Here is a 57,671-nt window from a genome sequence, read left to right on the forward strand (position 1 = left end):
AGGTCAGGTGTGTAAGCGCTGCGAGGCGTTGAGCTAACTGATACTAATTGCCCGTGAGGCTTAACCATACAACACCCAAGGGGTTTTAGCGGACTCAAGTAAGAACATTGAATGTGTAGAGACACTGGTCAGTAATTTCCCAGATTTTAGTTTTTCGCGATAAGCGGGGAATACAACAAATTTGCTTGGCGACCATAGCGTTATGGACCCACCTGACTCCATGCCGAACTCAGTAGTGAAACGTAACAGCGCCGATGGTAGTGTGGGGTCTCCCCATGTGAGAGTAGGACATCGCCAGGCTTCAAATTCGTTTTCGTCTTTTTAAGAAAAAGAGGAAGACAAAAAAGAAAGCATCCCTATGAAGCAGCTAGCGTAAGACTTCTAACGGATAAAAATTTGCTGATATAGCTCAGTTGGTAGAGTGCACCCTTGGTAAGGGTGAGGTCCCCAGTTCGAATCTGGGTATCAGCACCAGTTTTCAAAAATTTGTCTGGCGGCCATAGCGCAATGGCACCACCTGATCCCATGCCGAACTCAGTAGTGAAACGTTGCAGCGCCGATGGTAGTGTGGGGTCTCCCCATGCGAGAGTAGGTCACTGCCAGACACCTCTTCAAACCCGTAGCGGAAACGCTGCGGGTTTCTTCGTTTTGGCCTTTTCAACATCCTCCAATATTTTATCTGTGGATCATCAAGACACAGCTATCTCATATTTGGGCTTGAACACGGTTTATCCTTGGTATAGTGTTATTGGAATTCTAGACGTCTATACATCTTAAAAAGGGAGCCATTTAAGATGCCTATTAAAATTCCTGATCAGTTACCCGCCGCCGCTACATTGCGTCAGGAAAACATCTTCGTCATGTCAGCTTCTCGTGCGGAAAGCCAAAATATTCGTCCGCTGAGAGTACTGCTGCTTAACCTGATGCCAAAGAAAATTGAAACGGAAACGCAATTCATGCGCTTGTTATCTAACAGTCCGTTGCAAGTTGATGTCGAGCTTCTGCGCATTGATGACAGACCAACCCGTAATACACCTACAGAACACTTAGATACTTTCTATAGACAGTTTCAGGCAATTAGAGAGCGTAACTTCGATGGATTGATCGTTACAGGTGCACCATTGGGACTGGTTCAGTTTGAAGATGTGATCTACTGGGAGCACTTAAAAGACATCATGAACTGGGCGAAAGAGCATGTAACCTCAACGCTATATGTTTGTTGGGCAGCGCAGGCAGGTTTGAAGCTATTGTATGATCTACCTAAAAAGACACGTAAAGAAAAGCTGTCAGGGGTTTATCATCACCGCACGAATAAAGACCATAGTCATAACCCTATATTAAGGGGTTTCGATGACACCTTCTTGGCTCCACACTCCCGTTACGCAGACTTTTCTCCAGCGTACCTCGCAGAGCATACCGACCTCGATATTCTTGCAACGTCTGAAAAAGCAGGAACATATTTAGCTGCGACTAAGGATATGCGAAATGTGTTTGTTACGGGGCATCCCGAATATGACTCGCACACACTGCATAATGAATATGTGCGTGATGTAGGTGAGGGAATGGAGCCAGTCGTTCCGTCAAATTACTATCCGGATGACGATCCAACACAAGAACCTTATGTTAGTTGGCGTAGCCATGGGCATCTTCTTTTTCTGAATTGGTTAAACTATTGCGTGTACCAGCAAACACCTTACGATCTCGACCATTTTGCCGAGTCGGCGTTTACCAAAGACGAATAATAAAAAAGCCAGCGAAAGCTGGCTTTTTTGGATGTATGCGTTTGTTGGCTAATTACTTTGTGGCTCTGAGTTAGTCTTATCGTTAGTCGTAACCTGAGAATCCAATGTCATGTCTCTTTCCGCAACCTTGGCTTTTTCTATCATCTTCGTGATAGTCGACCCCTGAATAAGAATGGAGAACACGACGACCGCGTAAGTCATGACCAGGATGATCTCTCTGACATCAATGTTTTTTTCCGGAAGAACCATGTAACCCGCAGGTACTGCCATTGCCATTGCGATTGCGAGGCCTCCACGTAGTCCACCCCATGTTAGGATTTTCACCGAGTATGGGTTGTAGTGACGGTAACGATTAAAGCCAATGTAGCAAAGTCGGACGCTGAGGTAACGGCCTGCGAGCACTAGCGGTATCGCAAATGCCATCATGATCCAATCTTCTTTGTGGAAGGTGAAGGTCAGCATACTGAGGCCAATCAGCAGGAACAAAATGCCATTGAGGAATTCATCTACAAGCTCCCAAAAGTGGTCTAAGTGCTCCTCACTTTCTGGTGAGAAGCCAATATAACGCGTCCAGTTGCCAATCATTATGCCTGCAACCACCATCGCCAGCGGCCCAGACACACCGATGAGACTAGCAAATACATAACCTGCAGTCGGTATGCCGAGAGTTAGCAATAACTCCATTGAGTGGTCATCGGTATGACAAATGAGGTAGTGGAAAAGGAGGCCCAGAAAGAAACCGTAAATGATGCCGCCAATGGCTTCATGCAAGAACAACTCTGCTACGCCTAGAACTGTCGGGGTTTCACCGCTAAATGCGACGGTGAATAAGGTCATAAAGATAACCAGACCAAAACCATCATTAAATAATGACTCTCCTTCTATTTGCGTCGAAATACGCTTCGGTGCATTTAGCTTTTTGACGATAGCAAGAACAGCAATCGGGTCGGTTGGAGAAATCAATGCGCCAAACAACAGGCAGTAAATAAAGGCGAAAGAAATCCCAATAAGCTGGAAGAATAGCCAAGCGGCACCGCCGATAAAGAAGGTTGAGACCAAGGTCGCACCCATTGCCAGAACAGTGATCTCCCATTTCTGATCTTTCAAGTTAGGTAATTTAATCCCTAAACCGCCAGCGAATAAAAGAAAGCCCAAAACACCCTTCAAAAGGAAATCATCAAAGTGGATTTCGTTGAGTGTATTGGCTGCAAAACCTTTTAAATCAAACCAATCATTGTGGCCCGAAATTACGATACCGAGAGAGAGGATCAATGCCCCTGCGGTAATCGCAATGGTAGTTTGCATTTGCCCGATTTTGCTATTGATAAAAGCGATCAGCATGGCTGCTGCTGCGAGAAAACAAAGCGTTGTATAGACGGTCATGAAAGACCCCGTTGTGATCTGAGAACGTACGAAAAGTGTAAAAGAATATAAATCTATGTATTGCAGAAAACCACATCAAAACTCGGATATTTATGCAAATTAAATAACAGCGACAAAGATTGGACGTCTAGATTTCCATTTGGTGTGTGATACTATGGAAAAAGCATGCAATACAAGAAGGATCTGTGGCTGTGAGTAGTAAGGAAACACTAAAAAAATTATTAGCTGAGCGTATCCTGATCATCGATGGTGGTATGGGTACCATGATCCAGGGGTACAAGCTCGAAGAGCACGACTACCGAGGTGAACATTTTGCCAACTGGCACAGCGACTTGAAAGGAAACAATGACCTTTTAGTGCTCAGTCAGCCGCAGCTAATCAAAGATATCCACGCTGAGTATTTAGAGGCGGGTGCGGACATCCTTGAAACCAACACCTTTAATGCCACTACTATCGCGATGGCCGACTACGATATGGAAAGCCTGAGCGAAGAGATCAATGTAGAGGCTGCGCGACTCGCCCGAGAAGTCGCCGATGAGTGGACGGCAAAGAATCCGGATAAACCACGTTTCGTCGCTGGTGTGCTTGGTCCAACAAACCGCACGTGTTCGATCTCCCCAGACGTTAACGACCCTGGCTATCGCAATGTGAGCTTTGATGAATTGGTTACCGCGTATTCTGAGTCAACGCGCGCACTGATCAAAGGTGGCTCAGATCTTATCTTGATTGAGACCATCTTCGATACGTTAAACGCCAAAGCATGTGCGTTTGCTGTCGATTCAGTTTTTGAAAAATTGGGTGTAGCACTGCCCGTGATGATCTCCGGTACGATTACCGATGCTTCCGGTCGAACGTTATCAGGTCAAACAACCGAAGCGTTTTATAACTCCTTGCGCCATGTGAACCCCATTTCTTTTGGCCTAAACTGCGCACTCGGTCCGGATGAATTACGTCCTTATGTCGAAGAGTTGTCTCGCATCTCAGAAACGTTTATTTCAGCGCACCCTAACGCGGGTCTACCGAATGCCTTCGGGGAGTATGACTTATCCCCAGAAGAGATGGCCGAGCATGTGAAAGAATGGGCTGAAAGTGGCTTCCTTAATTTAATCGGGGGTTGCTGTGGAACGACGCCAGAGCATATTCGCCATATGTATGAGGCCACCCAATCGGTGAAACCTCGTGCGTTACCCGAGATTAAAGCCGCTTGTCGGTTGTCCGGTTTAGAGCCACTGACGATTGAAAAAGACACCTTGTTTGTAAACGTGGGTGAGCGGACTAACGTCACAGGCTCTGCACGATTTAAGCGCCTCATCAAAGAAGAGCTGTACGACGAAGCGTTGGATGTCGCGCGCCAGCAAGTAGAAAACGGTGCGCAGATCATTGATATCAACATGGATGAAGGCATGCTTGATGCGGAAGCATGTATGGTGCGCTTCCTCAATCTCTGTGCGTCTGAGCCAGAAATCTCCAAAGTGCCTATTATGGTCGACTCGTCGAAATGGGAAGTCATCGAGGCGGGCTTGAAGTGTATTCAGGGCAAAGGGATAGTGAACTCCATTTCGCTTAAAGAAGGCAAAGAGAAATTTGTCGAACAGGCGAAACTCATCCGTCGTTATGGTGCCGCAGTGATCGTGATGGCGTTTGACGAAGTGGGTCAGGCAGACACTCGCGAGCGTAAAACGGAAATCTGTACAAAAGCCTATCGTGTCCTCGTTGATGAAGTCGGCTTCCCGCCTGAAGACATCATCTTTGACCCGAACATTTTTGCTGTTGCGACGGGTATTGATGAGCACAACAACTATGCGGTCGACTTTATTGAAGCGGTCGCAGACATCAAACGCGATCTTCCCTATGCGATGATTTCTGGTGGGGTATCAAACGTATCCTTCTCTTTCCGAGGTAACAACTACGTTCGCGAAGCCATTCATGCCGTGTTCCTGTATCACTGTTTCAAAAACGGCATGGACATGGGTATCGTCAATGCCGGACAGTTAGAAGTTTACGACAATGTTCCCGATAAACTGCGTGAAGCGGTGGAAGATGTCGTCCTCAATCGACGAGACGATGCAACTGAGCGACTTCTGGATATTGCTGATGAATATCGCGAGAACGCGGTAGGCAAGGAAGAAGATGCCTCTGCGCTGGAATGGCGTACTTGGCCAGTTGAAAAACGCCTTGAACATGCTTTGGTCAAAGGGATCACAGAGTTCATAGTAGAAGATACCGAACAAGCTCGCGTGAATGCGTCAAAGCCTCTTGAGGTCATCGAAGGCCCTTTGATGGATGGTATGAACGTCGTTGGTGATTTGTTTGGTGAAGGGAAAATGTTCCTTCCTCAAGTGGTGAAATCAGCGCGTGTGATGAAGCAAGCTGTGGCCCACCTTGAGCCTTATATTAATAAGGAAAAACAAGCCGGCAGCTCAAACGGAAAAATCCTGCTCGCGACGGTAAAAGGCGACGTACATGACATTGGCAAAAACATCGTGGGTGTTGTGCTGCAATGTAATAATTACGAAATCATCGATCTCGGTGTTATGGTGCCGTGTGACAAGATTTTGAAAGTCGCCAAAGAAGAAAACGTCGACATCATTGGTCTTTCCGGACTTATCACGCCGTCATTGGATGAGATGGTGCATGTGGCAAAAGAGATGGAGCGTCTTGGCTTCGAATTGCCCTTGTTAATTGGTGGTGCAACGACGTCAAAAGCGCACACCGCGGTGAAGATTGAGCAGAACTACAGTCAGCCGGTAGTTTATGTGAACAACGCATCACGTGCAGTCGGTGTGTGTTCTTCTTTGCTGTCTGAGAAACTTAAACCAGCATTCGTTGAGAAGCTTCAGGCGGATTATGATGTGGTGCGTGAGCAACATGCACGCAAACGTCCACGAACTAAGCCCGTTTCGTTGGACGTTGCTAGAGCGAATAAAGTCGCGATTGATTGGAACAGTTATACACCACCAGTCCCCGCAAAGCCGGGTGTGCATGTGTTTAGCGATTTTGATGTGGCGACAATTCGCCACTACATCGATTGGACACCGTTCTTTATGACCTGGTCGTTAGTCGGCAAGTACCCCACCATTTTTGATCACGAAGAAGTGGGTGAGGAAGCCAAACGCCTGTTCAAAGATGCGAATGACTTGCTCGATCGTGTCGAGAAAGAAGGGCTGATGAAAGCCAGTGGTATGTGCGCGTTGTTCCCTGCCGCAAGCGTAGGTGACGACATCGAAGTGTATACCGATGAGTCGCGTACTGAGGTCGCGAAGGTATTGCATAACTTGCGTCAACAAACGGAGAAGCCAAAAGGCTTTAACTATTGTCTGTCTGACTACATTGCACCGAAAGAAAGTGGCAAGCAGGACTGGATTGGTGCGTTTGCGGTAACGGGCGGTATTGGAGAGCGTGAGCTTGCGGATGATTATAAAGCCAAGGGTGACGACTACAACGCTATCATGATCCAAGCCGTTGCCGATCGCTTGGCTGAAGCGTTTGCTGAATACCTACACGAACGAGTTCGTAAAGAAATCTGGGGTTACTCAGCGGATGAAAGCCTATCAAATAGCGATTTGATTCGCGAGAAATACCAAGGTATTCGTCCAGCGCCTGGCTATCCGGCCTGTCCTGAACACACGGAAAAAGGAAGTTTGTGGGAGCTTCTGAATGTGGAAGAAGCCATTGGTATGTCACTGACATCCAGCTATGCAATGTGGCCAGGAGCGTCAGTGTCCGGTTGGTATTTCTCCCATCCCGACTCGCGTTACTTTGCTGTGGCACAGATCCAAGAAGATCAGCGTGACAGCTATGCCGATCGCAAAGGATGGGATGTGATCGAAGCAGAGAAATGGCTGGGACCCAATCTCAACGGGTAGTCGTTGAATGAAGGTAGAAGTCAGGCGGTATTGGCCTGACTTTTTTCTTATGGAGGCGGTGAAATACAGGCAACATAAAGTGCGGTGCTGGCAGGAACTGATGTCACGCTATCAAATACTGACAAATTTAGGGTTGAGAAACGTGTTGAGGATGTTTGTGAAGATGTCCAGTACCGTTGCCCATCAGGCCATCCGTAACTCAAAATAAAGTTAAAAAAGAGACCATTAAAATACTTTAATTGTAAGATAGTCGGGCGTGTCCAGTTGGCTTGACCCGCAAAACGGATAGAAGATAAATGTTGGCACCACCGGTCGGCCTGCCCGTTCTTCCCTATCGATGAGCCATTGGTTTGATCGAAAAGTCCAAACGTTCCTGTCGGTCCTATTAGGTGGCTCTCATTATAGGTACTTGAGTAAGACATTCCCCCTCCTGCAGACCCATCTTGTTGTATAAAATTTGCATTTTGTAGCGTTGTTAAACTGGGTGAAGACGTAAACCAGTTTCCCCTGTGATCCGTGGTGACTTTCAGGCAAAAACCAGACGCGTTGCTGCTGGTGGTGTCGTTCAATTTGTTGCCACAAACGGGAATTTTGATGTTAGGTGCTGTGACGGTTATCTCAGCAGCGGTACTGGCAACGGCGCCGGAGAAGGCTGTGAGAGTTGCACCCGTGGACGTCGCAACGCCAGTGGCTAGCCCATATTGACTGACAGTCACTTTGTCTGTGTCGGAACTCTGCCACAAAACATCATCGGTAATAATTGCGGTTGAATTATCACTGTATTGCCCATTTGCAGTGAATTGTTTGGTGCCATTCAATGCAAGGGTAGCGGCGTCAGGGGTAATGGCTATGGCCGTTAACTCGGCCTCTGTAATCGCGACAGAAACTTGATTGCTGGTCGTCCCATCAAACGTTGCTGATATGCCGACATTCGCTGTGGGCTCAAGGGCTGTGACCAGCCCTGACGCAGACACGGTGACAACACTTGGGTTGTTACTCACCCAGTTGATTCCTTGTGATATTGGTAATTTTGATCCATCGCTATAGTCCGCGAACACACTCAGTTGCTGTGTTAATCCTTTGGGTAATGTCACGGATGATGGTGTCACTTCAACGTCAGTTAGTACTGCCGACGTGACAGTAAACAAAGCCGTGTTACTGGTGACACTTTCTGATGTCGCAGTAATGCCATCACTCGTGGTCTGATTGATGCCAACAACCACACCTGCAGAATTTACGGTGATGGCGTCGGTATCTTGGCTAATCCAACTAATGTTATTTGTGATGTTTGCTTTGGAACCATCACTGTATGTACCCAAAGCGCGCATTTGTTGAGAGAGCCCTTTCGCAATGGTTGCTTGCTCGGGGGTGATAATGATCGTGGTGAGAGCGGCATTTGAAATTGTCACCGACGCCTGATTACTGGTGACATTTTGAAAGGAAGCAGAAACCATGACAGTACCTGTTTCGATAGCTGTCCCCAAACCCGCCGATGTGATTGTTAGTGCATTGGGTTCGCTGATCGTCCATGTGACGGCTCCCGTCAATGTCGCACTCGTGTTGTCGCTGAAAATGCCCGTTGCAGTGAAATGAATGTTTTGGCCTTTGGCGACGCTGGGGCTGGTTGGTGTTATTTGGATCGCGGTTAGCTCCGCGCTATTCACGACAACATTGACAGTATTACTTTGAACCTTGTCGAGTGATGCTGAGATTTCAGTGCCTGTACTGAGATTAATGCCGCGAGCTAAGCCGGTTGGTGTGATAGTCACGCGTGTTGAGTCTGCACTCTTCCAGTTGACGGTATTTGTTATATCTGACGTTGTTGAATCACTGTAGATCCCCGTAGCAAACAATGACGTTGTCAGTCCTTTCGCCATGACGACATTCGCAGGGGTGATCTGTATTGCGGATAGCGTTGCCGCAAGAATTTCGATGTTCGAGGCATTGCTGGTGATATTTTGCAAAGAGGCCGTAATGGTGGTGCTTGAAGCTAGGTTGATTCCTTTGATAATACCGCCTTCGGTAACAGGCACAGAATTCAGATTGCTACTTTTCCATATAACCGCACTGGTAAGGTTCTCTGTAGTTCCGTCACTGAAAAAGCCTGTGGCAGTCAGTTGTTGACTGACTCCCTTTGAGAGGCTGATTGTCGCAGGGGTAACTTGTAACGCGACAAGTTCGGCACTGGCGACATTCACTAATGATTGATTGCTGGTAACACCTTGGTATGCCGCGGTCACTTTGGTGTCATTTGATACATTGAGCGCTTGTAGCTTTCCAGTGGGAGACACCGAAACATCGTTGAATTGACTGCTTATCCAAGTCACTTTGGTGGTCATATCGAGCGTCGTACCATCGCTGAATGTACCCATTGCCTTCATTTGTCGAGTTACCCCTTTTGGGAGGCTGACCAGTGCTGGCGTGATTTGAATGCTTTCGATTGTCGCCGGCGCAACAGAGACAAGCGCCGTGTTGCTGTTGATATTGTTCAGATTGGCGGAGACTGAAATATTATTGACGACATCAACACCTTGAACCAATCCACTGCCATTTACAGTAACCGATTCTGTGTCGCTAGATTGCCAGTTGACTGCCGAGGTAATGTCTTCCGAAGTTCCATCTGTAAAACTGCCCGTGGCGGAAAGTTGTTGCGTTAACCCTTTTGGAAGGTTCACTTGAGCGGGTGTGATTTGTATTGATGTCAACGCTGCAGCCTGCACGCTCATTTCAACGTTATTGCTGGCAATGCCATTTTGATGGGCTGTTATTGTGACGCCGTTTGACGTCTTTATTCCTTTTGCTATCCCACGGTTTGATACTGTAACGATCTCTGTATCTTCACTGAGCCAGGTGACAGAGTCAGTCATGTTCAGCTTGGTGTTATCACTGAAAATGCCAATCGCAGTGAGTTGTTGAGTGATACCTTTCGCTGCACTAAATTGGGTCGGTGTGGCTTGGAGAGATGTTAATACCGCTTCTGTCACGACAACGTTGGTATTATTGCTGGAAATATTGCCAAGCACGGCGTACAAGGCTGTGTTGCTGGTTTGATTGACGGCAGTAACTTGTCCATCACGCGCTACCGTAACAAGATTGGTATCTCCACTGTGCCACGCGACGTTTGATGTGATATTCGATGAAGACTTGTCGCTGTAAATTCCCGTTGCAGTGAGATAGCTGGTGGTGCCTTTCGCTAACTGTAATTTGGCAGGGGATAGCTGAATTGACTCAAGTTGAGCAGAGGTAACAATGATGTTTACCAGGTTGCTGTCAATACCATCAAGTGTAGCAACGAGCGATGTGCCTGAACTTGTATTGATGGCGGTGACGATACCTCCTGCATCCACGGTGACATAATCTGGGTCGACACTTTTCCACGCGACAAGAGATGTGACATTGGTTTGTGTTCCGTCACTAAACGTACCGATCGCAGTCAGCGTTTGTTGGGTGCCTTTAGGGAGAGAGACAGATGCAGGAGTCACTTGTAAGGTCTCTAGCGTTGCAGGACTGACATCGACAACCGCGGAATTACTCGATATTCCTTCTAAACTGGCAGTGACTATAATGCTGCGACCAACCGCGACAGCTCTTGCTACCCCATAGTGATTGACGGTTAGGTTGGCGGTATCTGAGCTACTCCAGCTAACACGTTCTGTCACATCAATACTTGTTTTGTCACTATAGATACCTAACGCGGTCATTTGGTTTTGATGACCCTCAACCAAACTGAATTGGTTGGGCGATATTTGTATCGAAGAGAGCGTAGATGCCGTCACCGTCATTGATACCGTATTGCTTGTCACATTGTCCAACGATGCATAGACAATCGCGTTTTGGGTTGTTTTTAATGCGTTTGCAATTCCATCTCCGTCCAGAGAAATGGCTTCGGGTACGCTGCTGGCCCAGTTTACGCTGTCGGTTAGATCCGCAAATGAATCATCGCTGTATAACCCAATAGCACGAAGCTGCAGTGCGTTCCCTTTCGCAAGGCTGACCAATGGCGGTGTGACTTGTATCGCTTTTAAGGTTGCACGGCTGATTGAAATAAGGGCGGTATTACTTGTGACGCCATCTAAGGAGCCGTGGATTTGGACGTTATCAGCTTGGCTTTTTCCAGAGACGATACCCACATTCGAGATTGAGACGTTTGCTGATGAACTTTTCCATACAACACGGCTGGATATATTGGCTGTAGTGCCATCACTGTACGTACCGATAGCATTCAGTTGAAGGGATACACCTTTCGGAATTACTGACTCTGCAGGTGTGATTTGGATTTTTATCAAACGCGCATTCGTTCCAATGACCGTTAAGGCAGGCTGTAATATCGGCAATGGCCGGATCGCCTTTAAAAGTCGCGACACCATCGGCGGAAATAATCACACTATCGGGAACACTGCTAGCCCACTTAACAATGCCAGTAACATTTTTTGTGCTTCCGTCAGGGTAAGTTGCGGATGCAACGAATGATTGGGTGTTCCCAGGTGCAAGTTGTAGCTTAGAAGAGCCTTTGGTATTGAGCGGTCCTGGTGAAATTTGAAGAGATATTGCATTGTCAGTGGGGCATGTTACTTGAAGCTTTTCGTTCCCATTATCACAGCCCAGCAACACGGACAAACTCACGATAATTACAATGATAAATTGGGACACAATGTGAAACGTGGAAGAGGAAGATATGACTCTCATAGTGTACCCGTATTTGCATCGTCGCTAAGTCTGACTAGCTTTGTCGGCGGCATTTTTCGCTAGGGGTAAGCCTATGTGTCACGAGGTCTGATTAGTGTGTTAAATATAATAAATAGATGGATAAACTCGAGGCATAGGGAATGTGGAAATCAAATGACAATGATGGTCGAAGGGGAGGTTGCAGCCAAAAAGAGGGATGTCTATTTTTTGGCTGCGAATACGGTTCTATCGCTTTAAACTTAACTAGATAGCTTCAAATAACTCCTTGTGAAGGGCTTTAACCACGTCTTTAGATTCGTTTGTGTTAGTGAGAAAACACAGGTTGTGGTTACTTGCACCATAACAAATCATTCGAAGATTAAAGTCTTCCAGCGCACCAAAGATCTTCGCTGCCGACCCGCGAGATTCCCCCATATGGTTACCAATCAGGGCCACTAAACACATATCCTGTTCGATAGTGACACGGCAAAGTTTCGACAACGCCTTCTCAGCCGCGTCAGGCAGCGTCGGCGCTCCTCCTTTGGTGTTGGTTTGATCTAAGGTCAACGACACACTGACTTCAGATGTCGTAATGAGATCAACGGAGACTTTGTGTTTCGCAAGAATGTTAAACACCTCCGCCAAAAAACCGTAAGCATGGAACATGTTCAGACTGGTCAGGGTCACCATGGTCTGGTTACAACGCAGTGCGAGTGCACGAAATAACGGTGAATATTCGGCTTCACGGCGGATCCAAGTTCCCCCTTGCTTGGGCGCCTTTGATGACCCGACAAATACTGGAATATCTTGGCGCATGGCAGGTATCAGTGTTGCGGGGTGTAAAATCTTGGCACCAAAATTTGCCATTTCAGACGCTTCACTGAAACTAATTTCGTCAATGGGCTTTGCTGCAGGCGCGACACGAGGATCGGTGCTGTAGATACCCGGAACGTCTGTCCAAATCTCAAGCGTTGTCGCCTGTACGGCTTCTGCCAACAGTGCGGCACTGTAGTCGCTGCCGCCACGTCCCAGTGTTGTGGTATTGCCGTTCAAATCAGAGCCAATGAAACCTTGTGTGACCACGACTTTTTCGTCGCAAAGCGGACGCAAAATTGTTTGTGCATGGTGTGAGGTCTCTACCAAATCTGGGGTCGCTTTCCCATGAACGTCATCCGTCTTGAGGATATCTCGTACATCAACGCGCACAGCATCAATGCCTTGTGTATTTAGCAGGTGCGTGAAAATATGGGTAGACATCAGTTCGCCACAGGCGACGAGACTGTCGGTGATTTTATCCGATGGTGAGGTATCTGCTGCGGCCGCAAAAGTAGATACGTCGACAAGAATTTGATTTACAGCGGCAGCGACAGACGGTTTTTCCGGCAGTTGTTCCAGAATGCTGAAGTGAATGTCAGCCAATTGCGTCAATATGGCTTTTTGTCGGTCAAGAGCAACATTACCCTTTGCCAACTCCACCAATAGATTTGTTACTCCAGAACAGGCACTGATAACCACAATACGTGTATCCGGGTTTCCTTTAATTACCGATGTGCAGTTCGTCATGGCTGCGTAATCGGCGACACTTGTACCACCAAATTTAGCGACAGTTAATGCGTTCACTTCCCTTTGCCTCCCATAATCGCGAATGGAATTATCCTTAAAATGTGAATGATTGCGCAGAAGAGGTAGGTGAGTCGGTCGGAAGAAAGGCCATTTCTCCAGAAGCACTCCATCTCAATTGAGATGACAGTCCGAAGGATTCAACCTTCCAGACCGACATATCAGCCCCCAAGGCTGGATATTGTCTCGGCGTCTTACCCCCTGATCAGACTGCATTGGAGTTGGGGCTCCGCAATCCGACTACCTGGTAGACGCGCCTCTTCTGTGACTGCGCAGTAAAGACACTGCGCAAAATTTGCCCTCTATTGATAAATGTTTGTAACTGCATTGTCAATTATGCGACGCATCAAATTTCATCATTTTTACAGCGCAGTTCTCAAAAGAAGCTTGATAGGGATAGTGTTTCTCATGCCTGATGGTTTTCGATTGGCCAGTGAGGGTGTTAGGGTAGCGGTTAATATTGAAAGCATATGGAGTGCTGACCATGACGATTTCACGTTTTATTCCGCCGCGCCGAACCTTAATGGGACCGGGACCTTCTGATGTATCGCCGAGAGTATTGCAAGCACTGTCTCAGCCAACGATCGGGCACCTTGACCCTTTGTTTGTCGGCATGATGGATGAACTCAAATCGCTGCTTCAATATGCATTCCAAACCGAAAACGCGTTTACCATTGCCGTGTCAGCCCCTGGCAGTGCAGGCATGGAAACCTGCTTTGTTAACTTGATAGAGCCGGGGGATACCGTGATTGTTTGCCGTAACGGCGTGTTTGGTGACCGCATGCGTGAAAATGTTGAGCGTTGTGGCGCCAAGGCCGTGATGGTGGATGATGAATGGGGTAAACCGGTCGATCCTGCGAAGGTAGAGCAAGCGTTGGTCGCTAACCCTGATGCGTCAATCGTGGCTTTTGTGCACGCTGAAACCTCAACGGGGGCATTGTCGGATGCGAAAACATTGTCTGAGTTGGCAAGAAAGCATGGCTGTTTGACCATTGTTGATGCAGTAACATCATTGGGTGGCGTACCACTGCTGGTGGATGAATGGCAGTTAGATGTCGTGTACTCTGGCAGTCAAAAATGCCTCTCCTGTGTGCCGGGTCTATCGCCGGTAACTTTTTCTCCTAAAGCCGTAGAAAAGATGCAAAAGCGCACGAGTAAAGTTCAAAGCTGGTTCTTGGATCAAAGCTTGGTGCTGGCGTATTGGAGCGGTGAAGGCAAGCGCAGTTACCATCACACGGCACCGGTAAACAGCCTTTATGCGCTGCATGAGTCGCTACTGATGCTAAAAGAAGAAGGGCTAGAAAACGCCTGGCGGCGTCACAGTGATATGCATGATCTACTGAAAGCAGAACTTGAAGTGCTCGGCATCCATTTCTTGGTAGATGCAGAGCACCGATTACCACAACTCAATGCAGTTTCGGTGCCAGAGGGTGTGGATGATGCGGCAGTACGCACCCGATTGCTGAATGATTATAACCTAGAGATCGGGGCTGGATTAGGCGCATTGGCTGGCAAAGCATGGCGCATCGGTTTGATGGGGTATGCGGCAAGGCGTGAAAACGTGGCATTGTGCGCCAAGGCGTTAAAAGACGTGCTGAGTTAAAAACACCCTTTTATGCTAAACAAGACCCAGACATTGTCTGGGTCTTGTCGTTTTTATTCGATGATTTCTGGCTGGAATACATGATGAGGAAACAGCTTATTCGCCTCATCTTTGATTTGTTTCGCGATTTCCATGTCGTTCGTCAGAATAGCCATATCAATTAAGCGTTGGTATCCAGAAACAGAGGGAGCCGCAGAGATTTTCATTGTCAGACGCGAGAGATAATGCCGTTGTGCGAGATTGTCGTTCTGTTCAATACTCGTCATAAATGCATTCGTTGCCACTATGTCTTCAAAGTGCGCAGTCCACCAAGGATGAATTTGGTATTGAGTTAACTTATATGCGCTGAGTTCGTGGGAGCGAGAAGCTTGTTCGCCTAGGTATACCGAACTAACGACCGTTATTGTACTGAGCGTTAACAAGGTCGCGGCCAGTGCATTTATCGCCACAGATGGACGCGTAACGTGGCGTGAATACCGAGCGGTTAAGTTATCCACCCAGTAGAACAGAACGATAAACAAAACCGGTAAGATGGGATTCGTCTGTGCAAACGCTGTTGTAGCGATGCCGAGCAATACAGGTAACAGTATGGCAAACAACATCAAACGGGTGCCATTAGGCGCATCCAATAGCCGTCTGACTATCATCACGAAAACCAGCCCCAAGGATAGCCAAATGGCAATGCCACCTTCCGCTACCATCGTAGTTAGCCAGCTTGGCGATAATACATAAGGGATTAAGCTGTGCGGGGTATCGAGACCATGTAGGAGCAACGAGGTTTGACTCTGCCCTAATCCTAATCCTTGAAATTGTGCCGAAGCGAGTAACGTGAAAACGTGGCTTAGTAGTGCTGTCTCAGACTCCGCAAACAAGGGGGAGAATAACGCAGCATGTGGCAAGGAACCGAGGACGCCAGAGATCAAAAATCCGAACAGTATTGCGAAGTTCCAAATTCCGTGATGAAGGCGGGGGCAAAATTTAAACAAAAATGGCTGTGTTAAGACGACAACCACTAAAGCAATGGTAATCAGCCAAGGTTGTTTCAAAGCCATGAGCGCAATGATGGTGACGATTGGTGTTGCGAATAGCAGAAAGTGCAGCGGAACGAGATTACGCTTATAGGCTTTGGTTCTTGCCAGTAAATAGGCTGACAGTGCGAGTGACGTCAGCAAAGTGACACTGATTGTATCTTTGTCCAGCCAAGCTGGGTGTGTGTACACCTGCTTTAAATCCAGTAAAGACAGTACGCTGGGCACCGCGAAAGGAAATGCAACGATCCATCCTGCTAGCAAGGGTAACCACAATAAATACTGCCGTTGTACATGGTTAAAACTGAATTGCTGCAATGTGCTGAACAAGGCGAATGCCAATACGATATTGGTGATATTCCATACGGCTACGGAAGGGACCGCATGAGTATAAAACGATGGCAATGCTCCCAGCACACTGGCAATGGCCAGCCAGAAAGTGACGTTCGTGGTGCTAAAACGTTTTTGCCGGGCTATCTCAAATAAGCCAAAGCAGATGATGGTAATAACCAACAAAAACGTCAATGCAACGGATGGGTGCCGGATACCATCAACGCTCAGGGGCACTTGATTGAGCGGAAGACACAATAAAAACAGTGCGGCGATGGCAAACAGCACTGGCTTTAGTAATGGTTTACTGGCCACTTTTGATGGCCAGTGGAGGTGAAAACGCGTTGTTTGCATGCTGAGATTCATTCGATAACGTGGTGTCGATATCGGCCTATGATGCCTTTTGCTTTAGTAAAGGTTTAAGGAATCTTGCGGTGTGCGAACCTTCGACGTTCGCGACGTCTTCAGGTGTCCCTTGCGCGATGATCATGCCGCCGCCATTACCGCCTTCTGGTCCTAAATCCACAATCCAGTCAGCCGTTTTTATCACATCCAGATTGTGTTCAATCACGACAATAGTATTGCCATGGTCACGTAGGCGATGGAGCACTGTCAGCAATTGCTGAATATCGTGGAAATGAAGGCCCGTCGTCGGTTCATCCAAGATATAAAGCGTCTTACCCGTATCTCGTTTTGACAGTTCTCGCGCGAGTTTCACGCGTTGCGCTTCGCCACCTGAGAGTGTGGTCGCCGCCTGACCTAATCGAATATAGGATAAACCAACATCCATTAGGGTTTGTAGTTTTCTGGCAATGGCGGGAACTGCGTCAAAGAAATCACGTGCATCTTCAACCGTCATTTCCAACACTTCGTCGATGGTTTTGCCTTTGTAACGGATCTCCAGTGTTTCGCGGTTGTAGCGCTTACCTTTACACGCGTCACATGGCACATACACATCAGGTAAGAAGTGCATCTCAACCTTGATCATGCCATCCCCCTGGCAAGCTTCACAGCGTCCACCTTTGACGTTGAAGCTGAATCTGCCCACTTTGTAACCGCGAGAGCGCGCTTCTTGTGTGCCTGCAAACAGCTCACGGATTGGGGTGAAAATACCGGTATAGGTTGCTGGATTTGAACGTGGTGTACGGCCTATTGGGCTCTGATCGATATCGATAACTTTGTCGAAATGTTCGATGCCATCAATGTCTTTATAGGGTGCAGGTTCACCTGTTGTCGCACCATTTAATCGGTGGTGCGCGATTTTAAAGAAAGTATCATTGATCAAGGTAGACTTGCCCGAACCCGATACCCCTGTTACACAGGTAAACAAACCGACAGGCAAGGTCAGGTCAACATTCTGTAGGTTGTTGCCGCTGGCTCCTTTTAGTTTCACCACACGCTTTTTGTCGTAAGGAAGGCGTTTGGTGGGAACTTCAATGGCTTTTTTACCACTCAGGTACTGACCCGTCAGCGAGTTCTCATTGTTAATGATGTCATCATAGGTGCCTTCGGCAACGACGTAGCCGCCGTGGACACCAGCTCCCGGGCCAATGTCGATGATATGGTCCGCAGCTCGGATAGCATCTTCATCATGCTCAACGACCAGAACCGTGTTGCCAAGATTACGCAGGTGTTCAAGTGTGGTAAGCAGACGTTCATTGTCGCGCTGGTGGAGGCCGATAGATGGCTCATCCAGCACGTACATCACGCCAACCAGCCCCGCACCAATTTGACTCGCCAAGCGAATACGCTGCGCTTCACCGCCAGAGAGCGTATCGGCACTGCGAGACAAATTAAGGTAATTAAGACCGACATTAACCAAGAAATTAAGACGGTCGTGAATTTCTTTTAGGACTTTATCGGCAATCTGCGCACGTTGCCCTTCGAGAGCCAGACCCGCAAAAAATGACAAGGCTTCATGAATGCTCATTTCACAGATAGCAGGCAGGTTGGTCTTGCCGATGAAAACGTGACGCGCTTCTTCACGAAGACGAGAGCCACCACAGCTGGCACACGGCTTATTCGCAATGTACTTGGATAACTCTTCTCGCACCGCCATAGACTCAGTATCACGATAGCGGCGATTGAGGTTGTTTAATATGCCTTCAAACGGATGTTTACGAACCGTGATATCACCGCGGTCATTGACGTATTTGAACGCAATCTCCGTCGTGCCAGAGCCGCTTAAGACCACATTCTGAATCTTTGCCGACAAATCTTGCCACGGTGTTTCAATGTCAAAGTTGTAGTGCTCTGCCAACGAAGTGAGCATTTGGAAATAATAGAAATTTCGACGATCCCAGCCACGAATTGCCCCTCCAGCTAAGCTGACTGCTTCGTTCTGTACGACGCGGTTTTCATCGAAATATTGTTGTACACCTAGGCCGTCACAAGTCGGGCATGCCCCCGCTGGATTGTTAAACGAGAACAAGCGAGGTTCTAACTCTTGCATGCTGTAACCGCAATGCGGGCACGCAAAACTCGCGGAGAAAATCAAATCGTCATCGTCACCATCCATATAACTGACGACTGCGGTGCCACCGGTTAATTCAATGGTCGTTTCGAAAGATTCAGCGAGGCGTTGCTGCAGGTCGTCTCGGACTTTGAAACGATCGACGACGACTTCAATGGTATGTTTTTTATGAAGTTCCAGTTTTGGCGGATCAGAAAGATCGCACACTTCACCATCAATACGTGCACGGATAAAACCGTGCGCCACCAAGTTTTCAATGGTTTTAACGTGCTCACCCTTACGCTCTTTCACGATAGGAGCGAGCAGCATCAGCTTGGTGCCTTCTTCTAACTCTAAGACTTTGTCCACCATTTGGCTGACGGTTTGAGCCTGTAGTGTCACATCGTGTGTAGGGCAGCGAGGATCACCAACACGTGCGTAAAGCAGACGCAGGTAATCATAGACTTCCGTGATGGTACCAACCGTTGAGCGCGGGTTATGTGAGGTAGACTTTTGTTCAATTGAAATCGCCGGTGACAGACCATCGATATGGTCGACATCGGGCTTTTCCATCAGTGACAAGAACTGACGGGCATAGGCAGACAGCGACTCTACATAGCGGCGTTGCCCTTCTGCATAGAGTGTATCGAACGCGAGTGAAGACTTGCCAGACCCAGAAAGGCCGGTGATCACAATCAGCTTATCGCGCGGGATCGTCAGGTTTATATTTTTTAGGTTATGGGTGCGCGCCCCTCTGACGTCAATCGTATCCATGTCTACCTTGCCTGCTAGTCAGAAATGCATCTGAGAATGATTGGAGAGTGAAGTATCACATATTATGGCGGAATGAAAAAGAAGAAAGCTGTATAAATATACAGCTTTCTTGGTTTTGCAATGTGACAGATTTTACGGCGTATTACGAATTTTCGATTAGCCGAATTTCACTGTTTTCTGAGGCTTGTTTGGCGCATCAGATTTCAGGTAAATGTTCTGATAGCAGTAGTTGGTTGCTTCAATGAAGCCTTCAACGCTACCACAGTCAAAACGTTCACCTTTGAATTTATAAGCAAGAACACAGCCACTCTGTGCTTGTTGCAGCAGGGCATCAGTGATTTGAATTTCCCCGTTCTTACCTGGCTCGGTTTTTTCAAGAATCTCGAAAATATCAGGTGTCAGGATATAACGGCCAATGATGGCCAGATTGCTCGGTGCAGTACCTGGCTCAGGCTTTTCAACCATGTTGTCAACGCGGAACAGGTCGTCCTTAATCTCCTGACCAGAAATCACACCGTACTTGTGAGTTTCATCTTCTGGCACTTCTTCAACGGCAACAATTGAACAACGGAACTGTTTGTATAGCGCGACCATTTGCGACAGTACGCCGTCGTTTTTGTTCACACATAAGTCATCCGCGAGTACAACGGCAAACGCCTCGTCACCCACCAGTTCACGGCCGGTCAGTATCGCGTGACCCAAGCCTTTCATTTCTTTCTGGCGAATGTAGGTGAATGATGCCGCATCGATCGTGGCGCGGATGTCTTCTAGCAGTTCTTCCTTGTTAGTACCGCTGATTTGATGTTCCAATTCGTAGTTTTTATCGAAGTGATCCATCAAGGTGTTCTTACCACGGCCAGTAACAATGCACATGCCGTTAATGCCCGCTTCCAATGCTTCGTCAACACCGTACTCAATAAGCGGTTTGTTCACGATTGGCATCATTTCCTTCGGCATAGACTTGGTGGCAGGTAGGAATCGCGTACCGTAGCCCGCTGCAGGGAATAAACACTTCTTAATCATCAGGTATCCTTAACTATTACATCCAACTAACTGGAATGGGTGTAAAAAACCTTAGGCAAGCGCATGATATCATTATCTGTTTACTTTTTGTCTAATTATCTCAGTACCCACACATCAGACCTTTGTCCGACATAAGGCAACAGGGATCAATGAGCTGCCTTGCTTTTTTAATATTATCCCACAGGAATAAAGCCAAGTCGCCGTTTGACGGCATAAAGGGCCAGCAGGTTCTGCGTTGATACACCAACTGTTACTGCAATTGCTGCGCCCATCGTCCCCATGTGGACCGTCAGTAGATAGAGCAGTGTCAGGGTAAAGATTCCCGAAAACACCGTGATGTTTCGCATGTCCTGCTCATGACCGTACATGGTCAATAAAAAACCGACTGATCCTGTGGTGACGTTGACCCCTTGACCAATCGCGAGAACTATTAGGAGAGAACTGGCTTGTGCAAACTGTTCGCCAAACAGTGACATGATGACGTCAGGCCAAATCAGTATCACACCCAGAACCGGTAGCGAAATCATGGCCATCAATCGGGTAGAAAATTGAGCAAGCGTCTTCAGTTGCTCGATTTGTCCCGAATGGTAAAGGGCTGAAAACCGAGGCGCAGCGACAAAATTGACCACCATCAGCATAAAGCTAATAAGCAACGATGTGCGCTGTGCTGCTGAGAATAGCGCCACATCGTCTGACGTGCTGAACACCCCAACCACGACGATGGATGCCCAAGGCAGAGCTTGGCCAGTCGCTGAAATAAGCCATAAGCTGGGGAGTGATTGCCAAAGTGCTGGCATGGCTCGGTTTCTGATATCGAATTTATGTCCAGGCATGCGAAGCCACAGCCATAGCCCGATAAGGACGGTTATCGCCGATACCACGAGATAGATACGTGCCGCGGTATCGGCCGTTGCCACATCCTTGGGCAACATCAATAAAACAGGCAGTGCGAGCACGGTGACACCCAATTGCATTGAACATACGGCAGCAATGACTTTACGGGCAGCTTGTAAGGCATAACCGTTTAATAAATACAGGGTGATAAAGGGAATTGTGATGGCAAAACACTGCAACACAGGGGTGAAGTCGGGCTTGTTGAATACAGACTGTGCTAGCCAAGGGGTGATGCAGTAAACCAACAACCCTACCGCGAAGGAGGCCGGCACAGTGGCAAGGTAGGCGTTGGAATAAACTTGATTAGTTGTTGAAATATCAGCGTACGCGCGGCCGATAAAGCGCAGCAGGGCATTGTCCATTCCTAGTAGACAAAGGGTGCCAAGCATGGTTGTTAATCCTAACCCCAGAAAGAAGTAACCGGACTCGGTGGGGCCAAGGATTCTGGCGACGACAATACTGAGAAGAAAGGCAGCACAGGCTGATAAAACACGGAAAATACCCGCAAGTCCTGTATGAAACAAAAGCTGTTTACGCTCAGGCGATAATTGTTGATAGCGGTTGATTAGCGGCGAAATCACGAGACGGCCTACCAAGGAAACATAATGGGCACCAAGACGATAACGCCTAGCCCATAGCAAAGAGATAAAGGTAGCCCTGCTTTTAAATAATCAAGAGGCTTGTAGCGTCCTGCAGAGTACACCATGAGATTGGTTTGATAGCCAAACGGTGACAGAAAGCTCGCGCTGGCAGCAAATGCTACCGTCATAATAAAGGGCAAGGGATTGGCATCAAACTGGTTGGCAATTGCAAGGCCGATTGGAAAGGAGATGGCGGCGGCAGCATTGTTGGTAATGAGCTCGGTCATCAACCAAGTAGCAAGATACAAAATCATCATAGCCTCTAGTGGGCTGCTATTTTGCCCTACGTCCAAAATACGTTCGGCTATGTTGTCAGCAAGGCCCGTCAGGCTGATGGCCTGAGCCAGCCCTAACGCAGAGCCTACCACCAGTACCAGCTCAAAGGGAAAGCGTCGGCGAAGTTCATGGATCGACGTCAATTTTGTGGCGATAGCTACAGCCAGTAAAACAATGAGACCTTTATATAACGGCAGTACATTCGTCAGGCTGGCAGCCAACGCAGCTAACGCACCAAAGCAAAATAAGAAAGACTTTGAACGATCTAGGGATGCCGAATGTTCCCGATTTCCCACGACCACGAAATTTTGGCTGACATTGCTATGGGAGAAAAAATCATCGCCTACGGCCAGAATTAACAAATCGCCACCACGAAGTCGAATTTGTCCCAAGCCCCCATGTATTCGATGATCACCGCGCTTTATTGCAACGACAGCTGCACCGAATTGGGTTCTGAAATTGAGCGACTTAATCGTCTTTCCTGACACCATGGCATGAGGTGTCACGACCACATCGACAAGATTGCTGTCTCGTGTGTGCGTGTGTTCAGTAAAGAGAGAAAGCCCTGCAAAGTTGGCGAGCAATGTCGTGGCATTGATGTCTCCAGAGAAAACAAGCGTATCGCCACCTTCTACTGGCTCAGAGGGTGATACCGGAGAAATTACCCTGTGATGTCGGATAATTTCCACCAAAAAAAGTCGCTCTAAATGCCTCAGGCCGATGGCTTCGATAGTTTGCCCTATAAGCGGAGAATCAACAGCGACTTGCGCTTCCAGAAAGTAGTTTTCGGCGTCTGTTTGTGTGCCTTCTTTCCGTCCCGGAAGGACGCGAAGTGAAATCAATACAATGATCGCCAGCCCCATCAAAAATAATGGCACTCCCACAAGGCTGAAATCGAAGAACCCCAGCTCTGGCAGGCCAGCGCTTAGGGTGAAGCCGTTGACCAGTAGGTTCGTTGATGTCCCGATTAGCGTCATGGTGCCACCCAAAATGGCGGCATAAGACAACGGGATGAGCAATTTACTGGAAGTGTGCGGGCTGCTCGCCAAGCGTTGCATCAAGGTCGACACGACGGCTGTGTTATTGATGAGAGCGGATAAGAGTCCGGCAGATAACGTGGTTTTTAGGGTGACACTATGAAGGTTTCCTTTTGTGCACCAAGTACCTAGCTGTGCAACCAAGGTTGTTCGTTCCAGCACCACTGACACCAAGACCAAAAGCACTAAAACGATGAGTGCGGGATTGACGAAATTGGAAAAAAGCTGCTCGGCGGGGACGATGTCCAGCAACAGTAGCGCAATAAAAACAGTGCCAAACACCAACGCAGGCCTAAGTTCTGTGAATAACAGCGTTACTAGCAGAAACAAGATCAGTAGTCCTACAACCCACGTCATACACTAGCTGCCGTAAATCATAATAAGTGCAGTGCGTTGTTTCTCCGCGCTGAAGGTGTCATTGATAGCTTCTAAAGCCTGTTGATAATCGGGATGATTGGGACGACGACAAAAGTTCACGATTTGTTTCGCCATAGCCTCGGGCGTGCTGACCATGAAGGGGTAACGCATGTTTTGAGTCGCACCGATGATGCGTAAACCATCGGAATGTTCAGTTTAGCAGCCTCCAATAGCGTAAGCGGCATCCCTTCCCACGCGGCGGTGTGCAGGTACAAATCGGCATCGTTGAGACGTTGCATCAATTGGGTGTGGGGGATCATGCCGGAGACCTCAATGCCTGCGTCCAAAAGTTTTTTTTCCATTTCGGGGGGGCCGCCTCCAAGCCAATGCAGCGTGATGTTTCTCCCTTCCGGATACAGCTTGAGGTTGATCAGAGTATTCAGTAAAAAATCGGGGTCTTTTTGCGGGGAAATACGACCAACCACCACCACGGAATATGGGCCATTGCCATTTTGTTTTGGGGCGATACCCGAGGCGAAAGATATCGAGTCGATCTCAGCGTAGTTGTTAAGGTGGTACGCTTTTTTGGCACCTAATTCTTGCGCTAATTCGCACTCCCTGTTGCTGCATCCAGCGACAATATCAATGCGCGATAACCCAATGGTTTCAAGCCTCATGTAGATTCGCTGCATGAAAGGAGAAATGTCGCGTCGTTCGAAGGCATAGCAGTGTGGGGTATAGACAATTTTTGCGTTTCCCCTTGGTAGATACCGCCCAAGAAAGCCAGCAAAGCTTGAATGCAAATGGATAATGTCAGGTTGAGTTTGTAGTACGACTTTTCTCGCGTGGATGAAAAAAGAGAGCAAACTCCCTTCAACCGTTTGTACTTCACTGAATAGTTCTTCAAAAGCCAAGTCAATGTCATCGTTTGGGCGTTTTCGCGCGAGCAAAAGGTGACGAATGGGGTCTTCAGCTGTTGAGCGAACGTAGCTGCAAAGGGCGGTTTGAATGCCTCCGCCGAATGCTTCGGTGATATGGAGTACGGTTCTCATCACTGTCCCCATTTATTCTTAAATGCATTTCTCTCATATTCACTGTAGATGGCTTGATACAATGGCGCATCGTACAAATGAAACAATTTTTCAAAAGGATAGGTGCGTTTGAACTGGTGGTAGAGTTCGGAATACCATTTGTTCGTCGAATCATTGCTGGTGGTCAGGACGAAATCAGGCGCTGACAGGAAAGAAGACAAAGCGTCAGCAGAGTCATTAATTGCTTCACACTTCATTAAGAGCACATCTCGGCCTCCCTCCGTCATTGTCCAGTAAGGGCGAGAGGGATCGTGAACATGCTGAAAAATATCGATATTAAATTGACGTTTTAACTCTCTGTCGAACCAATCTGTGAAGTAATCCAGTTTGATTTGACTATCAAAAGCCTGAAAGAGGTGCGCCAGTGTTTTATCAATATCGCCGTGAATGGCCTCATTTTTCTTCCCGGCGACAAACTGAATGTGCACGTCCTGAAAAAAGCGAGAGACCACGGTTGCGACAGGATCCCTAACCAAGGAGATGATCTTGAGCGTCTCTCTTTTTTGAAGAATGCGCCGTCGATGGGCCAGTGCCAGTTTATAGCCCGTCCTGACATGCCAATCGAAAAAACAGGCAACGTCTTTAGTATTGCGGTACATCTGGAATTCTTCGTTGTCGTCAAAAGTGTGGATGTGCCAGCTTGGGATGTGCGCCTGCTCCAGCGACGCTTCAATGGAGGACGAGCCGACTTTTCCCATTTGGTAGACCAACACAAAACACGGATCTTTCAATCGTTGGTCGAAGGCTTTTTGTCGGGAAAGACTCGCTATCATGATTTCTCCTTGGTGTGATGACGATGCACGGAAACAGACGTTCTGATGAAGGCGGCTTTTTGAGGAACCGGAGACAAGGTTTCGACGCGGGTATTAACGAAAAATGGCAACAGGAACATCAGCATTATGGTGCTGTTCACTGCGACAAACAGCACCATAGCGAGAATGTAAACGGACAATAAAAAGGCCACGGGGTTTTGGAACCTTTGTTGGTAAAGCCGTCGTGTACCCAGCAAAAAACCGCCAATAAGGATTAACAAACCAACGGTGCCATACTCAATACCCACGTCTAGCACAAAGTTATGGGTGTAAATTGCCAAGTTTGGATTGAGAAAGAAGGGTTATAGGTAATCGGGCAGCATTTTGGGTCCGACGCCTATCCAAGGGTGCGAGAGGAAAAGCTCAAAACCATTAGCCAATAACAATTTGCGCCACAATTCCGAATCCCACTGTGCTTTATTCTGGTCGGCAAAAAGCACGTCATATTGATTGAATTCGATCGCATCGAGAAAAGGCTGAGCTCCCCACGTATACCAAAACGAAAAGAGAATCAGCGCAAGACTTGCGATTGAGAACAGAAGTACCGTTTGAACATGATGCTGTTGCTTCGCGGAAAGTGGACGGCAGAATAGGTAATCTGCTAGCAGAATGGCTGCTACTCCAAACATGGCTTTGCGTTCGCCTGACATCAGGAGTAAGACGAAAGCAACCGTGAGAAAAACGTAACTAAACCGAATTTGGTGGCGCATAACGTAAAGCATGGCGAAACAAAAACCGAAGAAATACTTGGTGTTTTCAAGGTGTTTGAAGTCATTGAATTCTGGCTGACTCAGGTGCCAAATTGCGGTGTAGCAAGCCCCGCCAAAAGCATACAAGGCAACGAGAGACAAAAATCGTGGTGAGGCGAGCAGATTCTCTTGATGTAAGACCCCAAGAAACGCAGCGATAGAAAGCCACTGAACCATCTCGATAAGGATACGCAGTGTGGGTACGTTGTTGTACAAGCCGCAGAGAAAAATATAGATAACGAACACAAGAATAAAGCCAGATGCTTTCGTTGTGCTGTGTAACAGCTTTCCTCTGATAGTGGAGATAGCCAACAGGCCAATCGAAATGATCCCCAGCAAATCTGCGAAATATAATTCGACATTCGCCACGGACACTCGCAGTGGGATAAAAAAAAGTATCACGGCGAATGCCGCCAGGTGCTCCCGCGGCCTAGCCATTGATCAGCCTTTTATATGTCTTGTAATACTGCGTTCTAAACGTTTGGAGTGTAAAGCGCTGACAACGGGAGACCGCATACTCGGCGGCATTGTGATACGTCGTGGGCTGGGTACACAGTGCCCGTATTTCTACTGCCAATTCGTCATCATCACCCACATCAAACAGGTACGCGTCGTTACCTATCACCTCTTTCATTCCGTCAACGCGAGTGGCAAGAACCGGCACTCCGGCAGCCATCGCCTCGACGGCTGCCAAGCCAAAGCCTTCCACCGTCGAGCTTTGAACATAGAGGGTCAAAGAATCTAAAAAAGTGGGGATGTCCTCTTGAACACCATGAAAAAAAACGCGTTGCTCAAGCCCCAGCGTCTTTACCAATTGCCGATATTCGTCTTTACGATCGCCATCACCAGCGAGATGAAGTTCATAGTTATTCGGCAACCTGCTTAATGCACGAATAAGGGTAGGGTGGTCTTTGTAAGCATGGAAACGGCCAACCATACCAATCTTAATCGTGGCATTGTCTTCGGGGGGCTGTTTGGGTTGCAGTGAAAACTTGGTCAGATCTACCCCATTGAAAATCACTTCATAGTGCTTTTTCCAACATGGCACAAATGACTCAAGTGCTTGTTTAACTTGGTCAGTAATGCACACTGTGACGTTGTATCGCCAATAGAGAAAAACCTCGAAGGGTTTGAGCCAGATGTGGTCACGCCGCCGGTTATGTGTGGCGTGTTCGGTCTGAATGCGTTTTTTTCCAAATGCTGCCAGCGCGAGATAGTTTGACGGGAATAGGTGGCCATGGATTAAATCCGGCCATCGAAGTAGCTGCCACTTCTCTTTCAATGAGAGAGAGCGCCATACAAAGCAGCTAATTCCTTGCGCTTCCAGTTCTTGCTTAAAGTCATTGTCATCATCAAGCGTGATCACGCGAATTTCATAACCCGCAGGTGGTGGTAACACGAGATCAATCACAAAGCGTTGTGCGCCACCATTACGCGAAAGATCGTTAATGATGTGCAGAACCTTCGCGGTCGTCAGTGCCACTTTTTCTTTGTTTGCTGGGAGAGTCACTGTATTCACATTTCGCCCCGAGTCAGTCGATGGGTTTGGTTTCCCATTCGGGATAGTGCTCTCGAATAAAGCGGTTTAACGCAATTTCGGCGTCTGAGTATTGTCGTTGGACTTTTTCTTGTTCCGACGTCCGAACGGCTTCTACCATGCCAGCCGCCACGGTGATATTGGTCAGGCGGTCTATCACGATAAATGCCCCGGTTTTACGGATATCGGCATAGTTGTCAGCGGCTACGTCCGCATTGACATGGAGTTCAATCAAACCAATTTCATTCAGCGCGAGTGTTGTTGCCGGTTGCGTTTCAAAGGTATTGATATCAATTTTGTGTGCGATGCTGCTGATACGTCCGGTGACGCTGTGCGTCGCGAATTTAAAGTCGTAGTCGTGCTGCACTTTTAGTGCATCTTGAGACATCCAGACCAAAGACGCCGTAAACCGATCAGACAGTTTGGGCGCAGTGTCAGGGTGTGCCAGCATATCGCCGCGAGAGACATCAATGTCATCTTCCAGTGTCACTGTGATTGCGTTGTTTGGCGCAACACTGTTGAGGTCGCCATCGTAGGTCACAATACGGCTGACTTTGCTTTGCTGTCCGGATGGCAGTGCAACGACAGTATCGCCTTGGCGCAAAATCCCTGAAGCGAGTGTCCCGCAGTAGCCGCGAAAGCCGTCGTTAGGTCGATTTACAAATTGGACGGGAAAGCGCATGTGTTCAAGATCCTGATCGCGGCTGATCGCTACCTCTTCAAGTAAAGACATGAGTGATCCGCCTTGATACCAATCCATTTTCTCACTGACAGACACGACGTTGTCGCCTTCAAGTGCGGAGATAGGCACGTAGTGGACATCGTTGATCCCCAATTGTTCGGCCATGGATTGATAGTCTGCCTTGATCGACGCAAACACCTTTTCACTGTAATTGACGAGGTCCATTTTATTTATAGCGACAACGATATGACGGATCCCAAGCTTGCTGACAATGTAGCTGTGTCTGCGCGTTTGCGTCAGTAAGCCTTTCCGCGCATCCACCATCACAATGGCAAGTTCACAGTTCGACGCGCCTGTTGCCATGTTGCGGGTGTACTGCTCATGTCCAGGGCAATCTGCAATGATAAATTTGCGCTTTTCAGTGGAAAAATAGCGGTAGGCGACATCAATGGTGATGCCTTGCTCTCGCTCAGATTGGAGGCCGTCCACGAGTAATGCGAGATCGAGAGCATCCCCCGCGTTTCCAACGCGTGCATTGTCTTTATGTAGCGATGACATATGATCTTCAAAGATCAGTTTGGTGTCGTAAAGCAAGCGGCCGATCAGCGTCGATTTACCATCGTCAACACTGCCGCAGGTGAGAAGCCTCAGCAGATCTTTATTTTCATGCTGGTGGAGATAAGCTTCAATGTCCGTCGCAATAAGCGCTGAACTGTGGCTCATGAGTCACTCCTTGTGCAGACAAGCGAAATTCTAAATATTTTCTAAATGAGGCTTTTTAGAAGTAGCCTTCTCGTTTCTTTTGTTCCATTGAACCGGCCTGATCGTGGTCTATCACACGGCCTTGTCGTTCAGAGGTTTTGGTCAGCAACATTTCCTGAATAATTTCAGGCAGTGTTGCTGCGGTGGACTCCACGGCCCCAGTTAAGGGGTAGCATCCTAGCGTCCGAAAGCGTACCGATTTCATCTGAGGTACTTCGCCTTTTTCTAAAGGCATGCGGTCATCGTCGACCATGATTAATGTACCGTCTCGCTCAACCACCGGGCGCTCTTTAGCGTAGTAAAGAGGCACAATGTTGATGTTTTCCAGATAGATGTATTGCCAGATATCCAGTTCGGTCCAATTGGATAGCGGGAACACGCGAATGCTCTCGCCTTTATTCACGCGACCGTTGTAGGTATCCCATAGTTCAGGGCGCTGGTTTTTAGGATCCCAGCGATGATGCTTATCACGAAACGAGTACACGCGCTCTTTGGCTCGGCTCTTTTCTTCATCGCGACGTGCGCCACCGAAGGCGGCATCAAAGCCATATTTGTCGAGTGCCTGTTTGAGGGCTTGGGTTTTCATGATGTCAGTATGCTTTGCACTGCCGTGCTCAAAGGGATTCATCCCCATGTCGACACCATCTTGGTTAATGTGAACCAGTAATTCCAATCCGAGCTTTTTGGTCAAGGCATCGCGAAACGTGATCATTTCGCGAAACTTCCAGGTGGTATCGACATGCAGCAGAGGAAACGGCGGCTTACCAGGCGCAAATGCCTTCATCGCCAAATGCAGCATCACTGCGGAGTCTTTGCCAATCGAATAGAGCATGACTGGATTATCAAACTCAGCGGCAACTTCACGAATGATATGGATCGACTCGTTTTCCAGTTGTTTGAGATGGGTTTGGTTCAGCGCAATCATGTCCACCATGACAAGTCCTTTTAAGTATCCAGCGGATAACGCTGGTGGAATGCTTCAATGAATTCGTTCAGCAACTCAGCCGGTAACGCATTAATCCCTGCCGCAGCTTTTCTGCCGCCGCCCGTAGGAAATGACGATGCGAGTTCATCTGCGCCTATGCGGTTTTTCAGAGGAGAGCGGATGCTTACAACGTAATTTCCATCAGATCTGGCAGTTATGACTGCGTTTGCTGTGTCTGGGTCACGGTTGGTTAACTCATTGGAAAAAACACCGCTGATACGCCTAGCCCATGCTTGGTCAGGTAGCATAAAGACGCGAGAGCCTGTTCGTTCAGAATAGGGAACGATTGAGGCCGCCTTTTCACTGTCACTGATAAAGCCATTTTCTAGGGTGGCATAAATATCAGGACGCTCAGCGATAACGTTAAATGGCGACGGATAGGCAGCCATGAGTTTGTAGATTTCAGCCGGCGAAAACAGTAAATCAGCCAGTGATGCACCGTAGCCGTTGTAATTAAGATAGGTACCAAATTGCTTAAGCTTCTGGCGGTCTTGTTCACTTAGGCCGGACTTTTTACCCAAGGTGTCTGCTACCGCAATCATGTTGTCGCCATATGCGCCCACTAAAGCCCATTCACGATAACGCCCATCCAAGAGTTTATCGATGATCAGGCTGGTGCAGGTGTTCGCGGCGGTATTGATGTGCGTCGTGAGGGATGGGTGATCTGGCACATCGTCAGGGTTATGGTGGTCGGCATAAAACACTCTCACCCCTTCAGATAACAGGTTATCAAGGGCGCAGCGATTTTTCCCCATGGCCACATCCAGGACAGTTACGTCTTGAGCTATGGCGGGGTCAACTTGTTTCAACAGGGCTATATCTCGCTTAACCCCGGTAATTAAAACACTGTCTTTTGGCGTGGCGAGACGTAGCTGAATGAGCGCGCAAATCCCATCAGCATCTCCGTTAAATACATCAAAATTGGTTTTCATTATTATCCGTTTGTCCTTGTAACGTCAGCATCCTAGCTGGCTTCTAACGTTTCATCGTTTTGTTTGTTGTTATTGTAATAACCATAGTGCAGCTTATATTTTTCCTCCGCATATTTGCTGGAGAGTTGGTTGAGCACGACACCATCAATTGTGATGTCATGGCGCACCAATTGCCCTACGGTTTGATTGATTTGTTTCTCTGTCGTTGATTCGGCTTTAACCACCAAAATCATGCCACCGGCCAGTTTTCCAAGGATCAGGCTGTCGCTGACAATCTGCACTGGTGGAGTGTCGAGCACGATGCGATCGTAGCTTTGCTTGAGCTGATTCAAGAGCGCTGCAAATTTCGGTGAACTCAACAGTTCTTGTGGATTGGGTGGCAACAGGCCTGCGGGCAAAATATCCAGTGACGAGTCCTCGTCGTGGTAGATGCACTCAGTGTGAGAGGCTCCCATGACCAATATGTTTGTCAGGCCGGCCTGATTTCGAGGTAGCCCATAACGCTGGCCGATAGCGGGAACACGTAAATCGCAGTCGATGAGCAACGTGCGCTCCATCGTTGCGAGCGATTGGGCGAGGTTCAGTGCGACCGTTGTTTTCCCCTCTGATGGGAGGGACGACGTAACAGACAGCACTTTTCGGTGGCTATTGGCCAAAGTAAGAAGAATTGACGTACGGATTGTCCGTACAGATTCACTGAATAAAGCCGCATCAGGGTCAAGATACAGTGTGTGATCTATCGGGGTCTGTTTAAAACGCTTTACCTTTACCCGAGGTAAAAATCCTAACTGCTGCAAACCGAGCTTCTCCTCAACATCATCTGGCTTTTCAATGGTATTGCGGTAAGCGTCTGCAAGGAAAGCACCCATGATGGCTATCAATAAGGCGAATGCGGCACTGATCACGATTAATTTCGTCGTTTGAGGTCGAAATGGGTCTTGCGGCGATTTTGCCTTGTCCGTGAAGCGAGCATTGAGGGATTCAAAATCACTGGTGGCAGTGGTTTCTTTTTGCCGATTCAAGAACATTTCATAGAGCTGACGGTTGGAGTCCACGTCTCTTTTCAGCGCATCATACTGCGCACGTTTTCCAGTAATGTTTTGGTAGTCACCTTTTTTGTTTTCCAGATCAGCAACCAATGCCGCTTCTTGTTTTATGGCGTTATCCAACTCTTTTTGTATGCCTATGCCTATGCCTAACTCTCTGATAACAGCACGCGAGCGAGCTCTTACAGCGTCCAGTTGTGCGCGGGCTTGGATCATTTTGTCGTGTTTGGGGCCATAACGTTTCGCAAGCTCAGAAACTTTTCGTTCCGCATCTATCTCCGCGCTTTTCACATCACGAACCTGTGGATGATTGGAAATCTCAGGGACTGACAGCAAGCTAGCGGCGCTGCTACCGCTTGATTGAAGTAAGGAATAAATTGCTTCAGCGGCTACGCGGCGCTCTTTGGCTTCAGAAACACGGATTGTCAGGTTAGTGAGTTCTGTGCCTGCCAACTCATCGATATCATCGAGCTCTATCAATCCTTCTTGCCTGAGGAAATCTGTCAGCGCAAATTCGGCGGCTTCAAGACTGTCTTCCAGCACGGCGAGACGCTCTGTCAGCCAGGTTGACGCGGTTTGTGTTGCCAGTAAACGCGCTTCTAAATTTGACTCGATATACGCATTGCCGACGGCATTTGCCACTTTTGCCGCTAATTCAGGATTCGCTGAATCGAAATGAATGCGCACCAGTTGTGTATAGCGGATTGGCTCTATGGCGAAGTGCGATTTGAATTTTTTCAGCACGGCTCGCTTTGCGACTTCACTGTTTGGATCGGTAGATGGCGCTATCGGTTTGGGCAGGAAACCGTCTAAACCGTCAATTTGGCGCAGCAGTGTGAGCAGTTGATCGCGCGCAGAGGGTTTGCCAACCAAGCTGTTAAATTCTGGCAGGTTCGCCAGTCCCAGTTCGTCGATGACGCTTTCGGCGATATGCGAAGAGCGAAGAATTTCGAATTGCGTTTGGTAGTATTTTTTTATTAGTATCAAGTGCATACACTTCTTCAATGGATACTGTTTTGTTGGTGCTGGATTCGATCAGAAGGGTTGCGGTGGCCCTGTAGACTGGCTGAATAGACAACACAAACAGCGTGGCGACAGCAGTAACAAGAACAACGAAAAGAGCAATGGGGAACCAGTAACGACCGAGTACATTTACAAATCGTTTGAAGTCGATTCGAGGTGTCTCGTTGACCTGATTTGGCTCAATGATTTTCATGTTGATGTCGTCCTTGTAAAAAGCGCAAAAATTAGAAAAAGCTTTGCTCTACAACAATGATGTCACCTGGGCTAACTGCTTGGGATAAGCCAACGTTTTTATGAGTATCTCCGTTTTTGGCTTCGGTTTTTTGTATCTTGTTTCTTGATGCGCGATCGGTAAAACCGCCTGCGATGGCGATAGCTTTACCCACGGTCAAACCGGGCTGGAAATCGTAACCTCCGGGATGATTGACCTCGCCATTAACATAAAATTTGCGAAACTGGATCACATTGACCGTGACTTTCGGGTCGACGAGGTAATCGCCTCTTAGGCCTTTTGCTATCAGATATTGAAGGTCTCCAACGGATTTTCCCGCAGCTTGGATCCGGCCTAAATACGGGTAGTTAAACTGTCCCCTTGCACTGAGTAATATGTCCATGGAGAGATCATCCTCGCCATAGACTTTGATAGAGATACGATCGCCATCATCGAGCACGTACTTGTCTTCGCTGGCGGCATTGGCAACTAACGGAATGAACAGCAATAAAATAGCAGCAAGTTGGCGTATCAAAGGCTTATCTCCGTCCCTAAAAAGTAAAGCGTCTGGTCGTAGCTATAACCGTTAAAGGTTGAGTCTCGGTTGAAGTGAGATGCACCCACAGAAATATCCCACCAACGCTGTAAACTGTAGACGAGCGTAAGCCCTAATGTCGTGTCCTTGTCTTTTCGAAAGTCGCCCGGGTAGTCATTAATGCCATAGCGTGTTGAGACAAGGGAGGAAAAGCGAGGTGTCCAGTTGTGGTCCCATTCAAGGCGCACTGATTGGTCTTGGACATAGTCGCCTTGAATGTCCGGGTCTCTGGCATAGTCGCGGCCTTCGAAGCGTAACTCGCTGTAGTCAGTGGGTGCCCAGCTAACATTGAGCCGCCAACTCAGTCCGTTGAAGTCACTGCGTCGGTGATCGTCAAAATCTTTGTTTTGCCAACCGATGAGCACATTGCCTGTCGTTTTTCCCGTGACTTCCCATTCAACACCGCCATACAAGAAGGTATTTTTACTGTCACGCGTGTAGCCGGGGTCGGGATCGATGTACTGGTAGCTTCTGGTTTCGTATCGCGCGATGGTGACGGCATGAAAATAACTGGAGAAAGCGTAGTAAAACTCACCGCTGAGGTAAGGCTGTTCCCAGTCGTAATAGCGCGTTTCTTCAACCTGACTGTTACGAACGAACGTTTCATCCTTGTACTTCTTATCTTCATACCCAATGATACCCACCAACCGACCTTTTGCTCCGGCTGCGCCGTAGGTGTAGCGCGCGTTGATATCCTGATGATTGAAACGAAGCGGTTCATCGACAGCGAGGCTTATTCCCTCCGTTAAACCCGTCCCTCTTGGCTCATGGGTCATGCGAAAGACATAGTCCAATCGCAAGCGATGACGAATATCAAACATCCAAAACGCCGCCGCATGCGCACGATGATCAATAAAATCATCGTCACTGCTGTTGCTGTTGCTGTAGCTGAACGCATCAAATCGGTAGTCGAATTGATACGCGCCACGGTCTGTTTCGAGTTGTGCGATCACCTTGGGTGAGATGACAAATCGGGGGGAACTGACGGTGTCGTTCTCTGTCCGCCGGACATTGTCATTGTGGCCGACGCTCATTTCTAGCGAGGGCGTAATGTCTATGCCATTGTCGGTTTGGTAAGGCAAAGGCTCCACGGCAAATGCAGATAAGGGAAGGAATAACAGCAGGTAGAAGCCTGCATTTTTTTGCTTCATTCAATCCTCCTTAATATGCCGCTTTTCCGACAAAACCTTTAAACACGGTGGCGATAACAATCTTGATGTCCATCCACAATGACCAGTTCTGGATGTACTCCAGATCAAACTGAATGCGTTTTTCCATTTTATCGAGTGTGTCGGTTTCGCCGCGATAACCGTTGATTTGAGCCCATCCTGTGATGCCGGGTTTTACTTTGTGTCGCAACATGTAGCGATCAACAATGGCCCGGTATTGCTCGTTGTGTGCAACAGCATGTGGACGAGGACCAACGATCGACATCGACCCTTGCAGTACATTAAAAAACTGCGGTAATTCATCGAGCGATGTGCGACGGATAAATGCCCCAAAAGGGGTGACGCGAGGGTCATTCTTGGTGGCTTGTTTGACGCTGTCACCGTTGTCCATCACAGACATTGAACGGAATTTCCACACCTCAATTTTTCTTCCATCAAGACCATAACGATACTGCTTAAAGATGACTGGGCCAGCCGAGGAGAGTTTTACGCCAAGCGCTACGCCAATCATGATGGGGGAAATGAGTAGAAGGATCAGCACGGACAGAAGGATGTCTTCCAGTCGTTTTGCCCAAGCAGACACACCGCTGAATGGTGTATCAAAGACACTGAGCGTATGCACATGACCGATGGTTTGCCAACGACTGTGGAGCAAGTTGTAGGTAAAGAAATCCGGTACCAAATACGTGGTAGCAGTGGTGTCTGCGAATTGGTTTAGGTATCGCGCAATACGGTCTTTCGCGTGCATCGGCATCGCAATATACACATGCTGCAAGTTACCTTGTTTGGCTTGCTCTAGTGCTTCATTAACTTTGCCGAGCATGGGCGATGGGAGGCCGCCTTCAATGCGGTCAGCACATCGGTCTTCATAAAATCCCTGCAACTCAATACCCAGTGCATGGTTACGCTTAAATTCTTTCGCAAGCTCAATGCCATTCGCTGTGGTGCCAATGATTGCGGCTCGACGCGTATTAAATCCATAGTTGCGTAATTTACTGAGGGCTGAACGCGCAATGTAACGCCAGAGAATGAGTCCTGTTCCACCAATGACAAACCAGAGAAACATGACGATGCGTGAAAATTCTTCGCCGGTTTTAGAAAAAAAGAAAAATGCGACCAGCAAAGCGCATGCGCCAAACCACGGCAGTAAGGTGGCCATCATTTGGCCTTGGAAGTTACTGACACGCCAGGAGCGGTAGAGGTGTGCACTTTCGGCAAACAGCAGATAACAAACGGAAATCAGTGTACCGATCACTAACCAATCATGAACAACACTGCCTAAATGCAAGTAGCTCGCAGCCGCGAGAGAAGAGCCTATGACCGCTAAATCACAGAGTCGATAAAGGATGGCGAATTCCGCGCCATGTGTTCGAATCTTTCTGCTGTTCATAACACTAGCTCTCAAACTGTGACGCTGGCAAAAGAAGTGCGCTTTTTATTGCAATTCATATATTAAAAAGTAAACCACACATCCCAAGCTGGCTAGTTGGTTTGTCATTTTGCTTGAATGTGGTTTCTTCATATTTGCCGTCAGTAAACCAGTCTCAAAGCGGATAGAGAAGATGAACTTTGCCCCATTTTTCCTCTCGGTGTATGCAAGTTGTCGCTGAGAGAAGAAAGAGTAATATGCTAAATTTTCTGTACAAAATGCCAGCTTCAGTGATTAAGGTCACGAAAATGCCAGCGATTTGTGTTAATTCTGAGAGGTTTTCAAATTGTCACAGTGAATTATTCGTTTACGTACATTTATTAATACATAGGTATGTCATGCTTTGGTGTTAAAAAAGACTGGAAATAACGAATGGTGTTACTCCTCTCTGAAGGCGCGATTCAGGCTCTCTGTCAGGGGTTTTGTCAGGTATTCAATGGGTGTTCTGGGCTCTGTCAGTAACATGACCTCTGCCTGCATACCCGGATACAAATCAACGCCATCGAGAACCGCGCTGATATCGTCTATTAGCTGAACCCTTGCGAGGTAATAGGCCTCTCCGGATTGGTCGTCGATTAACCTGTCGGCAGAGACGGTGAGCAGCTCACCATTAAGGGGTTTCACTGCTCGCATGCTTAAAGCCGTCAAGCGAATCTGTGCTTTCATGCCATGCCCGACCTGATCAATATCGGCTGGATTAACACGCGCCTCTATCACCATTTTTTCATCGACAGGGACAATGTCTAACAGTGGTTGGTCTGGGGAGATAACGCCTTCTTCGGAGTAAACTTGCAGGTTAAGAACCGTACCGCTTAGTGGCGCGATGATGATGGTCCTTTCCAGCACATCCTGCGCGGCGGCTAACTGCTCATCCACCTCGTAGTGTTCTTCTCGGCTTTCCCGTAAGCTTTCAACGATGTCTTTAATCCGTTCAAGTTCTTGCTCTTTTAGTTGAGCCTGATTTTCCGCCATGTTTTGCGCGAGACGGCTGGCGTTCGATTGCAGTTGACTGATTGTACTCAAGATTTGTGTTTCTTCGCGTTCTAGACGAAGTACCTGCGTTTTGCTGACATAGCCTTTTTCAGCAAGTTGACGGTTCCCTGCAATTTCCTCACCGATGATCGACAAACGACGCTTTTCAATCTCTAGACGCTTTTGTTGCCCTTCCAGTTCAGCGTTATTCTGCGCCAGCTGCTTATTGATGATTTCTCGCTGGGAGATATAGAAACCGCGTCGCGCTTCGAAAATTCGCTGCTGATTGGTCAGCAATTCATCCACTCGTGGGTTATCACGTTGCGTCAATAGCACCTCGCCAAACTCGATATTGTCTTCGTTATCCCGTTCGGCAATTAAACGGGCTTCTCGGGCAATAGCGTTGCGCTGTTTACTGAGGAGTTGTGTGAGTCGAGCGCGTGCCTGTGTGTCATCAAGAATGATCAGTGGCTGGCCTTTTTCAATGATAGCGCCTTCAGCAACCTGAATTTTATCGATAATGCCACCTTCCAAATGTTGGACGGTTTTCCGCTGCGAATCGATGGTCACAACCCCTGGTGCAATAGATGCTCCTTCTAGTGGGCTGAATATAGACCAGACGCCGAAGGTACCAAAGAATAAGGCAATAAAACCAAATCCGATGAGGCTTAACTGACGAACAGCAGGTATTTCTGTCATTTTCTGCCTCCTTTCGCTGCAATTGCGGCACTTTGCTCTAATAGCGGTTTGAGGACTTCATCGCGCTCGCCAAAGGCTCTGATCTGGCTGTCTTGTAGCACCATCAGCTTATCCATTGTCTGCATCATGCTTGGGCGATGGCCTACCAGAATCACTGTCGCATTGCGGGATTTGAGATAGGCAATTGCGCGTTGCAACGCGACTTCACCCACGCCATCAAGGTTAGCGTTGGCTTCATCAAGAATGATCAAACTTGGGTCGCCATATAATGCACGTGCGAGTGCGATGCGTTGACGTTCGCCGCCAGAAAGTCCCAGTCCGCGCTCTCCAACCACCGTGTCATAACCTTGGGGTTGGCGAAGAATAAGTTCATGGCAACCCGCCAGCTTTGCGGCGTGAATGACGGCATCCGGCTCACCTTCAGCCATGCGCGCAATGTTGTGGCGAATGCTACCAGGGAACAACTCCACATCTTGTGGCAGATAGCCACAATGTGGCCCCAGATCGTCAGGGTCCCACTTGGAGACGTCCATATTGTCGAGCCTGACGGTGCCAGCGTTAGAAATCAGATTACCGAGTAAAAGACGGGCTAACGTCGACTTGCCCGTGCCTGACGGACCGATGATACCTAAGGCTTCTCCCGCGTTGAGCTTGAAGGTTATACCGTGCAAGACCGGTTCTGACAGGCCGGGATGGAAGTAGGTCATTTTCTCAACAGACACATTGCCTTTGGGCTTGGGTAAAGGCATGGATTTGGCGCGTTCAGGAAATAACGGGATCTGCTCTTTCAATCGCGCATAACTTTGTTTGGCTGAAATCGCAGTACCCCATGCACTGATTGATTGTTCGACAGGCGCCAAGGCCCGCGCCATTAAAATGGAGCCTGCGATCATCGCGCCTGGCGTGAGTTGATTTTGTATAACCAACCATGCACCCACACCAAGCATGGCAATTTGCAGCACCATACGAAGGAATTTAGACGTAGCAGTCAGCAATGCCCCTTTTGAATTTGCCGTGATTTGCCCATCAATACTTTGGTTATTCAGTTCTGTCCAATTGCGAATAAAGTTCCGCATGATGCCCATGGCTTCAATGGCATCGGCATTACGTGCTGCCGACTCGGCCTGTTGCATTGCGAGAATGGCGGACTCATTGGCTTCCTTGTGGGCTTTCTTCGTGACCTTGTCATTAATAATGGCAATGGCAAAGAGCAGCAGTGCACCGACAGTTGCGATAATGCCCAAGAGAGGATGAAGCAGAAAAACAAAGCCAAGAAATACCGGTGTCCATGGTGCGTCTAACGCTGGAATTACGGCATTCCCACCGATAAAGGCGCGTATCCCAGCGATATCTCGTAAGCTTTGCACTGACGCGGATACGCCCCTGCGCAACTGCATGGCAATACTGCCCGCCAACACATCGGGGGAAAGGCTTTGGTCAAACCATGCACCAATTCGGATCATGACGCGAGTTCGAACGTTTTCCAATGCGGCCATGGTGAAGAGGGCAAATACGGTGATCACCGTGAGTAAGATCAGTGTGTCGACTGACCGCGAACTGATCACCCGATCATAAATTTGCAGCATGTACAGCGGTACGGCTAACACGAGTAAATTGAGAACAAAGCTGAATACAACAACGAGCAGCAAGGCTTTTTTGCATTGAGCAAGCGTCGTCTTTAATTGATTTTCTGTTGTCAGCGACATGGCATACCTGAGAGAAAATCCTACGCAGCATCACGTCCTTGTTGCGCGTAAGGAACAGTTTCAATAATGAAAAAAGGCAACCTAGATACAGACAGGTTGCCTTGAGTATAGACCGCCTAATTCAGACAATTAGGAAGTCTGAAGCGGAAAGGTCCGTTGCCACTGTATTGTTGAGCGTGATGACACCGCCGTCCGCGAGTGTAATGACCGTGGTGACGCCTTGTTGTGCGATATCGAGGTCTGCGAAACCAGTATCACCCGTTCCTCTGATGAGGATGCTGTCGGTACCGATTTCAAAATCGACAATACGGTCATTTCCCGTACCCGCACCCAAGATGCTCTCGAAGTGGAAGATGTCTTCGCCTTCACCGCCGATGAGAAAGTCATTCCCAGTACCGCTTATCAGGCGATCATGTCCGTCGCCACCAAACAGCCGATCGTTTCCAGAGTTGGCATACAGTACGTCGTCACCATCTCCCCCCATTAGGGTGTCGTCACCAGAGCCGCAGTAGAGGGTGTCATTATCAAACCCACCCCCGAGGAAATCATTGCCCGAGCCACCAGTCAAAATATCATTGCCTCGACCGCCGATCAGAAAATCGTTACCGCCTCCGCCGTTGATTTCATCATCACCACCAAAGCCAATAATTCTGTCATTGCCGCCGAGACCATTTACGAAATCTGCGTCGGCTGTGCCGTCGAGCGTGTCGTCGTTAGATGTTCCATTTATTGTCGCCATAATACCGTTGTCCTTTGCTAGCCTTTACGCTTACGTCTATTGCGAGCCAACTGTGCGAGCTGCAGCACTGTAAGAGGATGCTACAGGGTCCTTTTTTTAGATGATTTTGGCGCTGGACGATACGCACGCAAAGCCCCAAACCATCCTAGTATTTGTATTGACATTCTTTATCAGACCGGATGAGAAAACTGTATCAAAGGTGAGTGAGGAACGAGAAAGGTGCAAGCATCGAGGCGTGCCGACGCAAGCAACCGAGATGCAGCCTAGTGCTGTGTCGAAAAGAAAATGGGGGGGCTGAGAGGTCGCCCTCTCAACAAAACATCATTAGCCTTGGTAGTCTAACCCAATGACAGACAGGTTATTCTTAGCCCAAAAGACAGCTTGAACACGGTTCTTCACATTGATTTTTTTGAAGATGTTATAGAGATGCGATTTCACGGTATGTTCCGACACAAAGAGGCTATCGGCGATTTCGCTGTTTGATGCGCCAGTGACAAGCTTGCGCAAGATTTGCTGCTCACGGTTGGTAAGGCAAATATCGGAATAATCGATGGCGTTGCTGTTGTTCTGTTGATAGTAGTGAATAAGCTCAGCAAGCTTTTGTCGTGGTAGCCAGTATTCACCAGACAACATTTTCTCAATGCCATGACAAAGGTGCTCAAGATCGTCTTCTTTCTTAAAGACGCCTTTTATAAACGGCCAACTTGCCAGCTCTTTGGCTGAGAGGTCGTGTGCGTTGAAAAGCGCAAAGACATGCTGATCACTAAAGGGTGAAAGACTTTGTTTTACAAAGTTCACCGTGTCACCTTCGAAAGCACTTAAGTCGATCAACACCAATCCTGAAGAAGTAGCAAGTTTGTCTCCAATCTCTTGCTTTTCCACCAATATTACACTGCTATCAATTTCCTTTTCCAAGCATGAAATCAACGCAGTGATCGTCATACTGGGTTCAGAAACGAGCAAAATTGTGTATCTATCAGATGTGGTCTCAATGGTTTGCATGTGTATCCCTAAATGCTTTTAATGTAAACGTTGCAAATTTCCTTTCTCGCGCGTGCGGCCAAAACAAGAGAAAGCATGACTCGCTGCATTTTAAAGCGCATTAAACCTGACATTCGTATCATTTATATAACTTTCTAATTAAGTTATTGATGCGACACTGCTACCAGTTTCACTTTTAGTCTAATACAAATTGCACATCATCGCTGTCATCTCCACCGCAGATTATGATCTGATGCAATGGTTACATTCAAGGCTGGGTGACTCCAAAGTTTCGTGTGAAAGCCTATGACGGATATAGCGGCTTCTGGTATCATCGCCGTTTAATTGTTCGGTGCGCACCTTAGTGGATGGCGCGCTCAAAATGGTTTGGGAGCAAAATATGGCCAGCCGTGGTGTAAACAAAGTAATTCTTATTGGCAACCTGGGTAACGATCCTGAGGTTCGCTATCTGCCAAATGGCGGTGCGGTGGCCAATCTAACTATTGCGACCTCTGAAACATGGCGCGATAAGAACACTGGCGAAAACAAAGAAATGACGGAATGGCACCGTGTTGTCATGTACCGTCGTCTTGCTGAAATCGCGGGTGAGTACCTGAAAAAAGGCTCAAAAGTGTACTTGGAAGGTCGCCTGCAAACGCGTAAGTGGCAGGGTCAAGACGGTCAAGATCGTTACACAACAGAAATCGTTGCGAACGAAATGCAAATGCTGGACAGCCGTGCTGGCGGTGGTATGGGCCAAGGCCAACCAATGCAACAGCAAAACAACCAGCAACAGCAAGGTGGTTGGGGCCAACCTCAACAGCCTGCATATCAGCAACAAGCGCCTCAGCAGCAGCAAGCACCTCAGCAGCCGCCGCAACAGCAGTACAACGATATGCCAGATTTCGACGACGATATCCCGTTCTAATTTTCGAACGTCAATATTGTTTACAAGCCCCGCACTCTGCGGGGCTTTGTTTTTTTATGCGGCATAGGTGTGCGTGTTGGTGCTTTTCGTCGTTATGGCGCAACCTTTTGTTTGATGAAGTCTATGAACAAACGCGTCTTAGTATGGTTGTATTCTAGCTTAGGGTAATACGCATAAGCGGCACTTTTAGGTTGACGTACATTCGGCAACACAGGAACAAGCAGTCCCTGATCAAGCTCTTTTCTTATCGTGACATCCCCGACCAAAATAATCCCTAGCCCCGCCACGGCAGCGTTGACCAAAGCTTCAGGGTTCGGGGAGACAAAATTGCCTGTTAGCCTCAATTTAACACCATGCTCAAAGTCGTGCTCTTGTGGGTGGCTACTTGAACCAAACAAGAGGCAGTTGTGTAGCAGCAACTGCTCTGGACTCAATATGGGCGAGTGCTGTGCTAGGTACGCTGGCGAAGCGAAAAAGCGTGGCTGGAAATCGAATAGCTTGGTCGCAATAAAACTGGCAGAGTTAAAATCTGCCAACTCACGAGTGACGACAATGTCCAAGTTGGGGTCGGGAAGCTGACCGGGTGCTAACGTATGGAGCTCTACCTGAATGTTAGGGTAGGCGGCAAGGAATTCACCAATGTTGTTCACTAACAGGCGACTGCCAGTGGCTAGAGGGGCCCCTATTCTTAGTACGCCACTGACTTCGCCATAGGTGGACGTGGTTTCGGACACCAATTGATTCCAATCATCGATCAGCAGCTTTCCACGCTGGTAAAACAGCTTGCCTGCATCTGTCATGGTTAATTGACGAGTGGTACGTTTCAGAAGTTGTACGCCTAGCTGGTTTTCCAACCACGCCAAGCGTTTAGAGAGTGCAGAACTTGATGTGTTCAGCTTCGTGGCTGCCTGAGCAAGAGAGCCCATGTCGACAACAGTGATGTAACTTTTTGCGCAGGTGATCCAATCCATCTAATGATTCATTCCAACGAGTATCGACTTTGCATTCACTTTCCGTTCTGGAAGCACGATAATATAGCTAAATACATGAATAAAGCGGTTATCACCTAACTTCGTTCATTGTCACCTTATAAATTACTATCTTTGGTAAAAAGCCAAGAATCCATCAACATTTTAAAGTGTCCATTGCTTTACTGTATCGTCTCGAAGGACGAAAAATGAAAATGCACACGGCCTGAAAGTGGAAGTTGAATGAGAAAAGTTGCAGGGATGAAGCTGACCAACCGATTGGTTGCTTTCGTTACATTGATCGTTGTATGCGCCATGTTTGTGCTCTTTATTGGCGGCGCCGTCAGCTTCCGAAAGCTGGGAGCGGACTTTCTCGAACATTACCTGAGCAATGTCGTCACTGAAATTGATGACGCGATATCGAACCCCAAACCGGATGAGACCATCGGCCATTGGCTTCCGCGGGTGCTCAAGGCCAGTGATGTGGTCGAAATGGAGATCCGCAGCAATACGGGATTGTTGTTTCGATATGAACAGATTCAGACCGCGGGGCGTCCACTTGATTTGATTGAGCACCGCTATGACCTACCTAACAACCCCGGTTTTTATATCGCGATAAAGTCCGTGCCGACGTATGCCAACTTTGCCTATTCCATTGGCGCGATGTCTTCGTTGTCTTTAGCCATTTTTGTCATTGTACTTGCACTGTCTTGGGGGATCCGTTGGTTGCGAATGCAACTGCGCGGTGCTGAGCTTTTAGAGGACAGAGGAAGGTTGATTCTCGCAGGACGGGCCGAAGAAGTGAAAACGGGGGACGATCATGAGTGGCCCGGCACTGCAAGTATTGCCCTTGATCAAATGATCGCTGAACTTAAAGATGCCCGTCAGGAACGCAGTCGTTTCGACACCTTCATCCGCTCTAATACCTTTTTGGATAAACTGACGGGCACGGCTAACCGCGTGATGTTTGATAATCGCCTGCAAACGGTGTTGCAGGACAAAGGGGCGCAAGGTGCCGTCCTGATGCTGCAAATCGCGGATTGGGATGCGCTGGTGCAAGAACAGGGTAAAGCGGGTGCAGACGAGTGGATCAAAGAAGTGAGCGCAGTTATATCGAATGCAATATTGCGATTCCCTGATGCCATTCTTGCCCGCTATTACGATGCAGACTTTTCGATATTGTTGACGCATCAATCCGCCAAAGATGCCCGTTTGTTTGCCTCGCAATTGATGAAAGCGTTGGGGCGCTTGTCCGCGCCAGCACCGCTAGAAAAAGAAGACTGGGCGTATCTTGGGATGACTTTTTTCTCCGCGGGGGAACGACGTGGGCGCTTGATGGAAGAAGCGGAGATGGCGAAACGTAGCGCTGTTTTGCAAGGCAGCAGTTCTTGGTTCGCATTTAAGAAGGATGTGGTCGCTGAAGAGGCAAGAGGCAGTGTACGTTGGCGTACGCTTTTCTATCGCGTGTTTGAATCCGGTGGCCCTGATATTTACCGACAAGTGGTGAAAGATGCTCAAGGCGAAGAGCTTCATATCGAATTGCTGGCACGTATCCGCGATGAAAATGGTCTGATTATTAAAGCGTCTCGCTTTATGACCGGGGTCGACCTCGTCGGGATGAACACGACGTTAGATCGCGCTGTCTTTAAGAAAGCCCTTCACCTATTGAGCAATGGTGATGGGCGTGAAACCTTGTCGGTGAATGTCTGTGCAGAATCATTACGCCAGAGAAAGTTTCAATATTGGCTTCGTGACACCTTACTGCAAACGCCGCGTAGCATGCTGAATCGATTACAGGTCGAAGTGTCAGAAGCCCCCTTAGTGAAACACTTGGATGCAGTAAGACCGACGCTAAAAATGGTGAAAGCGCTGGGTTGCCCTTTGGTGGTTGATCAAGCAGGACGTTCGGTTGTTAGTACTTACTATCTTAAAGATATTCAGCCTAAGTATGTGAAATTACACAGAAGCTTGATGAGGGATATTCATCAGCGCCCTGAGAATCAACTGTATGTTCGTAGCATGTTGGGGGCATGCGAGCCCACTAAAACAGAGGTTTTAGCTGTTGGCGTTGAAACGGCCCAAGAGTGGCAAACACTGCTCCAACTGGGCATTCAAGGTGGTCAAGGTCGCCTTTTTGGTGCAGAACTGTCTGCCAATCCGGCCGCAAAAAAACGTCAGCGTTGGCAGAAAAGATGATACTTATCAATAAGCGCTCAAATAACGCTCGACTGCGCCAAGAAACTGTCGCATAACGATTTAATTTTTGGCGTATTTTCTGTTAGAATATGCTGTATTTCAAACATCTTATTAACAAGTTTGAGCATTATTTAGACGTTGATGGCAGTCTCGACCTTTCTCGCACGAATAAACCCTTCTCGGCAGCAAAATGTTGTTAGCGTTTATATATCTGTACAACGGGTTGTTATCAGTTCAGATAGCGCCGATATTTTCCGGTCTGAGTCTCTTTCGCCGGGCACTGAACCGTGGGGTGCTGCGCTAAAACTCTTACATGCCCTAAACATTAATCATGCTGATATCAATCTGATATTGGGGCATGGTCTCTATCAAACGTTATTAATTGATGATCCGGGACTGAGCGATGAAGACAAACGCGCAGCCCTGCCTTTTCAAATCAAAGATTTTATCGCCGAATCGCCCTCTGATGTGTTGGCGGATGGATATGCGTCACCCATTGCAGGTCGTTTTCATGTTTTCGTGTGCAACAGAAACGCCCTTGTTCACTTCTATGCGCAGCTGAAAAAAAGCCATTGTCAACCAAGCCTAGTTACTGTTGAGGACGTGGTTCTACGTCAGTGGACCAAACTCGATAAAACGGAGATGGTGCTTAGCCGAGACAGTCAAGGTGCCATTCAACTGGCTGTCTTTGATAAAGGAAAGCTCTGTTTTCAGCGACAAATCCGTGGCCTTGTTCTCGACGGGAATACGTTACAGCCATTGGTGATTGATGATCTAGCGTTGGAAATCCAACGTTCGCTGGATTATCTACGTCCGCAATTGAAAGCGTCCCAAGTCAGCGGATTGGTTGTCAGCGTGGAGAACGTTGATGACACGGAGCTGGCATTCCAGCTTTCTTCGCGTTTGATGGTGTCTGTTCGTCCTCAATCTTTGTTTGAAGAAGGTGCACATTATCAACACATTGTGCAGGCGGGCCATCACGCGTCTTGCTCGCCTGACCTGAATTTTTTCAGTAAAGGTTTAATCCCTAAGGCTCCTTGGCTGACGTTTGAAAAAATGTTGTTCTGTTGGGGCGCAACGGCCTTTATGTTGGTGTTAGTGGCTGCTTACCAACAGCTGCAATTGTCTCAGACAACAGAGATTGTTGCGCTTTCAAATATTGAACTGGAAACTGCTCAAACCTTGTCTTCTCAATTGGATAGTCAGCTTAAGTTGCATGTCCCGTCTTTGGCGATTGAGAATGACATCTCAGAAGCAGAGAAACGATTGGCCGCGAAGAAAAGCGTACTTGCCGCCGTCAAACAGCACGATATTGCTTCACAGGAAGGATACTCTCAGGCATTCAATGCCCTAGCGTCACTCTCTCGTCATGATGTGTCCGTGTCTGATATCTATATAGGTCAAGATACGTTAGATGTGAAAGGGGTGGTCGCGACGCCTGAATCTGTGCCGTCATGGTTAAAAACATTCCAGACACAAGAAGCGTTAGCGCATTTTAATTTCAAAGAAATGTCGTTGGGACGGGATGAGCACGATCGCATCACGTTCAGTTTGCTTTCCAAGCGCACCGCAGAGGAGGCAACAAAATGAAAGAGTGGCTTGAGCGATTGAAAGAAAAGTTTGATGCCCTGACATCACGCGAAAAGTGGCTGATTGCTTTCGCGGGGTGGTTCGTTATCGCGGGATCGGGGGCGTTGGTATTTATTGAGCCCATGACCAAGGCGGTTTCAGATCTTCAACGCCAATTCACGAGCAACGCACAGAATACAAAACAAATTTTGACGCTGAATGCACTGAAACAACAAAAGCTCAGCGCTTCGCCTAACGCAGAGTTGGAAGCGCGTTTGTCATCGCTTAACGCAGACATCGCTGCATTGGATGACAAAGTTCAAGCCAAAGTGGCGGGCTTAGTACCCGCCCCACAAATGTCGCGTTTGGTCGAGAAAGTGTTGTCACAATCCGCACGATTAAACTTGGTCTCTATGACGTCGCTATCTGCCAAGCAGATCACCGAATCTAAAGACGCAGGCTATTTTGTTCACCCCGTTGAGCTAACGCTGACAGGACGTTATTTCGATATCGTGAAGTACCTGTCTGATCTGGAAGCATTACCTGAAAAATACTATTGGCGCAGTGTGGATTATCGAGTCACTGAATACCCGTTGGCCGAAGTTGTGATTCAAGTTTACACCTTGGGTGAAAGTGAAATATTTATCGGAGGCAGCGATGAAGGACGTCTCTAAGCGCGTTTGCGCACTGGTGGTCTCACTGATGCCCGTCCTTTGTTTTGCCGCGGTTGATCCGACGGCTCCCCTTGGCTATCGCGCACCAGCCTTTGTGCAAACACAAACGGCCATACGGTTGCCACAACTGGACGCTATTTTGTGTATGTCAGAGCAGCATTGCTCCGCAGTGTTGGATGGAGAGTCTGTGCGACAGGGGCAGATTGTAAAGGGGTTTGCCGTCAGTGCCATCAGCAAAAATCGCGTGTTACTCAAGCGCGGGAATAAGCGTTGGTCGTTGACCATATTCAATGAGCAGGTAGTACAGTGAAGATGAAGATGTTAAGTAGGCTAGTTCTCAGCCTCACCGTGGCTCTGTTGCTGTCAGCATGCCAAAGTGTCGGTCACCAGAAACCCACCGAAGTGCAGGCTGCGCTCAATGAAGCGTATGCAACCAGCAGTGGCCAACCGTTGTCGGATTTGCCTGACGCTGTGACGCAAGATCTGATGGGTGACTTCTCGGAGGTGTCTGGTTCAGGCATTCTCTCAGAAAAACGCTTGCGCATTAATGCTAAGAACGTTGATGCCAAAGCCTTCTTTGGCAGCCTTGTTCAGGGCACTGATTTCAATTTAGTGATGCACCCTGACGTAGAAGGACACATTACGGTCTCATTGAAAGACGTCACCGTACCAGAAGCGCTGAATGTGGTTGCAGACATTTATGGCTTTAACGTTGAAACCCATGGTCGATTGATCCAAATTTTCCCAGCCGCGCTGAGAACCGAAACTTTTACCGTCGATTATTTGCAGCTTCAACGTGCGGGTGTGTCGTTAACCTCCGTGAGCACAGGCGCGGTTGCGTCAGAATCCTCCAATTCAAGCAGTGGTGAAGAGACCTCTGAGCGCACATCAGTGTCCACAGGCGGCACCGTGATTGAAACGCGTGCTCAAAGCAGTTTTTGGGAGCAATTAGAGCGTGCGGTAGCGGCGATGATTGGAGAGGATGAAGGTCGCAGTATTGTGGTTTCTCCTCAAGCTAGCCTGATCACGGTAAAAGCATTCCCCAATGAACTCAGAGAAGTCAGAAACTTCTTGGAAGCCTCACAAAAACGCCTGACGCGTCAGGTGATCCTTGAAGCAAAAATTTTGGAAGTCACACTCAGTGATGGCTATCAGCAAGGGATCAGTTGGTCCAACATTGCGCAAAGTATCGGCAGTGGTGGCGTCTCAATTTCTCGTCCAGAAACCGATCTTGTGGGCGATCTCATCTCCAATGTCATCGGTGGGCAAACTAATGTGACCATCACGGATGGCGATTTTTCTGCCGTATTAAGCTTTTTAGATACGCAAGGTGATGTGAATGTTCTCTCAAGCCCACGCGTGACAGCCGCGAACAACCAGAAAGCGGTTATTAAGGTGGGTGGCGATGAGTATTTTGTTACCGATATTTCCTCCAGTGACACGTCAGGGGACAACTCTGACTCTGGGCCAAATATCGAACTTACTCCTTTTTTCTCTGGCATTTCATTAGATGTTACGCCGCAAATTGACGATGAAAATGGCGTGCTGTTGCATGTGCATCCAGCGGTCATTGATGTGGTAACAGAAAACAAAGAAATCCAGCTTGGAAATTCTTCCACGCCGTACATTTTGCCGCTGGCAAAAACCTCTATTCGCGAGTCTGACTCCATCATTCATGCACGCTCTGGCGATGTGGTTGTGATCGGTGGCTTGATGAAATCGAGCTATGACGAGCAGGTGTCTAAAGTCCCGCTTCTTGGCGATATTCCAGGACTTGGGCATTTGTTCCGTAACGTCAATCGATTGAAGCAGAAAACCGAGCTTGTCATTTTACTTCAGCCATCAGTGGTCGGAGAGCATACCTGGCAACAGGAAATTGACCGCTCCCGCCAGCTTTTAAACGAATGGTTCCCTGAGAGTTAAGCAGTAATCGATGTACCTGACCCATTTTAACCTGCGTGAAGCGCCGTTTAGCTTAACCCCGGATACCCGATGTTTTTTCGGGCTGCGCTCGCACGTCGAAGCCATTAATACCTGCGTCTCTGCAGCCAAAATGGGTGAAGGCTTGATGAAAGTCACTGGCGAAGTGGGTACCGGAAAAACGCTGGTTTGCCGCTATTTACTCAAGACGTTGGCGCGCGATTTTACGCTGGTGTATTTGCCCAATCCGGCGAATACTGTTGCCAGCCTTTACCGCATGATTGCTGATGAGCTGAGTATTGATAGCGAAACTGAGCAAGACATGCTGTTAGGGGCTATTCAACGTGCCGCTATCGAGGCCATGCGTGAAGAAAAACCGGTGCTTATTCTGAGCGATGAAGCGCAGGCATTGCCCGATGATGTGCTGGAAGCCATTCGATTGCTGGGCAACCTTGAAACCGAGCAACGTAAGCTAATTCAGCAAATTTTGTTTGGTCAGCCAGAGCTTGATGAACGGTTGCGTCACCACAATATGCGACAACTGCTTCAGCGTATCAGCTTCAGTGCGGAGCTGTTTCCGATGACATTTGTGGAAGCGTCTGCGTACATCGATCACCGTCTGGAGGAGCAAGGTGCCCATGCCAGCTTATTCAGTCTTTGGGCAAAACGCCGAATTTGGGTTGCCAGCCAAGGCATACCACGCATTGCACATCAACTGTGCCACAAAGCGTTGTTGGTGAGCTATAGCAAGGGCCAGAGAAAAGTATCTGGCACTGCCGTTCGACTCGCGATCAAGGACACGCCAATGGCCAAGCAACACACCTCACTGCGTGCGCTTTGGGGCTAGGAATATCTCATGAGTGAATTGAATAAAATGCTGAGCGATCTCGCCTCGCCAAATCACAATGAGAGCACACTGAGCGTGGCTCCAACGCCTACGGCATGGCGTTTTCGTGTTGCGCGATTGGCATTGATTTTGAGCGTAATCACGATTTGTCTCTCGGGCGTTGTTTGGGCGCTATCCTCCCATTTCTCGCAAGACAAACCAGAACACACATCCGTGGTTAGCGCGAACCATCCGGAACTAAACGTCGTGGAGAGCGCGGTGAGCGATCCTGCTCTATCAACCTCTACGGTTATCACACCGTCTTTGCAGGCCACGCAAAAGGTGTCGGCAACACAAAACTTACCTCTAACACAAAAGCTGCCGCCAACACAAAAAGTGGTGAGCCACGACAATGATTACGTGGTGCGAAGTCAGCCGACGAAATCAAAACCTACGGTTGTGAAACCGGAGCCGGAGTCAACACCTGTTGCCCGACACATCGAAACGGTTGAGGTTCAGAAGCAACTGGCAGCAAGTGATGTGGTTGTTGTGACGCCTGTACCGAAAGCGCAGCATGCCGCCGTAGTAGCGCCAAAGGTGACACCATCGAAAGCCCCTGCGCGTGTTACTGAAACTGATGATACATCTTCGCTGACCGTGGAAACGGTTGAGCTATCCGGACCAGAGCTTGCTGCGATTGCTTACGAAAAAGCACAAAAACGTGCACAAATCGGTGATAGCAAACAAGCCATCGCGTACTTAAAAGATGCGGTTAATTACCACCCAAACCATATTACGGCAATTAACCAATTAGCAGGTTTGCTCTATGGTCGCCATCAAGTGCGCGATGCAGAAAATGTGCTGCGTGCGGGCATCAAAGCGAATCCGAACTCGTCGTCGTTGAAGATGACGCTGGCGAAAATGTACCAGCAAAATAACCGTGATGAATCAGCCCTGAATGTGTTGCTTTCGCCCGTTTCAGGCCAGAGCGTGGACGATATTCGCATGGTATCAATGCGAGCTGGCCTTGCACAGAAACTGGGTAACCATAGTGAAGCGCAACACAGCTACCACTGGCTGACGCAGGTCGAACCTGAGCAGGGAAGATGGTGGTTGGGCGCTGGCGTGTCTTCTGAGCGAAACGGCGATTTTGAGCACGCAAAGAAAAGTTACGGAAACGCAATCGACGCAGGCGGTTTGAGTAATCAATCCATGCAGTTTGCTCGTCAACGTCTGGTGTATCTCAACAGCGCGAAAGGAGCAGACAATGGCCATTAAGTTACGTAAAAGGCTCGGTGATTTGCTCGTCGAAGAGTGCATCATTTCTGACGCGGACCTTCGTGCCGCTTTGAATCGTCAGTCAGAAACGGGTCGTAAGTTGGGTGACACCCTGATTGATATGGGTATCTTGAGCGAAAGCCAGATGCTCAATTTTCTTGCGCGTCAACTGGGAGTACCGCTGATTGATCTCAGCCTGACGCAAGTCGATCCGACTGCGGTCAGCCTGTTACCAGAAGTGCACGCGCGTCGTCTGCGAGCTCTGGTGATTGGGCGTGTCGGAGATACTGTGCGTGTTGCGATGTCTGATCCAGCCGACCTTGCGGCGCAAGAAAGCGTGCTGAACCTCCTCAATCAATATCAGGTTGAACTGATGGTGGTCGCTGAGCAACCGCTTCTCGACGCCTTTGATCGCTACTATCGCCGCACCAGTGAAATCGCCTCTTTTGCTGAAAGGCTTCAAGCCGAACATGGCGTGAAGTTGGATCAGAAGTTTGGCGCAGAAGACGATCAATCTGAAGAAGTCACCGTCGTTAAACTGATCAACTCGTTGTTTGAAGATGCTGTTCAGGTGAATGCGTCCGATATTCATATTGAGCCGGATGCAGATACGCTCCGCATTCGTCAGCGAATTGATGGTGTACTCCATGAAACGCTGCTTAAAGAACAGTCTGTCGCATCTGCGTTGGTGCTCCGTCTTAAGCTCATGAGCGGCATGGACATTTCTGAAAAGCGTCTGCCACAAGATGGCAGGTTCAACATCAATGTACGCGGTAACGCCATTGATGTCCGTGTTTCCACCTTGCCAGTGCAATACGGTGAGTCCGTTGTTATGCGTCTGCTCAATCAGTCTGCGGGCATACTTCAACTCGAAGATGTAGGTATGGATCCACAGATGCTTGTGCGTTTTCGTGCCCAGCTCAAACGCCCGCACGGTATGATCTTGGTGACCGGCCCAACGGGGTCAGGGAAAACCACCACGCTTTATGGGGCACTGAATGAGCTAAACGTGCCGGGGAAAAAGATCCTCACGGCAGAAGATCCAGTGGAATACCGTCTGCCGAGGATCAGTCAGGTACAAATCGCCAGCAAGATTGGCCTGACATTCTCTTCGGCCTTGCGCACTTTTTTACGTCAGGATCCCGACATCATTTTGGTCGGTGAGATGCGTGATTTAGAGACCGTTGAGATAGGCCTTCGTGCCTCGCTAACGGGTCACTTGGTGTTATCAACCCTGCACACGAACAATGCTATCGACAGTACGCTGCGTCTTCTGGATATGGAAGCGCCCGGTTATTTGGTCGCGAGTTCAGTGAGGGCTGTATTAGCGCAACGTCTTATTCGGAAAATTTGTCCTGATTGCAAGGTGCCGCATCCGGCAGAGGCGGATGAGCAAGTTTGGTTAAGTACCCTTGGTACTGATGCCGTCAGTACAAGTTTCTACAAGGGGCGAGGTTGTCAGCGTTGCAATTTTACGGGATACAAAGGCCGTATTGGCGTATTTGAACTACTTGAAATTACACCAGATTTAATGGATGCGCTGCGTGGTAATGACACGCGTGCGTTCGCCCTACTGGCAGAGCAACAGCCTGGCTATCTGCCGCTTGTGCACTCGGCATTGGCATTTGCAAAACAAGGGCAAACGTCGTTGGAAGAGGCGATGAAGCTCTCTGAAGGTGCATCGTTGTCGATGGCGATTGCCTGATGGCGCGCTACCGCTATACCGCACGTACGGCCCAAGGCAAACGTGTCACGGAAGTATTGGAAGCCGCGAGCGAGCGTGAAGCCATGGCGGCGATTGCCAGCTCGGGAAAGATTTTATTATCGCTGGAGCAGACAACGGCGCGGGTCAAACAGGCCAAACCGTCGGTGAGTCTGTTTCAGCGCAAAGTGAAATTGGATGCGATCGTCATTTTGTGTCGACAAATGTACAGCCTGACCAAAGCGGGTGTGCCTTTGTTACGTGCGATTAAAGGGCTGACGGACAGTACGGTCGATCCGGTGTTGAAAGAGGCATTGCATTCAGTCGGTAGCGAGCTTTCTAACGGCCGCCCGCTGTCATCAGCCATGCGGGATCATCCTCGGGTGTTCAGCGAGCTGTTTGTGTCCCTCATTCAGGTTGGGGAAAACACAGGCCGTCTTGATGATGCCATGTTGCAACTGGCTGAGTACTACGAGCAGGAAATTGAAACCCGGCGCCGCATCAAGTCAGCACTGCGTTACCCCAGTTTTGTGCTGATAGTGATCATTGGAGCAATCGCTTTTTTGAATGTGAAAGTGGTGCCGCAGTTTGTTGGGATGTTCGCCAAGTTTGGCTCTGATCTTCCGTTGCCAACCAAGATCTTAATGGCGACATCGAGCTTTTTCGTGAACTACTGGTGGCTACTGGTCATTTCCACGGTTTGTTCTTTTGCCGGATGGCAGGTTTGGAAGAACACCGAGCAAGGAAGGGTTCGTTGGGACCGATTTAAAATTAGGTTACCGATTGTCGGTCCGTTGCTCAACCGCGCCTTGATGAGCCGTTTTTCGCGGACCTTTGCGTTGATGCTACGCGCAGGCGTACCGCTTAATACGGCACTTCAGATGTCAGGCGAAGCCTTGGATAACCACTTTCTCGCCGGCGAAGTCGACAAAATGAAAGGGGCGATTGAATCGGGCATGAACCTGAGTTCGGTCACCGCAGACAGCAAGCTCTTTACACCGCTTGTGCATCAGATGATTCAAGTGGGCGAAGAGACAGGGCAAATCGACAACCTGCTGCTGGAAGCCAGCGATTTTTACGATCGCGAAGTGGATTACGACTTAAAAACATTGTCTGCACGCATCGAGCCTATTTTGCTGATTGTTGTGGCGGGCATGGTGCTGATTTTGGCATTGGGTATTTTCCTGCCGATGTGGAACATGCTTGACCTGATGCGTGGTGGGTAATGTGCTGCGTTTTGATAAAACCGTTGTCGAGTGGGGACTGATCTCGATAGTGATTGGGATTCTTGGTATCGCTGCAATCCCGCTATTCGATCGGGTTGTAGATTATGCCGATGATGTGGAGTTTCGCTATCTGGCAAATGCCTTTGCCGGAAGCGTGAAAAACGTGCAAATGCGAGCCACTTTGCAACCTATTGATAGGCAACACGATATGGTGTCATTGGACGGTGTTTCCTTCCGACTGACGCATCAAAACGACAAGCAAGCAGGGCATCCTTTTGCGCTCAAAGATGGCGCACTTACCCTGCAAAGCTTGTCGTCGAAAGATTGCGGCGCACTTTTTTCTGCGCTAACCGGCCAGTCTTACTGGCTGGATAATGATTCACGGCCGAAGGCGTTTACACGCATTCAGCCAACAGTTCGAGCGATAGTGGCCAAGGACAAAGGTATCAGTGCCAGCCCCTATTGCCGATTTGAAAGACCGGTGCGCGCCGGTTTTTGGGGAGATGATTCGTCAGCCACACTGGCGCGTCATGTTTTTGCTTACTATCCCGCTTCTGGGCGGGTAGAGCTATTGAGTAAGACAGGAGAAGTAAAATGAAACGTCAAGGCGGTTTCACATTGATCGAAATGATCGTGGTAATTGTAATTTTGGGTATTTTGGCGGTCACAGCTGCACCTAAGTATCTGGATATGACCGACTCAGCGAAAACTGGAGTACTGGAGGGCCTGAAAGGTGCCATTGCTAGTGCTGCAAATATGAAGCACGCTGAGTTCAAAATTTCTGGTGATGCAACAGGTATACAAAACGAATATCCTGATGGAAGTGCAAACGGTATTGTTTCACTTATTGATACGGATGATTTCACTGCTGTCAAGGGTGGTACTGCTGCAGCTGATGCAGTTGAATTTAACTTTGAAGCAGCTGCGGATCGCGGCTCTAAGTGCGTAATTTATACGCCAGCGGCTACTTCTGGTGCTAAACCAGGGATTGAAATTGACACTTGTTCGCCATAGGTGTCTAAAGGCTTTACTCTTATCGAGCTGATCACTGTGTTGGTGATCCTCGGTATTGTTAGTGTGTTTGCCGCACCGCGCCTGTCGGGAACTGAAGCGTTTTCAGTGACCAGTGCGCGGGATACGGGCTTGTCTGTTGTCAGGCAAGTCCAACTCAGGGCAATGCAGCAAGAGACACCGTCTGATAGCTGTTTTGCCTTGAGCATCACTGCCACCCGCTTGGGCGGCAGTGCTGCTTCTCGCTGTGGATACAGTGATAATCGCAGTGATGTTGTGAATCTTTCAAACTCTGATGTCAAAGCATCGGGACCTGCATCCATTGCGTTTGATTTACTGGGTCGTCCAACCTGCACTGCAAATACGTGCAAAATTACCTTTTCTCAAGGCAATGCCTCTGCAAGCATTTGTGCAAACAGCGAGGGCTATTTCTATGCCTGTAGCTGAACAATCTCATCGGAATGCTTACGATCAGCGTGGCTATACGCTGGTGGAACTCGTTATCGGCATTGTTGTGTTTGGTGTTGCTTTGGTGTTAATGAGCACCACCTTGTTTCCCATGTTCGCGAAATCGGCTGACCCGCATTACGAAGCACGTGCCGCCGCGTTAGGTCAGGCCGTAATGACAGACGTGCTTGCTAGGCAGTTTGATCAAAACAGCGATGCAGATGGTAGCCGTTGGCGCTGCGATGAAAATGCCGCCGCGGTACGAAACAAAAATATATTGTCGCCCGATCCGATACCTCAGTGCTCACGTAATCTCGCGGGGATTTCGCACAATAACTTCGTCGCTGTGGAAGACTATATCGGCTGTTGGGGCGTTAAAGCCGCGTGCACGCAAGATTATCGTGGCACGTTAGACGGTCTCGTCGGCGGACTTGCCTCTGACTTTTCGGGCTTCACCGTGGATATCAATGTGGTCTATGACGCCACCCCATTTTCTGGCGATGCGACGAGTGAGTTTCTCTACAAACGTGTTGATGTAACCGTGGATACAGGACGTTTTGGTCGCTACGACTTCTCTGCTTATCGAGGCAATTTCTGATGCCTCGTCAGCACGGGTTCACCCTGATTGAAATTATCGTCACCTTGACGATTCTGGCGATTGTCTCCATCGGCATTTCAGGCTTTTTAGAATCCGGAGCTCAAGGCTATGTGGAGGCCAAAAGCCGCGAAGCACTCCAGTCTCAGGCCCGTTTTGTCGTTGAGCGCCTTGGGCGAGAAATTCGCCACGCCGTGCCGGGCAGTCTGCTGATTTCTGATAACGATCGATGCGTGCGTTACACGCCGATACAATATACGGGCTTTTACTCTGAAAGGGTGCCCGATGTCGCGACGCTTTCCATCACTATGTCTAAGACGGGGACGAACTGGATAGGTGCGATAAATAAAGGCGGTTACCGTATCGCTTTCCTGCCAATGGTACCCCGTGACCTCAATGATGGCAGTACGCAAAGCTATGCCATTACTTCGGTGAACGCTACTGGTAATGAGCTCACCCTTGCACGAGATACATCCAAAGAGTGGCCAGCCGAAAGCCCGTCTCAACGTTTCTATATCTA

Annotated in this window: 43 protein-coding genes, 1 tRNA gene, 2 rRNA genes, 1 pseudogene and 1 riboswitch (1 of these 48 running past the window's edge); of the genes and pseudogenes, 21 read left to right on the forward strand and 26 right to left on the reverse strand. The window is 48.5% G+C overall.

What is annotated here, in order from left to right:
• The first annotated feature begins 184 nt into the window (after positions 1–184).
• The 4 genes from rrf (B5D35_RS00785) to metA all read left to right on the forward strand — a co-directional run bounded on the left by rrf (B5D35_RS00785) (position 185) and on the right by metA (position 1,742).
• A 5S ribosomal RNA gene (gene rrf / locus B5D35_RS00785) occupies positions 185–300 on the forward strand.
• A 98-nt stretch (positions 301–398) separates the two neighbouring features.
• A tRNA-Thr gene (locus B5D35_RS00790) sits at positions 399–474 on the forward strand.
• A gap of 15 nt (positions 475–489) precedes the next feature.
• Positions 490–605, forward strand: a 5S ribosomal RNA gene (gene rrf / locus B5D35_RS00795).
• 189 nt (positions 606–794) lie between these two features.
• Positions 795–1,742: a homoserine O-acetyltransferase MetA gene (gene metA / locus B5D35_RS00800; protein WP_078750730.1), complete on the forward strand. Its 948-nt coding sequence runs from the start codon at positions 795–797 to the stop codon at positions 1,740–1,742.
• A 48-nt stretch (positions 1,743–1,790) separates the two neighbouring features.
• Here the strand turns inward: metA and B5D35_RS00805 are convergent, their stop codons facing one another.
• On the reverse strand, positions 1,791–3,125 hold the full coding sequence (locus B5D35_RS00805) for a cation:proton antiporter (RefSeq protein ID WP_078750731.1): 1,335 nt from the start codon (positions 3,123–3,125) through the stop codon (positions 1,791–1,793).
• Between the two features lie 191 nt (positions 3,126–3,316).
• On the opposite strand from B5D35_RS00805, the gene metH reads away from it, so the two are divergent.
• Positions 3,317–6,991 (forward strand): methionine synthase, encoded by a 3,675-nt coding sequence (gene metH, locus B5D35_RS00810; protein WP_425291050.1) that lies wholly within the window; start codon positions 3,317–3,319, stop codon positions 6,989–6,991.
• Positions 6,992–7,038: 47 nt separating this feature from the next.
• Here the strand turns inward: metH and B5D35_RS00815 are convergent, their stop codons facing one another.
• A complete protein-coding gene (locus tag B5D35_RS00815) occupies positions 7,039–11,325 on the reverse strand; it encodes an Ig-like domain-containing protein (protein ID WP_170915107.1) in 4,287 nt (1,428 codons plus the stop codon).
• Between the two features lie 595 nt (positions 11,326–11,920).
• Positions 11,921–13,276, reverse strand: coding sequence for a lysine-sensitive aspartokinase 3 (gene lysC / locus B5D35_RS00820; protein WP_078750734.1), 1,356 nt, complete (start codon positions 13,274–13,276; stop codon positions 11,921–11,923).
• Positions 13,277–13,370: 94 nt separating this feature from the next.
• Positions 13,371–13,546: riboswitch (Lysine riboswitch) on the reverse strand.
• A 214-nt stretch (positions 13,547–13,760) separates the two neighbouring features.
• Here lysC and B5D35_RS00825 point away from each other — a divergent pair.
• A complete protein-coding gene (locus B5D35_RS00825) occupies positions 13,761–14,879 on the forward strand; it encodes a pyridoxal-phosphate-dependent aminotransferase family protein (protein WP_078750735.1) in 1,119 nt (372 codons plus the stop codon).
• 53 nt (positions 14,880–14,932) lie between these two features.
• Here the strand turns inward: B5D35_RS00825 and B5D35_RS00830 are convergent, their stop codons facing one another.
• The 22 genes and pseudogenes from B5D35_RS00830 to B5D35_RS00930 all read right to left on the reverse strand — a co-directional run bounded on the left by B5D35_RS00830 (position 14,933) and on the right by B5D35_RS00930 (position 41,832).
• The gene (locus B5D35_RS00830; protein WP_078750736.1) at positions 14,933–16,591 is read right to left on the reverse strand and encodes a Wzy polymerase domain-containing protein; all 1,659 of its coding nucleotides are present in this window, start codon (positions 16,589–16,591) and stop codon (positions 14,933–14,935) included.
• Between the two features lie 37 nt (positions 16,592–16,628).
• Positions 16,629–19,463 carry an excinuclease ABC subunit UvrA gene (uvrA, locus tag B5D35_RS00835; RefSeq protein WP_078750737.1) on the reverse strand — a complete coding sequence of 945 codons (2,835 nt, stop codon included), beginning with the start codon at positions 19,461–19,463 and terminating at the stop codon, positions 16,629–16,631.
• Between the two features lie 156 nt (positions 19,464–19,619).
• The gene (gene galU / locus B5D35_RS00840) at positions 19,620–20,486 is read right to left on the reverse strand and encodes a UTP--glucose-1-phosphate uridylyltransferase GalU (protein WP_078750738.1); all 867 of its coding nucleotides are present in this window, start codon (positions 20,484–20,486) and stop codon (positions 19,620–19,622) included.
• 173 nt (positions 20,487–20,659) lie between these two features.
• Positions 20,660–21,961 carry an oligosaccharide flippase family protein gene (locus tag B5D35_RS00845; protein WP_078750869.1) on the reverse strand — a complete coding sequence of 434 codons (1,302 nt, stop codon included), beginning with the start codon at positions 21,959–21,961 and terminating at the stop codon, positions 20,660–20,662.
• Positions 21,962–21,969: 8 nt separating this feature from the next.
• Positions 21,970–23,691, reverse strand: coding sequence for an SLC13 family permease (locus B5D35_RS00850; RefSeq protein ID WP_078750739.1), 1,722 nt, complete (start codon positions 23,689–23,691; stop codon positions 21,970–21,972).
• 3 nt (positions 23,692–23,694) lie between these two features.
• Positions 23,695–24,743 (reverse strand): annotated as a pseudogene (locus B5D35_RS00855) (glycosyltransferase family 4 protein).
• Positions 24,743–25,555: a putative capsular polysaccharide synthesis family protein gene (locus B5D35_RS00860; protein WP_078750740.1), complete on the reverse strand. Its 813-nt coding sequence runs from the start codon at positions 25,553–25,555 to the stop codon at positions 24,743–24,745. Before B5D35_RS00860 ends, B5D35_RS00855 begins: the two are co-directional and overlap by 1 nt.
• Complete coding sequence (locus B5D35_RS24685) at positions 25,552–25,875, reverse strand: hypothetical protein (protein WP_244556467.1); 324 nt, start codon at positions 25,873–25,875, stop codon at positions 25,552–25,554. The genes B5D35_RS00860 and B5D35_RS24685 overlap by 4 nt, the downstream gene beginning before the upstream one ends.
• A 21-nt stretch (positions 25,876–25,896) precedes the next feature.
• A complete protein-coding gene (locus B5D35_RS00865; protein ID WP_244556468.1) occupies positions 25,897–26,781 on the reverse strand; it encodes an O-antigen ligase family protein in 885 nt (294 codons plus the stop codon).
• The gene (locus tag B5D35_RS00870; protein ID WP_078750741.1) at positions 26,774–27,862 is read right to left on the reverse strand and encodes a glycosyltransferase; all 1,089 of its coding nucleotides are present in this window, start codon (positions 27,860–27,862) and stop codon (positions 26,774–26,776) included. Before B5D35_RS00870 ends, B5D35_RS00865 begins: the two co-directional genes overlap by 8 nt.
• A gap of 13 nt (positions 27,863–27,875) precedes the next feature.
• Positions 27,876–29,285 carry a sulfate adenylyltransferase subunit CysN gene (gene cysN, locus B5D35_RS00875; protein WP_078750742.1) on the reverse strand — a complete coding sequence of 470 codons (1,410 nt, stop codon included), beginning with the start codon at positions 29,283–29,285 and terminating at the stop codon, positions 27,876–27,878.
• A gap of 55 nt (positions 29,286–29,340) precedes the next feature.
• Complete coding sequence (gene cysD, locus B5D35_RS00880) at positions 29,341–30,258, reverse strand: sulfate adenylyltransferase subunit CysD (RefSeq protein WP_101210173.1); 918 nt, start codon at positions 30,256–30,258, stop codon at positions 29,341–29,343.
• Between the two features lie 11 nt (positions 30,259–30,269).
• A complete protein-coding gene (locus B5D35_RS00885) occupies positions 30,270–31,241 on the reverse strand; it encodes a DHH family phosphoesterase (RefSeq protein ID WP_078750743.1) in 972 nt (323 codons plus the stop codon).
• A 32-nt stretch (positions 31,242–31,273) separates the two neighbouring features.
• On the reverse strand, positions 31,274–33,274 hold the full coding sequence (locus B5D35_RS00890; RefSeq protein ID WP_244556469.1) for a GumC family protein: 2,001 nt from the start codon (positions 33,272–33,274) through the stop codon (positions 31,274–31,276).
• Positions 33,165–33,503, reverse strand: a complete 339-nt coding sequence (locus B5D35_RS24690) for a Wzz/FepE/Etk N-terminal domain-containing protein (protein WP_244556470.1) — start codon at positions 33,501–33,503, stop codon at positions 33,165–33,167. The genes B5D35_RS00890 and B5D35_RS24690 overlap by 110 nt, the downstream gene beginning before the upstream one ends.
• Before the next feature lie 31 nt (positions 33,504–33,534).
• Positions 33,535–34,035: a polysaccharide biosynthesis/export family protein gene (locus B5D35_RS00895; protein ID WP_244556474.1), complete on the reverse strand. Its 501-nt coding sequence runs from the start codon at positions 34,033–34,035 to the stop codon at positions 33,535–33,537.
• A gap of 17 nt (positions 34,036–34,052) precedes the next feature.
• Positions 34,053–35,267 carry an outer membrane beta-barrel protein gene (locus B5D35_RS00900; RefSeq protein ID WP_078750745.1) on the reverse strand — a complete coding sequence of 405 codons (1,215 nt, stop codon included), beginning with the start codon at positions 35,265–35,267 and terminating at the stop codon, positions 34,053–34,055.
• A gap of 10 nt (positions 35,268–35,277) precedes the next feature.
• Entirely contained in the window at positions 35,278–36,675 is a 1,398-nt protein-coding gene (locus B5D35_RS00905) for an undecaprenyl-phosphate glucose phosphotransferase (RefSeq protein ID WP_078750746.1), read from the reverse strand.
• Positions 36,676–37,092: 417 nt separating this feature from the next.
• Positions 37,093–38,385, reverse strand: coding sequence for an HlyD family type I secretion periplasmic adaptor subunit (locus B5D35_RS00910; protein WP_078750747.1), 1,293 nt, complete (start codon positions 38,383–38,385; stop codon positions 37,093–37,095).
• Complete coding sequence (locus B5D35_RS00915; RefSeq protein WP_078750748.1) at positions 38,382–40,091, reverse strand: type I secretion system permease/ATPase; 1,710 nt, start codon at positions 40,089–40,091, stop codon at positions 38,382–38,384. Before B5D35_RS00915 ends, B5D35_RS00910 begins: the two co-directional genes overlap by 4 nt.
• Before the next feature lie 121 nt (positions 40,092–40,212).
• Positions 40,213–40,830, reverse strand: coding sequence for a calcium-binding protein (locus tag B5D35_RS00920; protein ID WP_078750749.1), 618 nt, complete (start codon positions 40,828–40,830; stop codon positions 40,213–40,215).
• A 324-nt stretch (positions 40,831–41,154) separates the two neighbouring features.
• A complete protein-coding gene (locus B5D35_RS00930) occupies positions 41,155–41,832 on the reverse strand; it encodes a LuxR C-terminal-related transcriptional regulator (RefSeq protein ID WP_067419665.1) in 678 nt (225 codons plus the stop codon).
• Positions 41,833–42,211: 379 nt separating this feature from the next.
• On the opposite strand from B5D35_RS00930, the gene B5D35_RS00935 reads away from it, so the two are divergent.
• On the forward strand, positions 42,212–42,739 hold the full coding sequence (locus tag B5D35_RS00935) for a single-stranded DNA-binding protein (RefSeq protein WP_078750871.1): 528 nt from the start codon (positions 42,212–42,214) through the stop codon (positions 42,737–42,739).
• 92 nt (positions 42,740–42,831) lie between these two features.
• Here B5D35_RS00935 and B5D35_RS00940 read toward each other — a convergent pair whose 3' ends face one another.
• Positions 42,832–43,710, reverse strand: a complete 879-nt coding sequence (locus B5D35_RS00940; protein ID WP_078750751.1) for a LysR family transcriptional regulator — start codon at positions 43,708–43,710, stop codon at positions 42,832–42,834.
• A gap of 240 nt (positions 43,711–43,950) precedes the next feature.
• Between B5D35_RS00940 and csrD the strand changes: the two genes are divergently transcribed.
• The 14 genes from csrD to B5D35_RS01010 all read left to right on the forward strand — a co-directional run.
• A complete protein-coding gene (gene csrD / locus B5D35_RS00945; RefSeq protein WP_078750752.1) occupies positions 43,951–45,903 on the forward strand; it encodes an RNase E specificity factor CsrD in 1,953 nt (650 codons plus the stop codon).
• Between the two features lie 141 nt (positions 45,904–46,044).
• Entirely contained in the window at positions 46,045–47,493 is a 1,449-nt protein-coding gene (locus tag B5D35_RS00950) for an MSHA biogenesis protein MshI (RefSeq protein ID WP_078750753.1), read from the forward strand.
• Positions 47,490–48,146, forward strand: a complete 657-nt coding sequence (gene pilO / locus B5D35_RS00955) for a type 4a pilus biogenesis protein PilO (RefSeq protein WP_078750754.1) — start codon at positions 47,490–47,492, stop codon at positions 48,144–48,146. The genes B5D35_RS00950 and pilO overlap by 4 nt, the downstream gene beginning before the upstream one ends.
• Positions 48,130–48,456, forward strand: coding sequence for an MSHA biogenesis protein MshK (locus B5D35_RS00960; RefSeq protein WP_078750755.1), 327 nt, complete (start codon positions 48,130–48,132; stop codon positions 48,454–48,456). Before pilO ends, B5D35_RS00960 begins: the two co-directional genes overlap by 17 nt.
• Before the next feature lie 2 nt (positions 48,457–48,458).
• The gene (gene mshL, locus B5D35_RS00965; RefSeq protein ID WP_078750756.1) at positions 48,459–50,069 is read left to right on the forward strand and encodes a pilus (MSHA type) biogenesis protein MshL; all 1,611 of its coding nucleotides are present in this window, start codon (positions 48,459–48,461) and stop codon (positions 50,067–50,069) included.
• Between the two features lie 10 nt (positions 50,070–50,079).
• Positions 50,080–50,913: an ExeA family protein gene (locus B5D35_RS00970; RefSeq protein ID WP_078750757.1), complete on the forward strand. Its 834-nt coding sequence runs from the start codon at positions 50,080–50,082 to the stop codon at positions 50,911–50,913.
• Between the two features lie 9 nt (positions 50,914–50,922).
• Positions 50,923–52,170: a tetratricopeptide repeat protein gene (locus tag B5D35_RS00975; RefSeq protein ID WP_078750758.1), complete on the forward strand. Its 1,248-nt coding sequence runs from the start codon at positions 50,923–50,925 to the stop codon at positions 52,168–52,170.
• A complete protein-coding gene (locus tag B5D35_RS00980; RefSeq protein WP_078750759.1) occupies positions 52,160–53,875 on the forward strand; it encodes a GspE/PulE family protein in 1,716 nt (571 codons plus the stop codon). The genes B5D35_RS00975 and B5D35_RS00980 overlap by 11 nt, the downstream gene beginning before the upstream one ends.
• Positions 53,875–55,098, forward strand: a complete 1,224-nt coding sequence (locus tag B5D35_RS00985) for a type II secretion system F family protein (protein WP_078750760.1) — start codon at positions 53,875–53,877, stop codon at positions 55,096–55,098. Before B5D35_RS00980 ends, B5D35_RS00985 begins: the two co-directional genes overlap by 1 nt.
• Before the next feature lies 1 nt (position 55,099).
• Positions 55,100–55,696: a hypothetical protein gene (locus B5D35_RS00990; RefSeq protein WP_078750872.1), complete on the forward strand. Its 597-nt coding sequence runs from the start codon at positions 55,100–55,102 to the stop codon at positions 55,694–55,696.
• Positions 55,693–56,112, forward strand: coding sequence for a type II secretion system protein (locus B5D35_RS25190; protein WP_078750761.1), 420 nt, complete (start codon positions 55,693–55,695; stop codon positions 56,110–56,112). The genes B5D35_RS00990 and B5D35_RS25190 overlap by 4 nt, the downstream gene beginning before the upstream one ends.
• A complete protein-coding gene (locus B5D35_RS01000; RefSeq protein WP_078750762.1) occupies positions 56,113–56,556 on the forward strand; it encodes a type II secretion system protein in 444 nt (147 codons plus the stop codon).
• On the forward strand, positions 56,543–57,154 hold the full coding sequence (locus B5D35_RS01005; RefSeq protein ID WP_078750763.1) for a type IV pilus modification PilV family protein: 612 nt from the start codon (positions 56,543–56,545) through the stop codon (positions 57,152–57,154). The genes B5D35_RS01000 and B5D35_RS01005 overlap by 14 nt, the downstream gene beginning before the upstream one ends.
• Positions 57,154–57,671 carry the 5' portion of a PilW family protein gene (locus tag B5D35_RS01010; RefSeq protein WP_078750764.1) on the forward strand. Its footprint extends 229 nt past the window's final position, so the window shows 518 of its 747 coding nt (coding positions 1–518); its start codon is at positions 57,154–57,156; its stop codon lies off the right edge, out of view. Before B5D35_RS01005 ends, B5D35_RS01010 begins: the two co-directional genes overlap by 1 nt.

It is taken from the genome of Enterovibrio nigricans DSM 22720, assembly GCF_900167155.1.
GTDB classification, from domain to species: domain Bacteria; phylum Pseudomonadota; class Gammaproteobacteria; order Enterobacterales; family Vibrionaceae; genus Enterovibrio; species Enterovibrio nigricans.

Excerpts from the sequence above, each read along its gene's own strand:
- metA (WP_078750730.1), top strand. The coding sequence starts at position 795 with ATGCCTATTAAAATTCCTGATCAGTTACCCGCCGCCGCTACATTGCGT.
- B5D35_RS00805 (WP_078750731.1), bottom strand. The coding sequence starts at position 3,125 with ATGACCGTCTATACAACGCTTTGTTTTCTCGCAGCAGCAGCCATGCTG.
- B5D35_RS00825 (WP_078750735.1), top strand. The coding sequence starts at position 13,761 with ATGACGATTTCACGTTTTATTCCGCCGCGCCGAACCTTAATGGGACCG.
- B5D35_RS00830 (WP_078750736.1), bottom strand. The coding sequence starts at position 16,591 with ATGCAAACAACGCGTTTTCACCTCCACTGGCCATCAAAAGTGGCCAGT.
- uvrA (WP_078750737.1), bottom strand. The coding sequence starts at position 19,463 with ATGGATACGATTGACGTCAGAGGGGCGCGCACCCATAACCTAAAAAAT.
- galU (WP_078750738.1), bottom strand. The coding sequence starts at position 20,486 with ATGATTAAGAAGTGTTTATTCCCTGCAGCGGGCTACGGTACGCGATTC.
- B5D35_RS00850 (WP_078750739.1), bottom strand. The coding sequence starts at position 23,691 with ATGACGTGGGTTGTAGGACTACTGATCTTGTTTCTGCTAGTAACGCTG.
- B5D35_RS00860 (WP_078750740.1), bottom strand. The coding sequence starts at position 25,555 with ATGATAGCGAGTCTTTCCCGACAAAAAGCCTTCGACCAACGATTGAAA.
- B5D35_RS00865 (WP_244556468.1), bottom strand. The coding sequence starts at position 26,781 with ATGGCTAGGCCGCGGGAGCACCTGGCGGCATTCGCCGTGATACTTTTT.
- cysN (WP_078750742.1), bottom strand. The coding sequence starts at position 29,285 with ATGAGCCACAGTTCAGCGCTTATTGCGACGGACATTGAAGCTTATCTC.
- cysD (WP_101210173.1), bottom strand. The coding sequence starts at position 30,258 with ATGGTGGACATGATTGCGCTGAACCAAACCCATCTCAAACAACTGGAA.
- B5D35_RS00885 (WP_078750743.1), bottom strand. The coding sequence starts at position 31,241 with ATGAAAACCAATTTTGATGTATTTAACGGAGATGCTGATGGGATTTGC.
- B5D35_RS24690 (WP_244556470.1), bottom strand. The coding sequence starts at position 33,503 with ATGAAAATCATTGAGCCAAATCAGGTCAACGAGACACCTCGAATCGAC.
- B5D35_RS00900 (WP_078750745.1), bottom strand. The coding sequence starts at position 35,267 with ATGAAGCAAAAAAATGCAGGCTTCTACCTGCTGTTATTCCTTCCCTTA.
- B5D35_RS00905 (WP_078750746.1), bottom strand. The coding sequence starts at position 36,675 with ATGAACAGCAGAAAGATTCGAACACATGGCGCGGAATTCGCCATCCTT.
- B5D35_RS00910 (WP_078750747.1), bottom strand. The coding sequence starts at position 38,385 with ATGACAGAAATACCTGCTGTTCGTCAGTTAAGCCTCATCGGATTTGGT.
- B5D35_RS00915 (WP_078750748.1), bottom strand. The coding sequence starts at position 40,091 with ATGTCGCTGACAACAGAAAATCAATTAAAGACGACGCTTGCTCAATGC.
- B5D35_RS00920 (WP_078750749.1), bottom strand. The coding sequence starts at position 40,830 with ATGGCGACAATAAATGGAACATCTAACGACGACACGCTCGACGGCACA.
- B5D35_RS00930 (WP_067419665.1), bottom strand. The coding sequence starts at position 41,832 with ATGCAAACCATTGAGACCACATCTGATAGATACACAATTTTGCTCGTT.
- B5D35_RS00935 (WP_078750871.1), top strand. The coding sequence starts at position 42,212 with ATGGCCAGCCGTGGTGTAAACAAAGTAATTCTTATTGGCAACCTGGGT.
- B5D35_RS00940 (WP_078750751.1), bottom strand. The coding sequence starts at position 43,710 with ATGGATTGGATCACCTGCGCAAAAAGTTACATCACTGTTGTCGACATG.
- csrD (WP_078750752.1), top strand. The coding sequence starts at position 43,951 with ATGAGAAAAGTTGCAGGGATGAAGCTGACCAACCGATTGGTTGCTTTC.
- B5D35_RS00950 (WP_078750753.1), top strand. The coding sequence starts at position 46,045 with ATGGCAGTCTCGACCTTTCTCGCACGAATAAACCCTTCTCGGCAGCAA.
- pilO (WP_078750754.1), top strand. The coding sequence starts at position 47,490 with ATGAAAGAGTGGCTTGAGCGATTGAAAGAAAAGTTTGATGCCCTGACA.
- B5D35_RS00960 (WP_078750755.1), top strand. The coding sequence starts at position 48,130 with ATGAAGGACGTCTCTAAGCGCGTTTGCGCACTGGTGGTCTCACTGATG.
- mshL (WP_078750756.1), top strand. The coding sequence starts at position 48,459 with ATGAAGATGTTAAGTAGGCTAGTTCTCAGCCTCACCGTGGCTCTGTTG.
- B5D35_RS00970 (WP_078750757.1), top strand. The coding sequence starts at position 50,080 with ATGTACCTGACCCATTTTAACCTGCGTGAAGCGCCGTTTAGCTTAACC.
- B5D35_RS00975 (WP_078750758.1), top strand. The coding sequence starts at position 50,923 with ATGAGTGAATTGAATAAAATGCTGAGCGATCTCGCCTCGCCAAATCAC.
- B5D35_RS00980 (WP_078750759.1), top strand. The coding sequence starts at position 52,160 with ATGGCCATTAAGTTACGTAAAAGGCTCGGTGATTTGCTCGTCGAAGAG.
- B5D35_RS00985 (WP_078750760.1), top strand. The coding sequence starts at position 53,875 with ATGGCGCGCTACCGCTATACCGCACGTACGGCCCAAGGCAAACGTGTC.
- B5D35_RS25190 (WP_078750761.1), top strand. The coding sequence starts at position 55,693 with ATGAAACGTCAAGGCGGTTTCACATTGATCGAAATGATCGTGGTAATT.
- B5D35_RS01005 (WP_078750763.1), top strand. The coding sequence starts at position 56,543 with ATGCCTGTAGCTGAACAATCTCATCGGAATGCTTACGATCAGCGTGGC.